54 protein-coding genes (1 of these 54 running past the window's edge) are annotated in these 57,671 nt (G+C 36.5%); 21 read left to right on the top strand and 33 right to left on the bottom strand.

Features of this window, described 5'->3' with window-relative positions; all coding sequences use genetic code 11:
* The 4 genes in view from ACN5J7_RS06515 to ACN5J7_RS06500 are tightly spaced (at most 27 nt apart) and all read left to right on the top strand, a layout consistent with a single transcriptional unit that may run on beyond the window.
* Positions 1-869: the 3' portion of an ABC transporter permease gene (locus tag ACN5J7_RS06515; RefSeq protein ID WP_418603275.1), read on the top strand. 439 nt of this gene lie to the left of the window's left edge; 869 of the gene's 1,308 nt are visible here — the last part of the coding sequence; the start codon falls outside the window, past its left edge; it ends in the stop codon at positions 867-869.
* Positions 870-1,799: a mechanosensitive ion channel family protein gene (locus ACN5J7_RS06510; RefSeq protein ID WP_418603274.1), complete on the top strand. Its 930-nt coding sequence runs from the start codon at positions 870-872 to the stop codon at positions 1,797-1,799.
* Positions 1,800-1,826: 27 nt separating this feature from the next.
* A complete protein-coding gene (locus tag ACN5J7_RS06505) occupies positions 1,827-2,711 on the top strand; it encodes a DUF6268 family outer membrane beta-barrel protein (protein WP_418603273.1) in 885 nt (294 codons plus the stop codon).
* A gap of 2 nt (positions 2,712-2,713) precedes the next feature.
* On the top strand, positions 2,714-3,877 hold the full coding sequence (locus ACN5J7_RS06500; RefSeq protein ID WP_418603272.1) for a sigma-54-dependent transcriptional regulator: 1,164 nt from the start codon (positions 2,714-2,716) through the stop codon (positions 3,875-3,877).
* 60 nt (positions 3,878-3,937) lie between these two features.
* On the opposite strand, the gene ACN5J7_RS06495 is transcribed toward ACN5J7_RS06500, so the two are convergent.
* Positions 3,938-4,687, bottom strand: coding sequence for a hypothetical protein (locus ACN5J7_RS06495; RefSeq protein WP_418603271.1), 750 nt, complete (start codon positions 4,685-4,687; stop codon positions 3,938-3,940).
* Between the two features lie 75 nt (positions 4,688-4,762).
* Positions 4,763-5,275: a flavodoxin family protein gene (locus ACN5J7_RS06490; RefSeq protein WP_418603270.1), complete on the bottom strand. Its 513-nt coding sequence runs from the start codon at positions 5,273-5,275 to the stop codon at positions 4,763-4,765.
* Positions 5,276-5,412: 137 nt separating this feature from the next.
* Here ACN5J7_RS06490 and ACN5J7_RS06485 point away from each other — a divergent pair, with 137 nt between their 5' ends.
* The 4 genes from ACN5J7_RS06485 (at position 5,413) to ACN5J7_RS06470 (ending at position 8,912) form a co-directional block, all read left to right on the top strand.
* Positions 5,413-6,291: a PPK2 family polyphosphate kinase gene (locus tag ACN5J7_RS06485; RefSeq protein WP_418603269.1), complete on the top strand. Its 879-nt coding sequence runs from the start codon at positions 5,413-5,415 to the stop codon at positions 6,289-6,291.
* A gap of 307 nt (positions 6,292-6,598) precedes the next feature.
* On the top strand, positions 6,599-8,017 hold the full coding sequence (locus ACN5J7_RS06480) for a M20/M25/M40 family metallo-hydrolase (protein ID WP_418603268.1): 1,419 nt from the start codon (positions 6,599-6,601) through the stop codon (positions 8,015-8,017).
* A 15-nt stretch (positions 8,018-8,032) separates the two neighbouring features.
* Complete coding sequence (locus ACN5J7_RS06475; RefSeq protein ID WP_311940470.1) at positions 8,033-8,356, top strand: hypothetical protein; 324 nt, start codon at positions 8,033-8,035, stop codon at positions 8,354-8,356.
* Position 8,357: 1 nt separating this feature from the next.
* Positions 8,358-8,912, top strand: coding sequence for a hypothetical protein (locus tag ACN5J7_RS06470; protein WP_418603267.1), 555 nt, complete (start codon positions 8,358-8,360; stop codon positions 8,910-8,912).
* Between the two features lie 12 nt (positions 8,913-8,924).
* Here ACN5J7_RS06470 and ACN5J7_RS06465 read toward each other — a convergent pair whose 3' ends face one another.
* A complete protein-coding gene (locus ACN5J7_RS06465; RefSeq protein WP_418603266.1) occupies positions 8,925-9,908 on the bottom strand; it encodes a hypothetical protein in 984 nt (327 codons plus the stop codon).
* Between the two features lie 2 nt (positions 9,909-9,910).
* Positions 9,911-11,314: a vWA domain-containing protein gene (locus ACN5J7_RS06460; RefSeq protein WP_418603265.1), complete on the bottom strand. Its 1,404-nt coding sequence runs from the start codon at positions 11,312-11,314 to the stop codon at positions 9,911-9,913.
* A gap of 162 nt (positions 11,315-11,476) precedes the next feature.
* Between ACN5J7_RS06460 and ACN5J7_RS06455 the strand changes: the two genes are divergently transcribed.
* Complete coding sequence (locus ACN5J7_RS06455; RefSeq protein WP_418603264.1) at positions 11,477-13,984, top strand: M14 family metallopeptidase; 2,508 nt, start codon at positions 11,477-11,479, stop codon at positions 13,982-13,984.
* Here ACN5J7_RS06455 and ACN5J7_RS06450 read toward each other — a convergent pair.
* Genes ACN5J7_RS06450 through ACN5J7_RS06440 form a run of 3 tightly spaced genes read right to left on the bottom strand, consistent with a single transcriptional unit; the run spans position 13,979 to position 16,254 of the window.
* Positions 13,979-14,962 (bottom strand): lysophospholipid acyltransferase family protein, encoded by a 984-nt coding sequence (locus tag ACN5J7_RS06450; protein WP_418603263.1) that lies wholly within the window; start codon positions 14,960-14,962, stop codon positions 13,979-13,981. The genes ACN5J7_RS06455 and ACN5J7_RS06450 overlap by 6 nt on opposite strands.
* A gap of 44 nt (positions 14,963-15,006) precedes the next feature.
* Positions 15,007-15,915: a bile acid:sodium symporter family protein gene (locus tag ACN5J7_RS06445; RefSeq protein WP_418603262.1), complete on the bottom strand. Its 909-nt coding sequence runs from the start codon at positions 15,913-15,915 to the stop codon at positions 15,007-15,009.
* A gap of 3 nt (positions 15,916-15,918) precedes the next feature.
* Positions 15,919-16,254, bottom strand: coding sequence for a tRNA-binding protein (locus tag ACN5J7_RS06440; RefSeq protein ID WP_311940482.1), 336 nt, complete (start codon positions 16,252-16,254; stop codon positions 15,919-15,921).
* Positions 16,255-16,403: 149 nt separating this feature from the next.
* Here ACN5J7_RS06440 and ACN5J7_RS06435 point away from each other — a divergent pair, with 149 nt between their 5' ends.
* On the top strand, positions 16,404-16,967 hold the full coding sequence (locus tag ACN5J7_RS06435) for a thioredoxin family protein (protein ID WP_311940484.1): 564 nt from the start codon (positions 16,404-16,406) through the stop codon (positions 16,965-16,967).
* A 178-nt stretch (positions 16,968-17,145) separates the two neighbouring features.
* Here the strand turns inward: ACN5J7_RS06435 and ACN5J7_RS06430 are convergent, their stop codons facing one another.
* The 6 genes from ACN5J7_RS06430 to ACN5J7_RS06405 all read right to left on the bottom strand — a co-directional run bounded on the left by ACN5J7_RS06430 (position 17,146) and on the right by ACN5J7_RS06405 (position 23,233).
* Positions 17,146-17,874, bottom strand: a complete 729-nt coding sequence (locus tag ACN5J7_RS06430; protein ID WP_418603261.1) for a head GIN domain-containing protein — start codon at positions 17,872-17,874, stop codon at positions 17,146-17,148.
* 25 nt (positions 17,875-17,899) lie between these two features.
* Positions 17,900-18,988, bottom strand: coding sequence for a hypothetical protein (locus ACN5J7_RS06425; RefSeq protein ID WP_418603260.1), 1,089 nt, complete (start codon positions 18,986-18,988; stop codon positions 17,900-17,902).
* The gene (locus tag ACN5J7_RS06420; RefSeq protein ID WP_418603259.1) at positions 18,966-19,532 is read right to left on the bottom strand and encodes a hypothetical protein; all 567 of its coding nucleotides are present in this window, start codon (positions 19,530-19,532) and stop codon (positions 18,966-18,968) included. The genes ACN5J7_RS06425 and ACN5J7_RS06420 overlap by 23 nt, the downstream gene beginning before the upstream one ends.
* Before the next feature lie 11 nt (positions 19,533-19,543).
* Positions 19,544-20,107: an RNA polymerase sigma factor gene (locus ACN5J7_RS06415; protein WP_311940491.1), complete on the bottom strand. Its 564-nt coding sequence runs from the start codon at positions 20,105-20,107 to the stop codon at positions 19,544-19,546.
* A 122-nt stretch (positions 20,108-20,229) separates the two neighbouring features.
* Positions 20,230-20,601: a hypothetical protein gene (locus tag ACN5J7_RS06410; protein WP_311940493.1), complete on the bottom strand. Its 372-nt coding sequence runs from the start codon at positions 20,599-20,601 to the stop codon at positions 20,230-20,232.
* 82 nt (positions 20,602-20,683) lie between these two features.
* On the bottom strand, positions 20,684-23,233 hold the full coding sequence (locus ACN5J7_RS06405) for an ATP-dependent Clp protease ATP-binding subunit (protein ID WP_311940495.1): 2,550 nt from the start codon (positions 23,231-23,233) through the stop codon (positions 20,684-20,686).
* Positions 23,234-23,483: 250 nt separating this feature from the next.
* Here ACN5J7_RS06405 and gyrA point away from each other — a divergent pair, with 250 nt between their 5' ends.
* Together gyrA and ACN5J7_RS06395 are read left to right on the top strand one after the other, a co-directional pair.
* Positions 23,484-26,048 carry a DNA gyrase subunit A gene (gene gyrA, locus ACN5J7_RS06400; protein ID WP_311940498.1) on the top strand — a complete coding sequence of 855 codons (2,565 nt, stop codon included), beginning with the start codon at positions 23,484-23,486 and terminating at the stop codon, positions 26,046-26,048.
* Between the two features lie 18 nt (positions 26,049-26,066).
* Positions 26,067-27,317, top strand: a complete 1,251-nt coding sequence (locus tag ACN5J7_RS06395; RefSeq protein WP_418603258.1) for a tetratricopeptide repeat protein — start codon at positions 26,067-26,069, stop codon at positions 27,315-27,317.
* Between the two features lie 131 nt (positions 27,318-27,448).
* Here the strand turns inward: ACN5J7_RS06395 and ACN5J7_RS06390 are convergent, their stop codons facing one another.
* The 8 genes from ACN5J7_RS06390 to ACN5J7_RS06355 all read right to left on the bottom strand — a co-directional run bounded on the left by ACN5J7_RS06390 (position 27,449) and on the right by ACN5J7_RS06355 (position 34,352).
* Entirely contained in the window at positions 27,449-28,168 is a 720-nt protein-coding gene (locus ACN5J7_RS06390) for a YebC/PmpR family DNA-binding transcriptional regulator (RefSeq protein ID WP_311940502.1), read from the bottom strand.
* A gap of 148 nt (positions 28,169-28,316) precedes the next feature.
* Entirely contained in the window at positions 28,317-28,610 is a 294-nt protein-coding gene (locus tag ACN5J7_RS06385) for a 4a-hydroxytetrahydrobiopterin dehydratase (RefSeq protein ID WP_311940505.1), read from the bottom strand.
* Positions 28,611-28,665: 55 nt separating this feature from the next.
* On the bottom strand, positions 28,666-29,496 hold the full coding sequence (locus ACN5J7_RS06380; protein WP_418603257.1) for a sugar nucleotide-binding protein: 831 nt from the start codon (positions 29,494-29,496) through the stop codon (positions 28,666-28,668).
* 26 nt (positions 29,497-29,522) lie between these two features.
* Complete coding sequence (locus tag ACN5J7_RS06375) at positions 29,523-30,437, bottom strand: glutaminase (protein ID WP_418603256.1); 915 nt, start codon at positions 30,435-30,437, stop codon at positions 29,523-29,525.
* A gap of 3 nt (positions 30,438-30,440) precedes the next feature.
* Positions 30,441-31,520 carry a glycine cleavage system aminomethyltransferase GcvT gene (gcvT, locus tag ACN5J7_RS06370; RefSeq protein WP_311940512.1) on the bottom strand — a complete coding sequence of 360 codons (1,080 nt, stop codon included), beginning with the start codon at positions 31,518-31,520 and terminating at the stop codon, positions 30,441-30,443.
* Between the two features lie 245 nt (positions 31,521-31,765).
* Positions 31,766-32,362: an outer membrane beta-barrel protein gene (locus ACN5J7_RS06365; RefSeq protein WP_418603255.1), complete on the bottom strand. Its 597-nt coding sequence runs from the start codon at positions 32,360-32,362 to the stop codon at positions 31,766-31,768.
* A 141-nt stretch (positions 32,363-32,503) separates the two neighbouring features.
* On the bottom strand, positions 32,504-33,457 hold the full coding sequence (locus ACN5J7_RS06360) for a transketolase family protein (RefSeq protein WP_418603254.1): 954 nt from the start codon (positions 33,455-33,457) through the stop codon (positions 32,504-32,506).
* A 19-nt stretch (positions 33,458-33,476) separates the two neighbouring features.
* On the bottom strand, positions 33,477-34,352 hold the full coding sequence (locus tag ACN5J7_RS06355) for a transketolase (RefSeq protein ID WP_418603253.1): 876 nt from the start codon (positions 34,350-34,352) through the stop codon (positions 33,477-33,479).
* Between the two features lie 217 nt (positions 34,353-34,569).
* Between ACN5J7_RS06355 and tgt the strand changes: the two genes are divergently transcribed.
* From tgt to ACN5J7_RS06325, 6 genes are all read left to right on the top strand, one after another.
* A complete protein-coding gene (gene tgt, locus ACN5J7_RS06350) occupies positions 34,570-35,700 on the top strand; it encodes a tRNA guanosine(34) transglycosylase Tgt (RefSeq protein ID WP_418603252.1) in 1,131 nt (376 codons plus the stop codon).
* A gap of 117 nt (positions 35,701-35,817) precedes the next feature.
* A complete protein-coding gene (locus ACN5J7_RS06345; RefSeq protein ID WP_418603251.1) occupies positions 35,818-36,894 on the top strand; it encodes an LptF/LptG family permease in 1,077 nt (358 codons plus the stop codon).
* A complete protein-coding gene (locus tag ACN5J7_RS06340; protein ID WP_418603250.1) occupies positions 36,881-37,777 on the top strand; it encodes a DMT family transporter in 897 nt (298 codons plus the stop codon). The genes ACN5J7_RS06345 and ACN5J7_RS06340 overlap by 14 nt, the downstream gene beginning before the upstream one ends.
* A 167-nt stretch (positions 37,778-37,944) precedes the next feature.
* Entirely contained in the window at positions 37,945-38,898 is a 954-nt protein-coding gene (locus ACN5J7_RS06335; protein WP_418603249.1) for an acetyl-CoA carboxylase carboxyltransferase subunit alpha, read from the top strand.
* Between the two features lie 168 nt (positions 38,899-39,066).
* Positions 39,067-40,608 carry a replicative DNA helicase gene (gene dnaB / locus ACN5J7_RS06330; protein ID WP_311940531.1) on the top strand — a complete coding sequence of 514 codons (1,542 nt, stop codon included), beginning with the start codon at positions 39,067-39,069 and terminating at the stop codon, positions 40,606-40,608.
* A gap of 280 nt (positions 40,609-40,888) precedes the next feature.
* Entirely contained in the window at positions 40,889-42,073 is a 1,185-nt protein-coding gene (locus tag ACN5J7_RS06325) for an asparagine synthetase B (RefSeq protein WP_418603509.1), read from the top strand.
* A gap of 229 nt (positions 42,074-42,302) precedes the next feature.
* Here ACN5J7_RS06325 and ACN5J7_RS06320 read toward each other — a convergent pair whose 3' ends face one another.
* From ACN5J7_RS06320 to ACN5J7_RS06300, 5 genes are all read right to left on the bottom strand, one after another.
* Positions 42,303-43,007 carry a hypothetical protein gene (locus ACN5J7_RS06320; RefSeq protein WP_418603248.1) on the bottom strand — a complete coding sequence of 235 codons (705 nt, stop codon included), beginning with the start codon at positions 43,005-43,007 and terminating at the stop codon, positions 42,303-42,305.
* Between the two features lie 11 nt (positions 43,008-43,018).
* Positions 43,019-43,882, bottom strand: coding sequence for a toll/interleukin-1 receptor domain-containing protein (locus tag ACN5J7_RS06315; protein ID WP_418603247.1), 864 nt, complete (start codon positions 43,880-43,882; stop codon positions 43,019-43,021).
* Positions 43,883-44,046: 164 nt separating this feature from the next.
* Positions 44,047-46,281, bottom strand: a complete 2,235-nt coding sequence (locus tag ACN5J7_RS06310; RefSeq protein WP_418603246.1) for a caspase family protein — start codon at positions 46,279-46,281, stop codon at positions 44,047-44,049.
* Positions 46,282-46,288: 7 nt separating this feature from the next.
* A complete protein-coding gene (locus ACN5J7_RS06305) occupies positions 46,289-46,849 on the bottom strand; it encodes a hypothetical protein (RefSeq protein ID WP_418603245.1) in 561 nt (186 codons plus the stop codon).
* Positions 46,850-46,869: 20 nt separating this feature from the next.
* On the bottom strand, positions 46,870-48,888 hold the full coding sequence (locus ACN5J7_RS06300; protein WP_418603244.1) for a tetratricopeptide repeat protein: 2,019 nt from the start codon (positions 48,886-48,888) through the stop codon (positions 46,870-46,872).
* Positions 48,889-48,995: 107 nt separating this feature from the next.
* Here ACN5J7_RS06300 and ACN5J7_RS06295 point away from each other — a divergent pair, with 107 nt between their 5' ends.
* On the top strand, positions 48,996-49,193 hold the full coding sequence (locus ACN5J7_RS06295; RefSeq protein ID WP_311940543.1) for a hypothetical protein: 198 nt from the start codon (positions 48,996-48,998) through the stop codon (positions 49,191-49,193).
* 260 nt (positions 49,194-49,453) lie between these two features.
* On the opposite strand, the gene ACN5J7_RS06290 is transcribed toward ACN5J7_RS06295, so the two are convergent.
* Complete coding sequence (locus tag ACN5J7_RS06290) at positions 49,454-49,891, bottom strand: hypothetical protein (protein WP_418603243.1); 438 nt, start codon at positions 49,889-49,891, stop codon at positions 49,454-49,456.
* A 168-nt stretch (positions 49,892-50,059) separates the two neighbouring features.
* Here ACN5J7_RS06290 and ACN5J7_RS06285 point away from each other — a divergent pair, with 168 nt between their 5' ends.
* Together ACN5J7_RS06285 and ACN5J7_RS06280 are read left to right on the top strand one after the other, a co-directional pair.
* Positions 50,060-52,345, top strand: a complete 2,286-nt coding sequence (locus tag ACN5J7_RS06285) for a beta-N-acetylhexosaminidase (protein WP_418603242.1) — start codon at positions 50,060-50,062, stop codon at positions 52,343-52,345.
* Between the two features lie 14 nt (positions 52,346-52,359).
* Positions 52,360-52,782: a secondary thiamine-phosphate synthase enzyme YjbQ gene (locus tag ACN5J7_RS06280; protein WP_418603241.1), complete on the top strand. Its 423-nt coding sequence runs from the start codon at positions 52,360-52,362 to the stop codon at positions 52,780-52,782.
* A gap of 5 nt (positions 52,783-52,787) precedes the next feature.
* Here the strand turns inward: ACN5J7_RS06280 and ACN5J7_RS06275 are convergent, their stop codons facing one another.
* The 6 genes from ACN5J7_RS06275 to ACN5J7_RS06250 all read right to left on the bottom strand — a co-directional run.
* The gene (locus ACN5J7_RS06275; protein ID WP_418603240.1) at positions 52,788-53,609 is read right to left on the bottom strand and encodes an HAD family hydrolase; all 822 of its coding nucleotides are present in this window, start codon (positions 53,607-53,609) and stop codon (positions 52,788-52,790) included.
* 156 nt (positions 53,610-53,765) lie between these two features.
* On the bottom strand, positions 53,766-54,110 hold the full coding sequence (gene rplT / locus ACN5J7_RS06270) for a 50S ribosomal protein L20 (RefSeq protein WP_311940554.1): 345 nt from the start codon (positions 54,108-54,110) through the stop codon (positions 53,766-53,768).
* Positions 54,111-54,232: 122 nt separating this feature from the next.
* Positions 54,233-54,430, bottom strand: a complete 198-nt coding sequence (rpmI, locus tag ACN5J7_RS06265) for a 50S ribosomal protein L35 (RefSeq protein WP_139698285.1) — start codon at positions 54,428-54,430, stop codon at positions 54,233-54,235.
* 131 nt (positions 54,431-54,561) lie between these two features.
* Positions 54,562-55,107, bottom strand: coding sequence for a translation initiation factor IF-3 (gene infC / locus ACN5J7_RS06260; protein ID WP_311940587.1), 546 nt, complete (start codon positions 55,105-55,107; stop codon positions 54,562-54,564).
* A gap of 33 nt (positions 55,108-55,140) precedes the next feature.
* On the bottom strand, positions 55,141-57,075 hold the full coding sequence (gene thrS, locus ACN5J7_RS06255; RefSeq protein WP_418603239.1) for a threonine--tRNA ligase: 1,935 nt from the start codon (positions 57,073-57,075) through the stop codon (positions 55,141-55,143).
* Between the two features lie 352 nt (positions 57,076-57,427).
* Positions 57,428-57,671: hypothetical protein (locus tag ACN5J7_RS06250; RefSeq protein ID WP_418603238.1), on the bottom strand; the 244-nt coding region annotated here is incomplete at its 5' end.

Raw genomic sequence — 57,671 nt, 5'->3', positions numbered from 1 at the left:
TAGATATTGAAATGATTAAGGACTCAAAAATAAACGTGAATTTGGCGCAAGAAAGTTTTGAAGGCGAAAAAACATCTAAAATAGACAGTGTAGTTAAACTCATTTTTGGTGGGCTTGCGGGCTACTTATTATTCATGTTTATCATCATTTATGGCAATATGATTATGCGTAGCGTTATTGAAGAGAAAACCAGCCGAATTATTGAGGTTATCATTTCATCTGTAAAACCAGTGCAACTCATGCTTGGTAAAATTATTGGCACATCGTTGGCAGGTATCACGCAGTTTGTAATTTGGTTGATTTTGGGCGGTGTTTTAATGGCTATCGTATCTGCTATTTTTGGAATAGATATGGTACAATCGCCACAACAAGACATGATGCAGCAAGCCATGGAAAACCCGGAAGTAAATATGAAAGTTCAAGATGTTTTAACGGCATTTTATAATTTGCCAATTATAAATTTAATTGTGGCGTTCATCTTGTTTTTTATTAGCGGCTATTTATTGTACAGTTCGCTATACGCCGCTATTGGAGCTGCCGTAGATAACGAAACCGATACCCAACAGTTTATGTTGCCTATTTTAATGCCATTAATATTGGCGGTTTATATTGGTGTTTTTACGGTTATTGAAGACCCTCACGGAACGGTTTCAACGGTGTTTTCGTTTATACCATTTACCTCCCCCGTGGTTATGTTAATGCGTATTCCTTTTGGCGTGCCTTTATGGCAGCAGTTGGTATCTTTATTGCTGTTAATTGCTACCTTTATGTTTACCGTTTGGTTTGCGGCAAAAATTTATAGGGTTGGGATTTTAATGTATGGCAAAAAACCAAGTTATAAAGAATTAATAAAATGGATTAGGTATTAAATGCAAGATAACGTAAAAGATAAAATAGAAGACGAGGTAGAATCGTTAGGTGATGCCATTACCGAAAGCACGGTGTGGGAGAAATTCGTAGAGTTTCTTGAATTTAGAATTATAAATTTCACGTATGGCACCGGGGAAAATGCATACGATGTGGTACTGAGAGTGAAGTATATTTTGCTCGTAATTATAGTGATTGTGGCAACCACGTATATATTACGATGGATAAAAAACTTGGTTACCAAAAACATGCCCAAGGAAGATAAAGCAAAATTTACCACTGTTTTTTCTTTTGCAAGATGGGTAATTTATCTTATAGTAGTTTTAATAATTTTCGACTCAATAGGTATTAAGGTTACGGCAATTTTTGCGGCTTCTGCGGCATTGTTAATAGGTGTTGGTTTAGCATTACAAACCTTATTTCAAGATATTATTTCGGGCATTTTCATACTCGTAGACCAGTCCGTTCACGTTGGAGATATCATAGAACTTGAAGGGAAGGTTGGGCGCGTTGAGGAAATTAAACTACGTACAACACGTGCTGTAACCATTGATAATAAAGTGCTTATTATTCCAAACCACCTTTACTTGACAAACAGTCTTTATAATTGGACACAAAATGATATATCAACCAGAGAATCGGTTAGTATTGGTGTGGCCTACGGTAGCGATGTACAGCTGGTAAAAAAATTATTGATTCAAGCCGCCAGTACACATCCAGATGTAATAAGCGAACCAGAACCAACCGTTTTGTTCACTGATTTTGGAGATAGCTCATTAAATTTCAAGCTAGTTTTTACTATTAACGATAGCTTTAAGGCACAGTATCCTAAAAGTGATATTCGATTTGAAATAGACAGATTATTCAGGGAAAACAATATCAGCATTCCTTTTCCGCAGCGCGATATACATATTATTCAAAAGAAAGAATAGACTAATTTAAAAACACAAATATTAAACATGATTAAGCAAAAATTGAGAAATGTATATGTGTTGTTTCTAATTTTTGCATGTCCATTTTTAAATGCCCAACTCACAGATTTGGCACGATTGGAATACTCTTTTATTCCCAAAAACAAATCAGAGGACCAGTACACCAGATTACGGGTACTTGTGAATTATCCCATTGAAACCAAAAACAAATCCTATTTAATATTGGGCGCAGAGTATAATCGCGTTATTCTAAATCTTGAAGATAATTACCCTTTTGATACCGCGGGTTTAAATGTGATTCATATTATAGATTTGAATATTGGCTATACTTTTAAATGGAACGAATCATGGCGTGTTGGGGCAAAATTTAACCCCAGAATAGCTTCAACCTTAACCAAAAGTCTGGTATCCGATGACTATTTTATGAATGGTGGGCTATATTTTATAAATGATAGAACAAAGGACGAAAGTTTAAAACGCCCATATCGATTAATTTTAGGACTAACCTATAACGCCACAACCGGGATACCGTTCCCTTTACCTTTTGTAAGCTATTACAGGGAAATTAGCGAAAAATGGAGTTTTAATGCTGGCGTGCCCAAATCCAATTTAAAATATACCTTTAACGAAAAAAATAATTTACAGGCCTTTGTAGGTTTGGACGGATATATGGCCCATTTGCAGGAGCCATCTATTGTAAACGGTAAAAATGTAGATCATATTTCACTATCTGTCGCAATTGGCGGATTTGGGTACGAATATTGCTTTACTAAACATTTTGTCGCTTATGTGTACACCGGCTATACATTCAGATTAAATAATGTATTACGAAATGAAAATAGAAAAGAAGTTTATAAATTGAGCGACGTAAACACGTTTTATTTAAGAACAGGATTAAAATTTAAAATATAATTATGTCTAAAATATTAATAATAGAAGACGAAGCAGCCATCAGAAGGGTTTTGGTTAAAATTCTTTCCGAAGAAAGCGATACCTATCAAGTTGAAGAGGCTGAGGACGGATTAAGTGGCATTGAAAAAATAAAAAACGACGATTTCGACTTGGTGTTATGCGATATAAAAATGCCAAAAATGGATGGTGTTGAAGTATTGGAAGCCGTTAAAAAAATAAAACCGGAAACCCCAATGGTTATGATTTCTGGCCACGGCGATTTAGATACCGCAGTAAACACGATGCGTTTAGGAGCTTTCGATTACATATCGAAACCACCGGATTTAAACCGATTGTTAAATACAGTTAGAAATGCATTGGACAGAAAAGAGCTTGTGGTTGAAAACAAACTGCTTAAAAAGAAAGTGGGCAAGAATTTCCAAATGATAGGCGAGAGCAAACCCATTTCCAACATAAAAGCTATTATTGAAAAAGTAGCCCCAACCGATGCCCGTGTGCTTATTACAGGACCAAACGGAACCGGAAAAGAGCTCGTTGCACATTGGTTGCATCAAAAAAGTGAGCGCTCAAAAGGCCCCATGATTGAGGTAAATTGTGCAGCCATACCAAGCGAACTTATTGAAAGCGAATTGTTTGGTCACGTAAAAGGCGCCTTTACCAGTGCCAATAAAGACCGCGCTGGAAAATTTGAAGCGGCCAATGGTGGTACTATTTTTTTAGATGAAATAGGGGATATGAGTTTGTCGGCGCAAGCAAAAGTATTGCGAGCCTTGCAAGAAAGCCGCATCCAACGAGTTGGTAGCGATAAAGACATAAAAGTGAATGTGCGCGTAGTAGCGGCAACCAATAAAGATTTAAAAAAGGAAATTGAAGAAGGTAAATTCCGTGAAGATTTGTACCACCGATTGGCGGTTATTTTAATACAAGTCCCAGCCTTAAATGATAGGCGCGACGATATTCCTTTGCTTATCGATTATTTTTCTGATAAGATTGCCGGCGAACAAGGCACCGTTAAAAAAGCGTTTTCAGATAAAGCCGTTAGGTTGTTACAAGATTACGACTGGACTGGTAATATTCGAGAACTTCGTAACGTAGTTGAACGCTTAATTATTTTAGGCGGAACTGAAGTTAGTGAAAGTGATGTAAAGATGTTTGCGAGCAAATAGAACAATTTATAAATAAAACCTGTCAAGTATTTTTAAACCTGACAGGTTTATTAAATCGATCTATTTTTCGCATAAATTAAGCTGCGATAAATAATTTGAAGCCAAAGTTTTAAGATTGTTTATATAATGGCTTTTTATGGCTTCAATATTTTTTGTAGATATATCAATTGGTGCATCAACTTCTTTTAATGCAACATGATTGCAATCGCAAACCGCTAAAGCTTCGTTATAAGATTTAATGTTTGATGCTATAGCTGTTTTATAAGATACAATTAATTGCTCTTTTTCAAGCAGTAACGCTTTTTCTTCTTGCTGCGCTAATTTGTTTTTTATTTCGGCTGCTTTAAGTTTTAAAGCTTCCTGTTGCTTTTTTAATGCCAATTGCTCATTTTGTAAATCGGAAAGCTCCGAGCTTTCATCCGCTTCAACAACAGTTGGAGTATTGGAATAGGCGCATTTATCAATTTCAATAACACTTTCTTTACTTAAATCCCTGGCGCGTTTTACAAAAAAACGACCATCTTCATACGTTTCGGAATTCTCGACTTTAGCTAATAAATCTATGCTTTTGTTGCTTAGTTTTAATGCGGTTTCGCAACCGCAATCTTTTAAGGTCTTTTTTGATAGCTTAAAAGCTTCCAACGAACGGTTCGCGTAATATTTTAAATGGCTTATATTGTTTGATTCGTAAGCGTCTTTTACGTGCGAATAGGCATTTACAAGATAGGAGTTCGCCTCGTCGCAGTCAGTGGTTTGTGCGTTAAGGTTTAAAGTCGTTACCAAAACTAAAAGGAAGTAAAAGTATTTCATAAATTTGGGGTTAATATTAAGTAGGTGCGACGAATATATTAAAAACAAAGCGGTTTGCCGTGTAGTTCGTCGAAATTATACCGCTAACTTATTTTCAACAAAGCCATTTATATTGCTTTTTACTTCATTTGGAATGTTGCCATCTTCAACCCAAGTGTGTAAATCGCCTAAATAATTCATGCCTAAATAATTGGCTGATGCCACGAAAGGGCCATTAAAACCTTCAATTAAATCGTTGCTGTTGCTGGTACTTATCATGGCCATGTTTTTGCCTCGCAACTGTCTGCCAAGGGGTTTGTGTATGCGTATTAAATCGGAAATCCTATCGAAAAACACTTTCATATGCCCGCTCATCGTGTACCAATAAACGGGTGTTGCAAAAATTATGGTGTCGTAATTCGCTATAATATTTGTAATTAAAGCGATAAAATCATCATCTGCATTTTTATAGTCATAATCATAATGCCCTATGTTTTTAGCGTGCAAATCAATAACATCAAAATGGTATTTTAAAGCTAAATAATTTACAATGCGTTCAGTATCGCCCTTTGGTCTTGCGCTTCCTTGTATAATTACGGTTTTATTCATTTTTTAATTTCAGTAAAACGAAGTAACGCAATTCTTAAGATTTAAAAACGAATTCGTTATAGAAACAAATAATGTCAATAGAGATAAAATTGATATCATTTTTATATATTTAAAAACCATAACAAATACGATACATTTTGAAAAAAATTGATACCAACGATTTTAAAATCACCTCTAAAATTAAATTAAGCGAACAACCTTCCAGTTATGCTTTAAACGCTTCAAAAGACGAGATAAAAGATGCCTTGCAATTTGTAAGTAAAAAACTCGGGAAGCTGCAAAACACCATGTACGCCCACGATAAGTATGCGGTTTTGGTGTGTATACAAGGCATGGATACTTCAGGGAAAGACAGTTTAATTCGCGAGGTTTTTAAAAATTTCAATGCACGGGGTGTCGTGTCGCATAGTTTTAAAGTACCCACCGACTTAGAGTTGGGGCACGACTATTTATGGCGCCATTACATCGCATTGCCAGAGCGTGGAAAATTTGCTATTTTTAACCGAACACATTACGAAAACGTGCTGGTAACACGCGTGCACCCCAATTATATATTAAATGAAAGGATTCCTTCGGTAAATTCTGTTGATGATATTGATGAGGCTTTTTGGGACAAACGGTTCGAGCAAATCAATAATTTTGAAAAGCATATTGCCGAAAATGGCACCATTATATTTAAGTTTTATTTAAACCTTTCAAAAGACGAACAAAAAAACAGGTTGCTTCGCCGTTTGAATAAAAAGGAAAAACATTGGAAATTTTCACCAGACGATTTAAAGGAGCGTGCCCTTTGGGACAAATACCAAAACTGTTACGAAGATGCCATTAACCGCACCTCAAAACCACATGCGCCTTGGTACAATATTCCTGCAAACGACAAGCCCACAGCCCGCTACATTGTCGCCAAAATCATGTACGACACCCTGAGCCAATACACCGATATTAAAGAGCCAGAGCTAGATGATAAGGTAAAATCAAACCTAGCGGAATACATAAATTTACTAAACAACGAGTAGTTTTTTTGGCGTTTTAACACGCTTTCCGCTATATCTTTTTAAAACGTCATTGCGAAGGTGGAACAAATGGTGCAATCTGTCTAATTTTAGTTTTAAGCTGTTTTAGTGCTATTAATTTTTAAAAAGGATGCCGCATCAATCGTTAACGCACTTGCCGCAGGTAATTAACACAAATTTATGTTTCGAGTTAACACTCAACTTTCAATAAATAGTATATTTAAACTTTAAAATAATTTAAGTTTGTCATTTCTGCGACTTGTGCTGTACTTGTTTCAATAAAGCAGGAATCCACTTAATAGCAATTCATATGAAACGAATCTTTTTATTAATAACATTATCAAGTTCCATAATTAGTTTTTCTCAAACCGACGAACAGGTTATAAGAGAAATTTATACCCAATCCCTAACAAACGGTAAAAGTTACGATTGGTTAAATCATTTGTCAAACCAAATAGGAGGGCGGTTGTCAGGTTCTTTAAATGCCGAAAAAGCGGTGGCGTACACCAAGGCAGAACTTGAAAAATTAGGATTGGATAAAGTGTGGTTGCAACCCGTTATGGTTCCAAAATGGGTGCGTGGCGCCAAAGAATTTGCCTATATCGAAACGGCTCCCAGTGGTTTTGGCACCAAAAAAACCACGAACGTAAACATTTGTGCATTGGGCGGCTCCATAGCAACTCCAGCAATGGGGCTTAAAGCAAATATTGTTGAAGTTAAAAACTTTGATGAGCTAGAGGTTCTGGGAAAAGAACATATTGAAGGTAAAATCGTGTTTTACAATCGGCCGATGCAACCCGATGTCATTAGTACTTTCGAGGCCTACGGAGGTTGCGTAAACCAACGCTATATGGGTGCCGTTGAAGCTGCCAAATACGGTGCTGTGGGTGTTATTGTGCGCTCCATGAATTTACGATTGGACGATTTACCACATACGGGCAGCATGACTTATGGCAACCTGCCTGTTAATAAACGCATTCCGTCTGCGGCTATAAGTACTAATGATGCCGAATTGTTGAGCTCGATGTTAAAGCTGGACAAATCGCTAAAGTTCTATTTTAAGCAAAATTGCAAACAGTTGGACGATGTGTTGTCGCATAACGTGATTGGCGAAATTACCGGAAGCGAATTCCCTAATGAATACATTATAGTTGGCGGCCATTTAGATTCATGGGATTTAGGTGATGGCTCGCACGACGATGGTGCCGGAGTGGTACAGTCTATGGACGTTTTAAGGCTATTAATGGAGTCTGGAATTAAGCCAAAACGCAGTATTAGAGTCGTATTGTTTATGAATGAGGAAAACGGATTGCGGGGCGGCAATAAATACACCGAGGTTGCCAAACAGAAAGGTGAAAACCACATATTTGCATTGGAAAGTGATGCGGGCGGATTTACACCGAGAGGTTTTAGTTTCGATTGTAACGATGCCAGTTTCAATCAAATATTAAGTTGGAAGCCTTTATTTAAACCGTATTTTATCCATTATTTTGAAAGGGGCGGAAGCGGTGCCGATGTTGGCCCGTTAAAAAGCAACACCAATGTATTGGCAGGTTTACGTCCGGATTCCCAACGGTATTTCGATCACCATCATGCCGCCAACGATACCTTCGAACACGTAAATAAAAGAGAACTGGAATTGGGTGCGGCAACCATGACCGCATTGGTGTATTTGTATGATAAATATGGGGTGAATCCTATTTCGAATGACGATCAAATAAAGGATTGATTTAAACTTTTTTATATGTGGGAAGAAAAACTGAAAATTTACGACGAACTCGTTAATAAATGCCCGAGATTTGAGCGAAAAGGAAAATCGATGATTTATACTTCGGCAAATGGGTATATGTTTTCATTGCTGAATAAGGCCGGTGAAATAGGCATTCGATTTTCAAAAGAGGTACAAGAAGAATACATAAAAGCATTCAGTTCCTCAACATATAAATCTTACGGTGCGGTCATGAAAGGTTATGTGTTAATTCCAGACCACATGCTTGAAGATTTAGACAACGTCGCAAATTATTTAAACGAAAGTTACGATTATGTCATGACTTTAAATCCTAAATAAAATGAAGAAATTCACCCTAATACTAGCCTTAGTATTAACAACAGTTGTTATGGCACAATCTGAAGAAAAATTACCGTACTACGAAATTCCGGAATATCCGGAAACCTATACCGCAGGAACCGTAGCCGCTAGAATGGTTGATGGTTTGGGCTTTAGATATTATTGGGCAACCGAAGGCTTACGACAAGAAGACCTGAATTATAAACCCAGTGAAAGCGGACGAACGAGTGCAGAAACCATCGACCATTTATGGGGATTAACTAATTTTATACTGAATGCTTTATCCGAAGAAAAAAGAGGTGAAAACCAAAAGGAATTTACCTTTGAACAAAAACGAAAACAAACCCTGTTAAACATTAAAGAGGCTTCGGAAATTTTAAAAGCAACCGAAGATATTTCTAAATTTGATAACGAAAGATTTCCGTTTTGGAATCTTATTAACGGGCCTATCGCGGATGCGCTTTGGCATTGCGGACAAGTGGTGATGCTTCGGCGTGCCTCGGGAAATCCGTTCAATTCAAAAGTGAGTGTTTTCAGTGGGAAGCTAAGAGAGTAATTACAGTGTTTTTCAACTTAGCAATGAATAAATAATCAGCATTTTGCCATCTTTTTTCCATCGAATCCAACCATGGCCTTTCATATTAAAATTGTAATCCAGCAACGCCACGTACATCCATTCGTCCTTAATTTTTAGTGGCCGCATAAAACTGTACGGCGTGTTTATGGTGCCCGCTTCCTCAAAGGGTCTTGTAAAAATATTATGAATTTCGGGATTGGGAAACTCCACGCTATTAACGCCCAAAAGAAACTCGGGCCAATACATTAATTTCCCAGCATAGCGGTCAACAAAACCGGTTTTGTTGTTAGTGGTGTTAACGGTGACTTCAGTAAAATCATGGGATATGGATTGTACCTTAAAATACAGCATATCGTAATCTAATTTTAAATGATCGGGCACTAACCAAGGCGGTGCGGTAGCAATATCAAAACCACCGTATTCCAATTGTTTAAAGGTGATACTGTCTATTGGCGTATGCTCTTGAACCGATTTTCCTTGGGTTAAATTACCGTAAAAATAGAGGGTTTTGTTCTCGTGGAAATTTGGGGTAAACATGCCCAAACCCATATGGCTTTTGGGTTTAATAGCTGAATTGTTTTTAGCAACCATCGCTATGGTTTTTGCTTTTTTATTTTCAACCGGAGCGGTCGGTCTTTTTGTTTTTTTCTGCTCCATTTTTTGTTGTTCTTTTTCTTTTTGGCGTTTTTGATATTTAATAGTAAAATATGCAAACGAAGCGGCAATAATTAAAGCCAACAAAACATTGATTTTTATAATAAAATGCCTTTTTAAATTATAGGCTAAAACAAGTGCTAAACACAAGCCAATAAAAGCGCCAATAACACCGTAGCCAAAAACAATAGCGCCGCCTGCTAACATTTGCCCTTTTCCGGCTTCGGTGATTCCTGCGTAAATCAGCCCTAAAAAGAAAAAGGCAATAAGTGCTAAAAAATACATTAAAAAACTAAAGGGTTTAAACAGTTGATGTGCCATAATTAAAAATGAATTATTTTGGTAGCGGTTTCTCCTTGTTTAACTTCAATGGTAAAGGTTTCTTTTTTGCCAGCGTATTCTTTTTTTACAGCACTAACTTTTACTTCGTAAATTCCAGGGTTTAATATAAATTCTCTGGGGTTGCTGCTATTTGATGTGTAGGTTCTACTGCCTGCTACATTTTTACCAGATATTTTTTCCTTAATGCTTACCACGGCATCTACTAGTGTTTCTCCACTTTTTACACCAATCATAGCAATGCCTGTTTTAAAATTATGCGAAACTTCAATGGTTTTACCAGCTTCAACTATAACATCTTCAATTGTGTATTTGGTTTCTAAACCTTTCATACGTAAACCCATAACTTCAATATCGTAAGTACCAGGGTTTACTTCAATGGTTTGCGTTCTTCCATAAGTTCTACTGCCACCAACAACTTCTCCATCTTGAGTTTTTACTTTACTTGTGGCATCCCAACCTTCATTATTATTAAGTGTTAAAAGATTGATTTTTCCGCCATCAAAACTTACCGTTTTATGTCCGATTTTGTCTTTAATACTTTCAATATTTATAGTAGTTCCTTTAATTTTGGTGTTTTCTAAAGGGTTGACAATCATTTTATATTTTCCAGGAGGCAGATACACCCAACCCGTATCGCGATAGGTTCGTGTGCCATCAACTTCTTTATTTGTACCCGCTTTTACTATTTTAACCCAAGCATCAACAGGTTCGCCGTTTTTTGTGGCAAAAATGGAAAAATTGCCTTTCGGATCATCAATGGTTTGCGATGTGGCTTCGGTAAGCCCTTCACTTAAACCACTGGCGTTTGAAGCATCGTAATACGTTCCACCACCAGCATCGGTAGCACACCTCAATTGTTCGGTTTCACTTTCTTTAAGTCCGAAGCCTACAATATGAAGTTTAAAGTCGATACCTTCGGTTTTTGCCTTTGAAACCACATCGCAAATATCACCATCGCAAGATTCAATGCCATCGGTAATTAAAATAATGGTCGCTTTGGTGTTACTGTTTTTTAATGAATTTATGGCCACTGCAGCCGAACGTGCCAAAGGCGTTTTTCCTAAAGCGTTCATACCGCTTACCGCATTTGTAATTTGACTTTTGGATGCGTTTTTTAAATCGACCAAAAACTCAATGTCGCTGCAATCGCCTTTTTTGCGATGTCCGTAAGCCATTAACCCAATATTTTGGTTATCCGGTAGATTGTTTACGGCTGTTGCCAATACCTCCGAAGCAATTTCCTTTTTTGTTTTGCCATCAAGTTGACCCCACATGGAGCCACTGGCATCGTAGATAAATAAGATTGGAGATGGTGCTTTTTGTTCTTGTGCCGAAGTTTGAAAGATTAAACCTAAAGCACAAAAGAGAGGGATTAATAGCTTCATAATTAATGATTTTATTAAAAATAATAAAAATTTAAGTAAGTTTGGGCTATATGCTTAAAAAACAGGTGGTTAATGGTGTGTCTTGTCGTCCTAAAATTTACCAAAATCGTTATCGTTATTTGTAGTGGTTTTTTTTATATTTATAAACTAACCTAACCGACAATGAATAAACTTATTATAATTTGTTTTTTTACATCTTTTATTGCGATATCGCAAAACCAGACGGACTTATCGTATTATCTATCACAAGACATAAGTTATAACAAAAATATCCCAACGCCAGAAAGCATTATTGGACATCAAGTTGGCGAATGGCACGTAACACACGACAAACTCGTGCAATATATGTACGCCCTTGCTGAGGCATCGGATAGAATTACTTTAGAAGATAGAGGCAAAACCTTTGAAAACCGGTCGCTTTTATTGCTAACAATCACTTCGCCTAAAAACCATCAAAATATCGATGCTATTCGTAAAAAGCATATCGATGCAACCAATAATGACGGCGTAAATACAGCCGATATGCCCATTGTGGTTTATCAAGGGTTTTCCATTCATGGAAATGAACCCAGTGGTTCCAATTCGAGTTTGCTGCTAGCATATCATTTAGCTGCTGCAGAAGATGATTACATAAACGAATTGTTGGATAATACGGTTGTTTTGTTAGACCCATGTTTAAATCCTGATGGTTTACAGCGTTTTGCCTATTGGGCAAATACCAATAAAAACATCAATTTAAACCCAGATCCAAACGATAGGGAATATAGTGAGGTTTGGCCCGGTGGAAGGACGAATCATTATTGGTTTGATATGAACCGCGATTGGTTGCCCGTGCAATTGCCGGAATCTCGTGCAAGAATAGAATCTTTTCATAAATGGTTGCCAAATATTCTAACCGATCACCATGAAATGGGAACCAACACCACGTTTTTCTTTCAACCAGGTATTCCTTCAAGAACACATCCTTTAACACCTAAATTGAATCAGGAACTGACAAAAAAAGTCGGGAATTTCCATGCGGAAGCATTAAACAAAATAGGCTCTTTATACTATTCGGAAGAAAGCTATGATGATTTTTATTACGGCAAAGGCTCTACATTTCCGGATATAAACGGCGGTATTGGAATTTTATTCGAGCAAGCCAGCTCTAGAGGGCATATGCAGGAAAGCGAAAACGGTGTTTTAACTTTTCCGTTTACCATCAGGAATCAGCTCACCACCGCGTTATCCACATTGAAAGCCGCAACAAATATGCGCGAAGCTATTTTAAGCTACCAACACGATTTTTATAAAAATGCCAGACAAGAAGCCTCAAAACAGTCAACCAAGGCGATTGTTTTTGGTGATGAAAAAGATGCTGCAAAAACCTATCATTTGGCAGAAATATTAAATCGGCATAACATTAAATTCCACGATATAAAACAAGATTTTACCGCAAACGGAAAACGTTTTAAAAAAGGATATAGTTACATCATTCCTAAAAACCAGAAAAACACTCGATTAATCAATGCCATGTTTGAAAAACGCACCACGTTTCAAGATAGTTTGTTTTACGATATTTCTGCATGGACCTTGCCTTTGGCATTTAATTTGGACTATGCCGAAAATGTTTCAACAAATAATTTGGGTGAGCGAATAATCGATTTTCAGCCCAAAGACGGTAAGGTTTCAAAGCGAAGTAATTACGCTTATTTGTTGGAATGGCACGAATATTATGCGCCAAAACTGTTGAATCAGCTTCTAAAAAAGGGTGTTCGTACCAAAGTGGCCTTGAAGCCTTTTAGCATGAATAATAAGGATTATGACTATGGAACGCTTTTAATTCCTGTTCAAAATCAAAAATTAAATGGCGAAGATTTGTACGCGCTTTTAAACAAATTAGCCAAAGAGAACCATGTGCAAATTGATGGGGTACATACAGGGTTAACAGATGGGATAGATTTAGGAAGCCGGAAATTTAAAACTTTGGAAAAACCAAAAATCGCTTTGTTGGTTGGCGATGGCATAACCTCTTACGACGCTGGCGAAATTTGGCATTTATTTGATACGCGTTTTAATATTACGGCAACAAAACTAGACACCAAAACCATTAACCGTGCAGATTTAAATCTCTACAACACTATCGTTGTCCCAAATATGAGGTCTTTAAATGTATCGAACACCAAAAAACTTAAGGCTTGGGTAGAAAACGGAGGCACCCTTATTGGTTTTAGAAATACCGTAAAATGGCTTAAAGAAAAAGAATTTATTAAGTTGGAATTTAAGAAAACCAATGTGCTGGCCAAAAACATAAGCTTTGACGAAAAAAGCGATTTTAATGGCGCACAGGTTATTGGCGGTGCTATTTTTGAAGCAAAACAAGACCGGTCGCATCCTATAAATTTTGGATATAAAAATGATAAAATAGCGTTGTTTAGAAACACCACCGTTTTTATAAAAGCAGATTCTTTAAGCTATAACAACCCTATACAGTACACAAAAAATCCGCTTTTAAGCGGTTACATTTCCAAACCTAATTTAGATGTTTTGGCAGAAACCGTTCCTGTTCAAATTAAAAAATTAGGCAAAGGTAAAGTGGTGGCCTTTACGGATAACACTAATTTTAGAGCGTTTTGGTATGGCACAAACAAACTGTTTTTAAATGCTATTTTCTTTAGAAAGGAATTATAATTTTACAGCTAAAAGTGAAATTATCAAAACTGAAATCACATAGATTAACGCGATTTTAATACCGAATAAAAAAGTTAAAAACAACCACACAATTAAAAGATAAAAAGGCACTAAAGTGATGGCGATGGCAAATCTAAAAGTAGATACAAATTCTACCTCGTCTATTTTAGGTTGTACCACGAACTTCCATATTAAATAGGGTATAAGGAGGTTTAAAATCAGTAATGCTTTAAAAAACAATCGGATTCCTTTTATTTTTGGTTTCCGATTCGTTTCACAGTTTTCAAAATGATTTGCAATGCAGGAATTTACTGCTTTCGGGTTTAAATAATCAACTTGCAAACGGTTTAATGTCGCTGCAGTTTCATCATAATTATCCGATGGTATGTGCGTGGTTAACTGTGCTATTTCAGATTGGATTCTGGCCTTTAATTTCAGCACATCCTCGTTTCTGTTTTCTGAAATAAAATCTTTGGCGGATAATGGTTTTCCAAAATATATGGATGTGCTATCCGGGAATTTTTCAGCATTTTCAAAATTTAAACCCACGGGAATTAATTGTAAATCCGTATCAGGATATTTTTCTAAAGTATCAAAAACAATTCTTGTAAAACCTTTACTTAAAGGCCTTACAGCGCGTTTTAAATTATGGCTACCTTCAGGAAAAATAACAATAGCTTCATTTTTGTTTAGCAGTTCGGTGCAGGTTTCAAAAATGGCATTATTATTCGTTATGTTGCTCCAGCCATCGCGAACTCTATAAACGGGAAGCATTTGTAAACTCATCAAAAGCTTGCTTACCAACGTTTTTTTAAAAACTGCGGCCCGTGTTAGAAAATACGAAAACCTACCACTTTTTGTTGCAATTAATAAGGCATCCAACAGGGCGTTTTGATGATTGCTCAACAATAAAATGGGTTTGTTTTTTGATATGTTTTCAACATGGTAAATTTTTATTCTTCTGAAATAAAAAAACATGCCAATACTTAAATATAATCGAACGCTATATAACCAGATAAATTTCAATATGCTAAACTTCTTTTTTTATGAGACCAAAACCAAGCCAATAACAAGCCGGAAACAATATGCCAAATGCCCCAAAAGGCTGCCAAAATAGCCATACCGCCAATACCGTCAAAAAATGTGAAAATGAGCAATAACCCTAAACCTGAATTTTGGATTCCTGTTTCTATCGCTAGTGTTTTTTGATTTTTAAATGACAATTTAAATAGGCGAGCCACTATAAACCCAACCATAATGGCCAATATATTATGACTGATTCCTATGAATAAAACATGGTGGATGTAGTTGTTAAAAACTTCTAGATTTTTTGAGAATGCCAAAATTACTATGGCTATAAATATAACAATGGATAAAGGCTTTAAGATTTTGGAAAGTTTATCGGCTAACAATTCATTTTTATATCTTAACAACATCCCTAAAATTAATGGCATACCGAGAATAAGAACAACAAGTTTTACCAACTCAAAAGGTTCTAATTGTACGGTTTTTAAAATTTCCGCTGTGGGTTGGTATAAATTTCCGTAAAGTTGAAAATTAAAAGGCGTCATAACCATGGCCAAAAACGTAGCAAATGCCGTTAAACTAACTGATAGCGCAGTGTTTCCTTTAGCCAAACTCGTCATGAAATTAGAAACGTTTCCGCCGGGGCACGCTGCTACCATCATCATTCCCAAGGCAATACTTGGTTGGGGTTTTATAAGCAGTATAAACAAAAAAGTTACAAAAGGCAGCAAGACAAATTGCGATACAATGCCCAACAAAACCAGCTTGGGTTGTTTGATTAAATTCTTGAAATCGCTTAGCGAAATCCCCAATGCAACCCCGAACATAACCAATGCGAGCGCAACATTTAAAACCCAAAGGGCGTTGGTGTCAAAATTTATCTGAACGTTGTCTAATTGCTGCATACACTAAGAAACGGGCGTTCCGTTTTTTACCCTGTTTTCTGGGTTTAAAAGAATAACATCTTCACCATTTACAGCACCTAAAACCAAACATTCGCTCATAAATTTGGCAATCTGTTTTTTAGGAAAATTTACAATAGCTACAATTTGCTTATTTAACAAGGCGTCATTGGTATACAAGGTGGTTATTTGTGCAGAAGATTTTTTAATGCCTAAATCCCCAAAATCGATAGTGAGCTGGTAAGCGGGTTGTCGCGCTTCGGGAAAATCGTTTACCTCTATAATGGTGCCCACTCGCAAATCTACTTTCGTAAAATCTTCAAAAGTTATCGTGTTATTCATTTTTTAAAAATACAATTTACCAAATGAATTTTAAAATGGTTCCTGGAAATTTTAAATTATATTTTATTTAAATGAACTAGAAACAAATTTCACACGCTCTTTTAAAGTTTTTTAGTAGAAAATGACGAACTTTGAATAAACTGAAAATTATGGCACGTACACCTTCAAATATGGTTCCTTTGGGAACACAGGCTCCAGATTTCAACTTGTTCGACACGGTTTCCGGAAAAAAATTAACGCTTCAAAATTTAAAGGGAAACAAGGCAACGGTGATTATGTTTATTTGCAACCACTGTCCGTTTGTCATTCATGTAAACGCAGAACTGGTTGCTATAGCAAACGCTTACGCTGAAAAAGGTGTGTCTTTTATTGGCATTTCCAGTAACGATGTGGTAAATTATCCGCAAGATTCTCCAGAAAAAATGACCGTTCAAGCTAAAAAAGAAGGGTATCCATTTCCTTATTTATATGATGAAACCCAAGATATCGCTAAAGCTTACGATGCGGCTTGCACACCAGATATTTATGTTTTTAACGCCGATTTAAAACTGGATTATAGGGGACAAATAGACGATTCGCGCCCTGCCAACGGATTGCCAGTTACCGGAAAAGATTTGCGGCATGCCTTAGATTGTCTATTGGCAAACAAAGAAAACACCCAATTGCAAAAGCCAAGTATTGGGTGTAATATTAAATGGAAAACATCAGATTAAAGCGACTTTACAAAAGGTGAGGCTGTCTGAAAAATCTAATTCTATTTCAGGTTAAGCTTGTCGAATAATTTTAGCTTATTAGATAATCAATTTCGCTTTCGATAAGCTCAACCTGACAACTTAAATTCAAAAAACTCTTTAGACCGTTACTTCGTTCTTTGGAAACATAGAATAAAGGTTAATTGGTAATACTGCCAGAACCGGAAACCTTGGTGTCTTTTTTAGGGTTTCCTTTGTAAACAATGTCGCCAGAACCTGCTACTCTTGCTTTTAAATTGTCATTGCTTACCACTTCGGCATCACCTGAACCTGCTACAGAAACCTCGGTATTGTTGGCTTGTAAATCGAATCCGTGAAAATCGCCAGAGCCGGCAACTTTGGCTTTTAAATTATTAGTGCTGCCTTTTAATGTGAGATCGCCCGAACCTGCTATGGAGCCTTCAACAGATGTGGTTTTAACATCTAAAACTATATCGCCCGAACCTGCTAAAGCAACAACTAAATTGGTTGCGTTTATCACGTCTTTATTCCATAAATCGCCGGAACCCGCAAGCGCTACTTTGTTGATGTCCTTAAACGGAATCGTGATTTTTATGGTTTTGTTTTTACTTGATTTAAGGTTTTTACCTTTTTTTACCTTTACTTTTAAAACATTGTCTTTTACTTCGGTAACAATGTACTCAAGCAAATTGTCCTCGCCTTCAATGGTAATGTTTCCTTCGTTTCCGCTTACTAATATAAAATCCATGGGGCCGGCACATTTAATGGCGTCGTAGCTATCTGTAGTTCTGGTAACCGTGGTCATGTTGCCATTGCCTTCAATGGATTTCGATTGAGCGTAAGATGTTGTAGCAAGAAGCAAGCTTGCAAAAACCAATAAAGTTTGTTTTTTGATTAATGTTTTCATCTGTTCGTTTTTTGATTAATGATTGTTAGTTTTTTGATAATGATACACTGCCGTAATCGGATTCTATTTTAATGGTATTGCCTGAATTGGCATTTCCGTAGTGTCCGCTATAATATTTCCCTGTTCCGTTTTCTTTTTTTGTTGAAAATTGCAAACCATCGCTACTTTTAAGAGATGCGTAATCTAAATCAATTTCAAATTTGAAATGGTAGTTGGGTGCAAAGCCTATTTTAATGCCCGTGTACTCCGAGTCAATGCTTATGTTTCCAGCATTTTGTGTCATGTTGCCTATTTTTATAGCTCCGTAATCAGCCTTAAGCGAAACATTTTTATAAACATCGCCAATTATGGTGGTTAAATAGTCGCCGTTTCCTGTTATGTTATTCGCTTTTTCAATTTTCATGCTGCCGTAATCACAATTATATGTGACATCTTCGGCGGTTTCAATTTTTGAATTTGTATAGTCGGCGTTTATGTCTATACTATTGGTTTTCGAGACTGTAAACTCACTGTAATCCGCATTGATTTTTCCGCTTTTTATGTATTCAAAATAGCAGCCTTTACTGTAATCAAAGTTTATAGAATTATTATCGGCAAGCAATTCCTTGGTGGTTATTTTTCCGTAATCGCAGTTTAGTTTGGCATGACCTTCAAGTTTATCAACATTTATATTTCCGTAGTCATTATTTAAGGCCACGCTATTGGTAATAGGAATTTTAACAATGTAGTTTATTTTCATGCTTACTTTGTTTTTGCCATTCCAATTCCACCACGATTTTGATTTGCTTTTATTGAATTTTGTTTTTGCCGACACACTTTTAGATGATGCTTCGAAATCTACAGTAATATCATTGAGTTTTTCTTGAACCTTTTCTTCGTCGTTTCCAGTAGTGGTAATGGTAATTTCGAAAACGATTCTGTTATCGTTCCAAGTTACGACATCAATGTTTCCATAGCTGTTATCAACGCTTAACAAGGCATTTGATGCGACTGAATACTCTTTATTAATGGTTTTTTTCTTGGTGTATTTCCCCCCTTTATCTGTTGCTGCAGTAACAAAAAACGGCAACATAAATAACATTATTAGTGTTTTAAATGGTAATGTTAGTTTCATGGCTTAAGTTTTTAAATTGTTTGATTGTATTGATTTGTTGTAATGTGTTTTGTAATAAATCTATCCTATTCTGAAAATTTGAAATCATGGCATATATAACCCGGTTATCGTCGCCACTTTCAGCTAAATCGTCTTTTAACGATTCGTATTCAGTCTCTAAAGCTTCCATTCTTCGCATGGTATCTTCAATTAAAATTTTGGTTTCTGGCGAAGATTCATTTTCAATTTTACTTAATTCCTCGGCAATGGTTGAGGCAAAAAAGTTCTGGGTTTCGGCCATTTTAGGCGATACGCTTGCCAAATCGTTAGCCACTTCATTTGTATTCAACCCTACAAAAAACGTAATCAATAAAGCTAAAGAGGCGGCTACACCAATTAACGGTTTTAATAAACGACGCCTTTGTTTATCAGCTTTAACCAGTGGTAGCGCGCCATTTTTATTCAATTTATCTAAAAACCGTTGCTCGTGATCTGCTGAAGGTGCTTCAACATCAAAATCGTTTTCCAGTCTTTTAAATAGTTTATCTAAAGTATCGTTACTCATCTTTTTTTATTTTAATTGTGTATTACCACTTGTAATTTTTGCCTTAAACTTGCTTTGGCCCGCGATATGGTTGTTCGGCAGTTGGCGTTTGAGATATTCATAATCTCGCTTATTTCCTCGTAATCGTAACCTTCAATCAGGTTTAAGGTTAAAGCAATTCTATATGTATCCTTTAAGGTTTTCATGGTGCTTAAAACATGTTGCGCTTTAAGGTTTGTAAACTCATAATGGCTATCGATACCCGCGTTGTTGTCTTCTACCTTATACAGAACATCATCTAAAGGAACCTCGTTGTTTTTACAGTTTTTTTTATAGTGATAAATACTGTTGTTTATTACAATTCGTTTTAACCATGCGCCAAATATTTTTACGTCTTTTAGACTCTCTAGTTTTGTAAACGCCAACAAAAAAGAGTCTTGCATAACATCTTCCGCCTCAAAATTGTTTTTTACAATTCGGAGGGCTGTGTTGTACATGGCCTTGTAATAGCGGTTGTAAATTTCCAATTGCGCAGATTGGTTTTTGGCTATACATAGCTTTACAAGTTGTTCAGTATTTAAATTAGTTGGCGTCAAAAAAAAAACAAATTGTTATAGTATAGATTAAGAAGGTTTTGGTTTGTTACAGTTTGAGGAAAAAAAAATTAAATCGTAACATAAGGTAGGATTTAATTTTGCGAGTGGAATGTGAAAAAAGCTTATTCGGATGTAACAATAGATTCCGCCCAAGCTATAGCGTCATCTAAATTGCTAAATACAGCGAAAGGTTTTTTTAAGAAAGTTTTTTCAATTTCAGCATTGCTCAATGCAACGTTGTTTTTTGAAACAACTGCAAATCCTGCTAGGTTTTCTATTTTAGAAGTACGGGTGTAATTAACAGGATCCACCGAGTACGAATTTACACGATGCGTTATGTACACAAATTTTTTATTTGGAAAATAAGTTTCGGCGATATCTTCCAAAATTTTATTGGATTCCATGGTTACGGTAACCCCCTCATTAATTACAGAAACAACATAATTATCATAGACATCTATGGTCGCAATTGAAAAGGTTAATGTTGTTTTCATAAATCTAATATAGACAATTTTCACAAAAAAAAAGCTCAAAAGATTAATTTTGAGCTTTTTTAATAAGTTGAAAAATGAAGCACTACGACTCTGTCGGTTTTTCTGATTTTTCAATAGTGATTTTAAGTTCTTGCGATTTTTTATCCAAATCGATTTTAATCTTATCGCCTTCTTGAACGTGCGAAGTAATGATTTCTTCGGCCAACGCATCTTCAATGTATTTTTGAATAGCTCGTTTAAGTGGCCTTGCGCCATATTGCTTATCGAAACCTTTGTCTGCTATATAATCCTTGGCGCTTTTGGTAAGCTTTAAAACATACCCTAAATCTTCAATTCGTAATAACAGTTTGTCCAATTCGATATCAATAATTTTGTTGATATCTTCTTTTTCCAAAGGATTGAAAACAACAACGTCATCAATTCTATTTAAAAACTCCGGTGCGAACGATTTTTTTAGTGCATTCTCAATAATCTTGACTGCATTGGCATCTTCCTGCGCTTTTTGCGACGCGGTTCCAAAACCAATACCTGTTCCGAAATCCTTAAGTTTTCGGGCACCAATATTAGAAGTCATGATAATTATGGTGTTTCTAAAATCAATTTTTCGGCCTAAACTATCGGTTAAATAACCATCGTCAAGTACTTGCAATAGCATGTTAAACACATCTGGATGTGCTTTTTCAATTTCATCTAAAAGAATAACGGCATACGGCTTGCGTCTTACTTTCTCGGTTAATTGTCCGCCTTCTTCATAACCTACGTATCCTGGAGGCGCACCAATTAATCTTGAAATGGCAAATTTTTCCATGTATTCGCTCATATCTATTCTTACCAAAGAGTCTTCGCTATCAAATAATTCGCGCGATAGCACTTTGGCCAACTGCGTTTTACCAACACCGGTTTGCCCTAAAAATATAAATGAACCAATTGGTTTGTTTGGGTCTTTAAGCCCCGCACGATTACGCTGTATAGCTTTAACCACCTTGGCAACCGCTTCGTCTTGTCCAATAACTTTTCCTTTAATAAGGTTTGGCAATTCGGCAAGTTTATTGATTTCGGTTTGTGCAATCCTGTTTACGGGAATGCCCGTCATCATCGATACCACATCGGCTACATTGTCCTCGGTAACAATTTCGCGGTGTTGTTTGGTTTCTTCTTCCCATTTTTCTTGAGCTGTAGCCAATTCTTTTTCAATGCGTTTTTCATCATCTCGAAGTTTGGCGGCTTCCTCATATTTTTGCTTTTTAACAACCGAATTCTTGGTTTCCTTAACCGTTTCAAGCTGTTTTTCCAGTTCAAGAATTTGCTTCGGAACATCAATATTTGTAATGTGAACACGCGACCCAGCTTCGTCTAAAGCGTCAATGGCTTTGTCTGGTAAAAAGCGTTCGGTCATATACCTATTGGTTAATTTCACACAAGCTTCAATAGCCTCTTGTGTATAATCTACGTTATGATGCTCTTCGTATTTGCCCTTAATGTTATTGAGGATTTCAATGGTTTCCGCAACCGTAGTGGGTTCTACTATAACTTTTTGGAAACGACGCTCTAAAGCACCATCTTTTTCAATGTACTGTCTGTATTCATCAAGTGTTGTGGCGCCAATACATTGTATTTCTCCGCGTGCCAACGCCGGTTTAAACATGTTTGAAGCATCTAAACTTCCTGTGGCGCCACCGGCACCAACAATGGTGTGGATTTCGTCAATAAACAAAATCACATCGTCGTTTTTTTCAAGCTCGTTCATTACTGCTTTCATGCGTTCTTCAAACTGTCCGCGGTATTTAGTACCGGCAACCAAACTTGCCAAATCCAAGGTTACCACGCGTTTGTTAAACAAAATACGCGACACTTTTCGTTTTACAATGCGCAGCGCCAAACCTTCGGCAATGGCAGATTTACCAACTCCGGGTTCGCCAATTAAAAGCGGATTGTTTTTCTTTCGTCTACTTAAAACCTGCGACACGCGCTGGATTTCTTTTTCGCGGCCAACAACCGGGTCTAATTTTCCTTCATCGGCCATAGCGGTTAAATCGCGCCCAAAATTATCTAAAACAGGGGTTTTGGATTTTTTGTTTGCCTTACCCGATGGCGCATTAAATATATTGTCCTTTGCGGCATCGCCTTGCGCGCCGGTATCGTCATCTTGAAAAGATTCAGATTTTGGCTCTATATAATCGTTATCGTTCGTAATCATAAGTTTAAATTGTTCTTTTACATTGTCGTAATCGACTTTCAGCTTATTTAAAAGCTTGGTAGTGGGGTCGTTCTCATTTCTTAAAATACATAAAAGTAAATGAGCGGTATTTATTGACGTACTTTGAAATAATTTAGCCTCTAAAAATGTTGTTTTTAAAGCTCGTTCTGCTTGCCTTGTAAGGTGTAGGTTCTTTTTTTGGTTTGAAGCTACAGTTATATTGGGGTTTGCAGGACTTAAAATTTCTACTTTTCGCCTTAAGTGATTCAAATCAATTTCTAAGGCATTTAAAATGTTGATGGCTTTACCGTCGCCATCGCGCAATAGCCCAAGCATTAAGTGTTCGGTGCCAATAAAATCGTGCCCCAATCTTAGCGCTTCTTCTTTGCTAAATGCAATTACATCTTTTACTCTTGGTGAAAAATTATCATCCATAACTTGTTCCTTTCTGCATTAAAAATAATAATAATAGTTTATTAAAGGCAAAAACTGTTCCTTAAATTGCTAATTGACGAAAAAATCTTTATAAAATCAAAATTTTTACCCGCATACTTATTAACTAAAAAAGGATGTGAAATTGTTAATAAAAAACATGAAAAAATATGATTGAAAGTCTTACTATGACTAATGAAAGTTATATATTAGCATGTTTTGAAAAATTCATAAAAACTTAATTAAAATATTTATGGAAGAAGGAGAAAAATTGATCCCTATTAATATTGAAGATGAGATGAAATCGGCTTACATTGATTATTCAATGTCGGTCATTGTGTCACGTGCCTTACCCGATGTAAGAGATGGCTTAAAGCCAGTACACAGACGTGTGCTTTACGGGATGCACGAATTAGGTGTTAGGGCAAACTCAGCACATAAAAAATCTGCAAGAATTGTAGGGGAGGTTTTAGGTAAGTATCACCCGCACGGAGATACTTCGGTTTACGACGCTATGGTGCGTATGGCGCAAGAATGGAGTTTGCGCTATATGTTGGTTGATGGCCAAGGAAACTTTGGCTCTATTGACGGCGATAGTCCTGCAGCAATGCGTTATACCGAAGCGCGTATGCGTAAAATATCTGAGGATATGCTGGCGGATATTGACAAGGAAACCGTAGATCATAAATTAAATTTTGATGATACGCTGCAAGAGCCAACCGTTTTGCCAACCCGTATTCCTGGGCTTTTGGTAAATGGCGCTTCGGGTATTGCCGTGGGTATGGCAACCAATATGCCACCGCACAATTTAACCGAAGTGGTAAACGGAACCATTGCATATATTGAAAATAACGATATTGAAATTGACGAACTTATACAGCACATTAAAGCACCCGATTTTCCAACAGGTGGAACCATTTATGGCTACGATGGCGTAAAGGAAGCATTTCACACCGGTCGCGGACGTATTGTTATGCGTGCCAAAGCCAATATTGAAGAGGTAAACGGGCGCGAATGTATTGTCGTGGAAGAGATTCCGTATCAGGTGAATAAAGCAGACATGATTAAAAAAACTGCAGACTTGGTAAACGATAAAAAAATGGATGGTATTGCAACCATTCGCGATGAATCCGATAGAAACGGTATGCGCATCGTTTACGTTTTAAAGCGTGATGCCATTCCAAATATCGTTCTAAATAAATTATTCAAATACACCGCATTACAATCATCTTTTAGTGTTAATAATATTGCGCTGGTAAATGGACGTCCGCAATTATTGAATTTAAAAGAGCTCATTCATTATTTTGTTGAGCACAGACACGAGGTTGTGGTGCGCCGTACAACTTACGAGTTGCGCAAAGCGGAAGAACGCGCCCATATTTTAGAAGGATTGATTATAGCTTCGGATAATATTGACGAGGTTATTAAAATTATAAGAGCATCATCAAATGCCGATGAAGCCCGCGAGAAATTAATCGAACGTTTTAAACTTTCAGAAATTCAAGCGAAAGCCATTGTCGAAATGCGTTTGCGTCAGCTTACAGGTTTAGAGCAGGACAAACTGCGTTCGGAGTACGATGATTTAATGCTTACCATTGAAGACTTAAAAGATATTCTTGATAAAAAAGAACGTCGCATGGACATCATTAAAAGCGAATTGGAAGTTGTAAGGGATAAATATGGTGATGAGCGTCGTTCAACTATTGAATATGCAGGTGGCGATTTAAGTATCGAAGATATGATTCCGGATGAAAAAGTGGTCATCACAATTTCGCATGCCGGTTATATCAAGCGTACCTCATTAACCGAATACAAAACACAAAATAGAGGTGGCGTTGGTCAAAAGGCATCAACAACACGTAACGAAGATTTCTTAGAGCATTTATTTGTGGGTACCAACCATCAATATATGCTGTTCTTCACCCAAAAAGGAAAGTGTTTCTGGATGCGCGTTTACGAGATTCCAGAAGGCAGTAAAACCTCAAAAGGTCGAGCTATTCAAAATCTTATAAATATTGAGCAAGACGATAAAGTAATGGCTTTCATTTGTACTCAAGATTTAAAGGATGAAGCGTATATAAACAGCCATTATGTCATTATGGCAACTAAAAAAGGTCAAGTTAAAAAGACCTCTTTAGAGCAATATTCGCGTCCGCGTACCAACGGAATCAATGCGATAACCATTAAAGAAGATGATGTATTATTAGAAGCGAAGCTAACTACTGGCGAAAGCCAAGTAATGCTAGCCTTAAAATCTGGTAAGGCCATCCGTTTTGAAGAAGCCAAAACCAGACCAATGGGTCGTGGTGCCTCTGGTGTTCGCGGTATTCGTTTGCAAGACGAAAAAACCGATGAGGTTGTTGGAATGATTGCGGTTGATGATATGGAGAGTGATATCCTTGTCGTTTCAGAAAATGGTTATGGAAAACGCTCAAGTTTAGAGGACTACAGAATTACCAATAGAGGCGGAAAAGGTGTAAAAACTATTTCTATTACAGAAAAAACAGGTAACTTAGTGTCGATTAAGAACGTAACCGATGACGATGATTTAATGATTATCAACAAATCGGGAATTGCTATTCGAATGGCCGTTCAAGATTTAAGGGTTATGGGAAGAGCCACCCAAGGGGTTAAATTAATTAACCTAAAAGGAAACGACTCTATTGCGGCTGTTGCCAAAGTAATGCATGATGAAGATGAGGTTGAATTAGATGAAAATGGTAATACGATAAATCCAGAAACCATTGAAAATACTGATGCTTCAGAAGATGGCACAACTCTTGATAATAATAACAACGAAAACAAAAATGACAATTAACTAAATATTATTAATAAAATGAAAAAACAATTAATTATAGCTTTAGCCATCTCAATAAGTGCATTTTCATTTGCACAAAAAAAAGAATTGAGATCTGCAGAAAAAGCTATTAAAGGAAACAATTTTGCAGAAGCAAAAGCAGCACTTAATCAAGCTGAGGCTTTAATGACTTCTATGGACGACAAAAACAAAGCCAAATATTATTACTTGTTAGGGCAAGCGCTTTACGCAAATGGGGCAGGCTCAAGTCAAGATATTGATAAGGCTTTAGAGAGCTTAGAAAATGTTAATGGCGCTTATGGTGCTGAGGTGACTGCGTTAAAGCAAACCATGACTAACGACATTTTAACAAAAGGAAATCAAGCCTACGAAGACAAAGATTTTTCAACTGCTTCAAAACACTTTGAGCATGCTTACCAAACGTCTACAAAAGATACTTTATTTCTTTATTACGCTGCCGCTACCGCGGTAAATGTTCAAGAGTATGACAGAGCATTAAGACTCTACGAAGAGCTTAAGGAACTAGGTTATACTGGTATACAAAAAGAGTATTATGCTACTAACATTGAAACTGGTGAAGAAGAAGTTTTAGATGAAGGTACGCGAGATTTATATGTAAAAGCTAAAAGCCATATTAAACCAGGTGAGCGATTAACGGAATCTAAAAAAGCCGAAATCGTTAAAAATGTAGCTCTTATTTACGTAAGCCAAGGCAATAACGAAAAGGCATTAGAGGCTATGAAAGATGCTAGGGCAGAAAGTCCGGACGATATTAACTTGTTGCTTTCTGAAGCCAACGTGCATTTTAAAATGGGTAACAAGGAAGAGTTTAAAAAGCTATTGGAAATAGCAACTCAAAAAGACCCTGAAAATGCCGAGTTGCAATATAACTTGGGTGTAATTGCCGCAGAATCTGAAGATACTGAAGGTGCAAAAAAATATTACGATAAGGCTATCGAATTGGACCCTAACTATATAAATGCCTATATAAACATGGCGGCCTTAATATTAAATGGAGAGCAAGCTATTATTGAAGAAATGAACGGTTTGGGAACTTCTAAAAAAGATGATTTACGCTATGACGAGTTAAGAGAAGAGCGTCAAAATATTTACAAAAGCGCCATACCTTATTTAGATAAAGCCATAGCTATTGATTCAAAAAACATAAATGCTGCTAAAACATTAATGAATATTTACAGTGTTATTGGCGAAACAGCTAAATATAAAGCAATGAAAGAAAGAGTAGAAGCTATTGAAGCTGGAAACTAATTTTTGATTGTATTTTAAAATTGTGCTTTAAAAAGCCATAAATAAAAAACTGCCCCCGAAATTTAAAACTTTCGGGGGCAGTTTTTTTATGCGCTAATTTGGTTGGGAAATTAATAGAACGCTAAAGTTGTTTATTCGGTGGTTTCTTCCATGGTGTGGTAAACGTTTTGCACATCATCATCTTCTTCAAGTTTTTCCAATAGCTTTTCAACATCTTCAGCTTGTTCTGTTGTTAATTGCTTTGTAACCTGCGGAATGCGTTCAAATCCCGAAGATAATATTTCAATGTCACGGTTTTCCAATTCGGCCTGAATGGCTCCAAAACTTTCAAAAGGCGCGTAAATTAAAATGCCATCGTCATCGGCAAATACTTCCTCGGCACCAAAATCAATAAACTCCAATTCTATTTCCTCTGGGTCTAAACCTTCGGCATTAATTCTAAAATTACAAGTGTGGTCGAACATAAAAACCACCGATCCCGACGTGCCTAAACTACCTTCACATTTATTAAAATAACTGCGAACGTTGGCTACGGTACGTGTGTTGTTATCGGTTGCCGTTTCCACTAAAACGGCAATACCGTGTGGTGCGTAGCCTTCAAAAATCACTTCTTTATAGTCGCCTTGGTTTTTATCGCTGGCACGTTTTATAGCGCGCTCAATGTTATCTTTAGGCATGTTTACGGCCTTCGCATTTTGTATAACAGCACGCAAACGCGAATTGCTATCTGGGTCTGGACCACCTTCTTTAACCGCCATTACAATATCTTTACCAATGCGTGTAAAGGCTTTGCTCATAGCAGACCAACGCTTCATTTTCCTTGCTTTTCTAAACTCGAAAGCTCTTCCCATAATATGTTGAGTTGTTTGTTGTTAATTTGTTAAATTAAATTAAAACGTAAAAATAAAAAAAGTAAGCAGAATTGAAAGTTTCTAATATTGTTAAAAGTTTTTGTGACCATTTACAAATACTGAAAACTACCGCTGCCCACTGAATACGCTATTCGTCGTCCGGCTCTACAATGTGCTCTATGGCTTTTGCCAATTTAAAATCTTTATTGGTTACCCCATTGGCATCGTGCGTTGATAATGAAATGGTAAGCACATTGTACACGTTGCTCCAATTTGGGTGGTGGTTTAAGGCTTCACATTCAAAAGCAATTCTACTCATGGCGCTAAAGCAATCTTTAAAATTTTCGAATTCAAATTCGGCGTGAATCGCATCATCATAATACTCCCAATCTGGTAAATGCAATAATTTTTTTTCTATGTCGTCTTTTGATAATTTACTCATAATTTATGTTTTAAATTTATAGTTACACTGCTCTTATTTCAAGCATTAAGATCCATTAAATTTTTAATTCCGTTAATATATCTTGACTTAATAACTGCAGGTTTATTGGTAGTAGATTATATTTTGGCAATACTGCTAAATACCTGTCGTCGTTAGTCGTGTAAACCTGTTTAAATAAGGCTTTAGGGTTGCCCAATGATTTAATTATTTCCTTAATAAAATCGTCGTGGTGCACCAAATCGGTACTTCCTAAATGGAAGATACCAGATTTATTTCTGTTGATTATATAATGTGTTTGTTGTGTTACTTTAGTGTCGGTTGTTACATTCATAATTAAATTTGGAAATACCTCGATAGCCGTTTTGTTTTTTATATGCTGAAGTATTTCCAACACACGGGGCGACTGATTTCCAAAAACCATAGGCAAGCGTAAAATGGCGACTTGTTTTTTAGGTAATCGCAATAACATGTTTTCAATTTTTATTTTAAAATGCCCATAAATACTATTACTGTATGTTTTATCGGTTTCGTAGCTTGGATACTTGCTGTAGGCGTCAAAAACATTTGCAGACGATAGAAATATTAGTTTTATCTTATTTAGAAACACATATTCTGCAAGATGTTGATGCACTAAAACTTGCTTTGAAAAATCGCCACGAAGCGCCGAAATAATTATAGTTGGCTTTACAATATCCAGAATTTCGTAAACATCATCTTCTTCAATATTATACTGAAAAAAGTGATGGTTTTTTTCCAGGGTTTTGTTTGTTATGTTATACGTGCCAAAAGTTCTAAAATAGGAGCAGAGCTCCTTGTAAATGGCGCCGCCTAAAAATCCGCTTGCTCCTAAAATTAAAATAATATGCTTGTTTTCTTGCCTTTTCATAATTCAACCACAACATAGAAGCTATTCTAAAAAATGGATAGTTTGGTTTTTGTAGTAAATTTTGCCAAAGCCAACATACCTAATTTTGAATTTCCTTTTTTATTAAGTCCAGGCGACCACGTTGAAATTACAAATTTATCTGGAAGTAATGCAACAATGCCACCACCAACACCACTTTTTCCTGGAAGCCCAACTTCAAAGGCAAATTCTCCTGCTTCATCATAAAAACCACATGTTAGCATTAAGGCATTTACACGTTTTACTTGTCCGTCTGTAATGTGTAATTTATCTTGTAAACACCTGCCATTATTTGCAAACAAATAAAAGACATTTGATAGTTGACTACACGACATTTCTATAGAACATTGGTGAAAGTAGAAATCTAAAACTTCATCAACTGGGTTTTGTAAATTTTTAAAAGATTTTAAAAGATTAGCTGCCGCATAATTTTTAAAACCAGTTAGTTTTTCTGAAAGTGCCACATCTTTATTAAAGCAAATTGTATTATCACCTGTAAGATCTCTTAAATAGCTTAAGAAATCTTCTTTTGGGTTTTTTAAGTTTGAAACCAAAATATCAGCAATTACAATAGCTCCAGAATTTATTAATGGGTTTCTAGGAATTCCATTTTCAATTTCTAATAATGCCAATTGATTAAATTTATGTCCAGATGGCTCTACGTCAATACGTTCCCAAATAGCTTCGCCAATAAGTTCCATTGCTTTAGATAAAGCTAGAACTTTAGATATACTTTGTATTGAAAAACGCTTTTTATAATCACCAATGCCATAACTTTTCCCATCAGAAGTTCTTAAATGAATACCAAAATTATTTTTGTCAATATGTTCTAATTCAGGAATATATGAAGCCACTATGCCTTTATCAGAAGCATTAATAGCATCTTGATAAATACTTTCTAAAATGACTTGAAAATCTGGCATAAATTATTTATAAAACGGCAATTTTATAACCGTTGCAGGAATTGCATTTTTACGTATTTGGATGTTTATTTTACTGTCTACCGCGGCAAAAACATTTGGCACATAGCCTAAGCCAATTCCAATACCTAAACTGGGGCTCATTGTACCCGAGGTAACGGTGCCTATTTTTTGTCCGTTGCCATCAACAATATCGTAACCTTGGCGCGGAATGCCACGATCATCCAATTTAAAAGCTACTAATTTGCGTTCTGTTCCACGTTCTTTTTCAGCTTTAAGTGCTTCGGAATTTGTAAAATCCTTTGTGAATTTTAATATCCATCCTAAACCTGCTTCAAGCGGCGAGGTAGTATCGTCAATATCATTTCCGTAAAGGCAATAACCCATTTCTAAACGCAAAGTATCGCGTGCCGCTAAACCAATAGGTTTGATGCCGTAATCTGCACCGGCTTCGAAAACCTTGTCCCAAATTTGTTTTACCTCGGCATTTTTGCAATAAATTTCAAAACCACCGCTGCCCGTATAACCGGTTGCCGAAATAATAACATGCTCGATACCGGCAAAATCACCTACTACAAAATTGTAGAATTTTATAGCGGATAAGTCATGGCTTGTTAAAGCTTGCATCGCTTCAATGGCTTTTGGGCCTTGAATGGCGAGTAATGCGTAGTCTTCGCTTAAATTGCGCATGGTGGCACCAACATCGTTTTTAGACTGAATCCAGTTCCAATCTTTTTCAATATTACTGGCATTAACAACCAATAAATAGGATTGTTCTTTAAGTTTATAAATAATTAAATCGTCAATAATACCACCGTCATCATTTGGTAAACAACTGTATTGGGCTTTTCCAATAGTTAATTTACTGGCATCGTTACTGCTTACTTTTTGGATTAAATCCAGCGCGTGTTCGCCTTCAATTAAAAACTCGCCCATGTGCGATACATCAAACACGCCAACAGATTTTCTAACGGTTTCGTGTTCTGCATTTACACCTTCGTACTGCACGGGCATATTGTAACCGGCAAAAGGTACCATTTTTGCTCCGAGAGCAATGTGTGTTTGATTTAAAGCTGTGTTTTTCATTGAGAATAATTATTTTATCATTCCCTCGAAGGAGGGAATCTCATTAATTTGTATCTAAAACAAATGTATTGAATTTTTATAGATTTCGCTTTCGCGGAAAGGAAAATATTGCGCGAAAACCCATTGAATTTAATAAAGTTTTAAAAGAAGTTTAATCCGTTATATCCTAAAGGAAAAAGAATAAAAAGAACCTGAACAAGAATTTTGTTGTTCAGGTTTTAAATTTAATATAAAATGGATGTGTTTTAAAGCACAAGCGATAAACCTAAAATAAGTTGATCGGGGCGCGTGTCTAACCTATTATCCACATTAATGCCGTTGTTGTCTAAAAAAGTAGCTTCGTTGTTGCTCAAACCTCTTTCGTATCGCACATCTATACCAAGTTTGTTAAAATTAAGTCCGATACCAAAATTAAGTCCAACCGAAAAATCATTTTCTATTTTGTCAATGGACAGGTTGGATGCTTTAAAATCGGTATCTAAAATGTATTGAAACGAGGGGCCACCAAAAACACTAATGGGACCTAGTACTTTTAAACCGACAAGCATGGGCGCATCAATTTTTTGCATGTTAAAGCTATTGTTGTTGTAATCGCTTTTTGTGCTTGTGTAAACCAACTCGGGTTTAAAAAAAACTTGCTTACCAATTTTACCGAACACGCCAAAGTGATACCCTATATTTCTATCGGGATGTTCGGCATTGCTGCTTATTGATTCAAAATAATTGCCATTGGCATTGTAGTTTAAACCAGCTTTAAAACCAAAGCCAGTATCGGTTTGTGCGTAAGTGGCCGTTGATATCGATACTAAAAATAATAAGGTAATAAAAAAAGAATTCTTCATAATTGTTCGTTTTTTGTGATTTTGAGGTATAGTATCAAAAACGTTGCCAAACGAAAATTATTTCTTTAGTACGGACTTATTTAAAAATAAAAAAGGTCCTTTTAAATGAATAAAAGAACCTTTTTTTATAAAATTTATCTGTTATTTTCTACCGATAACAGTCTGTACTTTTTCAATAATTGATGCACTATTTAAACCGTATTTTTCCATGAGTTGGGCTGGTGTTCCAGATTCTCCAAAGGTATCGTTGGTTGCCACAAATTCTTGCGGCGTAGGGTTGTGTAAAGCTAATGTTCTGGCAACACTTTCGCCTAAACCACCTAAAAAGTTATGCTCTTCGGCCGTAACAACACATCTGGTTTTTGCAACCGATTCCAAAATTGCCTTTTCATCCAAGGGCTTAATGGTGTGGATGTTTATCACTTCAGCAGAAATTCCTTTTTCGTGCAACACTTTTGAGGCTTCCAAAGCTTCCCAAACCAAATGGCCTGTAGCTACAATGGTAACATCGGTGCCTTCGGTAAGCTTTATGGCTTTACCGATTTCGAATTTTTGATTTTCCGGCGTAAACACAGGGACTGCAGGTCTTCCAAAACGTAAATAAACAGGACCTTCGTGGTCTGCAATAGCAATGGTGGCTGCTTTGGTTTGGTTGTAATCGCAGGTATTGATTACCGTCATGCCCGGAAGCATTTTCATCAATCCAATATCTTCAAGAATTTGGTGTGTGGCACCATCTTCACCTAAAGTCAAGCCCGCATGCGAAGCACATATTTTCACATTTTTACCCGAATAGGCGATAGATTGACGAATTTGATCGTAAACCCTTCCCGTTGAAAAATTGGCAAAAGTACCCGTAAACGGAATTTTTCCGCCAATGGTTAAACCAGCGGCAATGCCCATCATGTTGGCTTCGGCAATACCCACTTGGAAGAAACGCTCAGGGTTTTCTTTAATAAATTGATCCATTTTTAACGACCCAATTAAATCGGCACAAAGTGCTACAACATTGGGGTTGGTTCTACCTAATTCGGTTAGTCCCGCTCCAAAACCGCTTCGTGTATCTTTTTTTTCTGTGTATGTGTATGTTTTCATTTTTCTTTTTAATTGGGAATTAATAATCGCCTAAAGTTTCTGCATTTTGAGCTAAAGCACTTTCCAATTGCTCGTCGTTTGGTGCTTTTCCGTGCCACGCGTGTGTGTGCATCATAAAATCAACACCGTTACCCATCATGGTTTTTAACAAAACACAAACCGGTTTTCCTTTTCCTGTTTCCGCCTTTGCTTCTGCCATACCTTTTAAAATGGCTTCAATATTGTTGCCTTCTTCAATGTCTATAACCGTCCAGCCAAAAGCTTCAAATTTAGCTTTAATGCTTCCCATGGGCAAAACATCGTCTGTAGCACCATCAATTTGCTTTCCGTTTAAATCTATGGTAGAAATTAAGTTGTCTACTTTTTTAGCCGAAGCGTACATAATGGCTTCCCAATTTTGACCTTCCTGCAACTCGCCATCGCCGTGTAAGGAGTACACCAAATGCTTGTCGCCATTCAGTTTTTTAGCTTGAGCAGCACCTAAAGCAACACTCATGCCTTGACCTAAGGAACCAGAAGCGATTCTTATTCCCGGTAAGCCTTCGTGTGTTGTTGGATGCCCTTGTAAACGCGAATTAATCAATCTGAAGGTATTTAATTCATCTACCGAAAAATAACCGGTTCTCGCCAACACACTGTAATAAACCGGGGAGATGTGCCCATTTGATAAAAAGAAAAGGTCTTCACCAATACCATCCATATCAAAATGGTCTTTTCTATCCATAATTTCACTATAAAGTGCTACAAAAAATTCAGCGCATCCTAATGAACCTCCGGGGTGACCAGAATTTACTTTATGCACCATTCGTAAAATATCCCTACGAACCTGCGTTGTTAAATCTTCTAATTGTTGTGTGTTTGGCATGTTTAAATTATTAGTTTTTTTGCGCGACAAAAATAATCTTTTAAATACCCTTAACAAAATAGATATGATGCATTTATTAACTAATTATGAAGATTTGCTAACAATTGAAAATTTTATTTTGAAATTCGTTGTAAATTATGTTTTTTCCACTTGGTTAAATGGGTATTCACATCTATAAATTTTATTAAATGTTTAAGAGCAAAAGCCATTTTGTTAATTATCTTTGCCAGCGACAGATTTTAAATTTATGACATTCGAATTAAAAGCGAAAGACACCCAGAGTAAAGCCCGAGCAGGAAAAATAACCACAGATCACGGGGTTATAGAAACCCCAATTTTTATGCCCGTTGGAACGGTTGCCACCGTAAAAGGCGTGCATCAACGTGAATTAAAAGACGACATAAACCCGGATATTATTTTGGGGAATACCTATCATTTATATTTACGTCCGCAAACCCATATTTTAGAAAAAGCTGGCGGATTGCACAAGTTTATGAATTGGGACAGGAATATTTTAACCGATTCCGGTGGTTATCAAGTGTATTCGCTTTCAGCAAATAGAAAAATAAAGGAGGAGGGTGTTAAGTTTAAATCCCATATCGATGGGAGTTACCATACGTTTACACCAGAAAACGTGATGGAAATACAACGTACCATTGGCGCCGATATTATTATGGCTTTTGATGAGTGCACACCATATCCGTGCGATTACAATTATGCCAAACGTTCGATGCACATGACGCATCGTTGGTTAGACCGTTGCATCAACCATTTAGAAAAAACACCTTTAAAATACGGTTATAATCAAGCTTTTTTTCCAATAGTTCAAGGTAGTACCTATAAAGATTTACGTAAGCAATCGGCGGAATATATCGCCAATGCAGGTGCGGTAGGTAATGCCATTGGCGGACTGTCAGTTGGAGAACCTGCCGAAGAAATGTATGCCATGACCGAGGTTGTGACCAACATTCTTCCCGAAGATAAACTACGTTATTTAATGGGTGTTGGGACACCAATCAATATTTTAGAAAATATTGCGTTAGGTGTAGATATGTTTGATTGCGTTATGCCAACGCGTAATGCCAGAAATGGTATGCTGTTTACGGCACATGGTTCAATCAATATTAAAAATTTAAAATGGGCCGATGATTTTTCGCCAGTTGACGAGATGGGCATCACTTTTGTAGATACCGAATACAGTAAAGCTTATTTAAGACATTTATTCACGGTTAACGAGCTGTTGGGTAAACAAATTGCAACCATTCACAACTTAGGTTTTTATATGTGGTTGGTTCGCGAAGCGAGAAAACATATATTAGCGGGAGATTTTAGAGTTTGGAAAGACAAAATGGTAAAACAAATGGATAACCGCCTTTAAAAAATAGGAAAAGAAAAATGGAATAGAGATAAAAGAATAGAGATAAAAAATACTTTTGGATACGTCTTTTCTCTAGCATCTTTTTTCTTACCTCTAAAAAATAAATATGAAATTGAATTGAAAATATTAGACTGGTACATATTAAAACGCTATTTGTTTACATTTTTTATGATGCTGCTGTTGTTTATTCCTATTGGGATAACCGTACATCTTGCAGAAAAAATTGGTAAAATTCTTGAAAACGAAGTGCCTTTTGATGCCGTTATGCTGTATCTGCTTGATTTCACCATCTATTTTGCCCATTTATTATTTCCGTTGTTTTTATTCCTATCGGTTATTTGGTTTACTTCGAAACTGGCCAACAATACCGAAATTATTGCTTTTTTAAGTTCCGGGGTATCGTTCTCAAGATTTTTAAAACCGTATTTAATCGGCGCCTTTTTTGTCGCTATTTTAGCACTTATATTGGGTTTGTATTTGGCACCAAAAGCAAGTCAGGGGTTTAACGATTTTAGCTATAAATATTTTAAAAAAGGTAGAAAAGTTGCCGAAAACCAGAATGTTTTTAGGCAAATTAACGACAATGATTTTATTTACGTGAGCAGTTTCGATCTTAAAAACAAACAAGGCAGTAACTTTACTTTAGAGCATATAAAGGACAATAAGCTCGTTTACAAAATAAAAGCGAGCACCATAAAATTTATTGATAAAGACAGCACGTATCAACTGCGGAATTACACTAAACGCACCGTTGGTGAATTTGATGATATTCTTGAAAGCGCAACAAAGAAAGACACCGTTTTTAGTTTTGATATTGAAGATTTAACACCGGTTATTTATATTGCCGAAACGCTTTCTTATGGCGATTTAACCGATTTTATTGCCAAAGAAGAAAAACGTGGGTCTTCCAATATTGGGCGCTATAAATTGGTGCTTTACAGAAAATGGAGTTTACCGGTTTCGGTATTCATATTAACCATTATTGCGGTAGCCGTATCGTCCATAAAAAGACGCGGAGGCATGGGTGTTAATTTAGCTGTGGGTATTTGTATTGCCATGGTTTTTGTGTTTTTCGATAAAATATTTGGTGTTATGGCAGAACAGTCAAATTTCCCGCCGGTTATTGCGGTATGGTTTCCTAATGTCATTTTTGGTATTTTAGCCATATATCTTTTACGTAATGCCAAACGCTAAACTCAAAAACTACTTACATCTTCATTTTCTAGTTTTTATTGCAGGCTTTACTGCTATTTTAGGCGAGTTAATTACAATTAGTGCGGTTTCTTTGGTTTGGTTTAGAATGGTTATGGCTTCCGTTTTAATGTTTGCTTATATTAAAATAGCCAAAGTAAAATTAAAAGTGTCACCCAAAGCCATTATTAAGTTTTCGCTGGCAGGCGTCATTATCGCCTTGCATTGGATTACCTTTTTCGGCGCTATTGATGCATCCAATATTTCAATCACATTGGCTATGTTTTCAACGGGTGCTTTTTTCGCATCTTTTATAGAGCCGGTTATTTACAAACGTGCCATAATTTGGTATGAAATTATTTTCGGAATCGTCGTAATTATCGGTGTTTTTGTCATAACCCAAAGCGAATTCAAATATATTAATGGGATTATTTTGGGCATTTCATCGGCTTTCTTTTCGTCGTTATTCGCCGTGCTAAACGGTAGTTTTTTAAAACAACATACCGCCACCGTTATTTCATTTTATGAGTTTTTAAGTGGTGTATTGTTTATATCGATTTATATATTCTTTTTTGGAGGTGGATTTTCTGCGGAATTTTTCAATTTAAGCACTTCAGATTTCGGCTATCTTTTTATTTTGGCTTCCATTTGTACGGCTTATGCCTTTATTGCCTCGGTGTACGTTATGAAACTTATCAGCCCCTATACCGTTGTGTTAACCTATAATTTAGAACCTATTTACGGTATTTTATTGGCCATTGTACTTTTCCCTGAAAAGGAAAAAATGACTCTGGAATTTTATTATGGCGCTATTGTAATTATTGCAACGGTTATGCTAAATGGCGTTATAAAAAACATAAGGACGTTAAAAAGAAACCCTTCTTAACAGAATAACAAAATTAAAGTTTTTATATTTACTCAAATCATACCAATTTGATAATTAAGGTTTCGTGTTATTAAAATTTTATTTCGTTTCGTTTGTAATTTTAAAACAAAATAAAATATGTAATTTTGTACCCTAACCAAGATTAATAGTCCAAACAAAAAATTCTTATGGAATATTTAGAATTTGAATTACCAATTAAAGACCTAGAAGACCAATTGCTAAAATGCAAGGTAATTGGAGAAGAAAGTGAAGTTGATGTTACCGAAACTTGCTCGCAAATTGAAAAGAAACTAAAAGCGACCCAAAAAGATATTTATAAAAACCTAACGCCATGGCAGCGTGTGCAATTATCACGTCACCCTAACAGACCATATACTATGGACTATATAAAGGCCATTTGCGGGAATTCGTTTTTAGAACTCCATGGCGATAGAAGCTTTAAGGATGATAAAGCCATGATTGGTGGCTTGGGAAAAATTGGCGACCAAAGTTTTATGTTTATTGGTCAGCAAAAAGGCTACAATACTAAAACGCGCCAATACCGTAATTTTGGTATGGCCAACCCTGAAGGATACCGTAAAGCCTTGCGTTTAATGAAATCTGCCGAAAAATTCGGAATTCCAGTGGTTACCCTTTTAGATACGCCTGGAGCTTACCCTGGTTTAGAAGCTGAAGAACGCGGACAAGGAGAAGCCATTGCTAGAAATATTTTAGAAATGACACGTTTAAAAGTACCTATTATCACCATAGTTGTAGGCGAAGGAGCCTCTGGTGGTGCTTTGGGCATTGGCGTAGGCGATAGGGTGCTTATGTTGGAAAACACATGGTATTCGGTAATCTCGCCAGAATCCTGTTCTTCTATACTTTGGCGCAGTTGGGAGCATAAGGAAGAAGCGGCAAAAGCTTTAAAACTGACTGCTACCGATATGAAAAAACTAAAGTTGGTAGACGAAATTATAAAAGAACCACTTGGTGGTGCACATCGAGATAGGGATAAAACATTTACTTCTGTTAGCAACACAATTTTGAAAACTTTTGACGCGCTTAAAAACTTATCACCAAAAGATTTGGTGTCTCAGCGTATGGATAAATATATGCAAATGGGAGTTTTTAAGGGGTAAGCCTTTTAAAATAGCAACAATGCAAAATCTGAAGTTAACAACTTCAGATTTTTTTATGGTTATTGACAATATTTATAAGTTATTAACAGTTAAATTGTTAACTAAAGGTTAACAATCAAGATTCACTTTTCATACTAAAACACATACAAATTAATTACTTTCGTAGTTATGAAACAACCTAACCAAATCCAAGGATATAAAGTAGATAAAAGCACTATCATTAGTCTTGAAAAAGGAAAGATTCCACCACAAGCTATTGATTTAGAGGAAGTTGTGTTAGGTGCAATGATGATTGATAAAAAGGGGGTTGACGAGGTTATCGATATTTTAAGTCCAGAAGCATTTTACAAAGAAGCGCATCAGCATATTTTTGAAGCTATTTTTCATTTGTTCGAAAACAGCGAACCTGTTGACTTATTAACCGTTTCTACGCAGTTAAAGAAGAATTCTAAGCTGGAATTGTCGGGTGGCGATTTTTATTTGATTTCACTTACACAAAAAGTGTCATCTTCGGCGCATATCGAGTTTCATGCACGTATCATATTACAGAAATTCATCCAACGCAGTTTAATAAAAATTTCAAGTGAAATCATTGAAGATTCTTATGATGAAACCAAAGACGTTTTCGATTTATTGGATAAAGCCGAGGCTAAACTTTACGAAGTTACCCAAGGAAACATAAAAAAATCGAGTGAAACCGCACAGGATTTAGTTATTCAAGCTAAAAAGAAAATTGAGGAAATTTCAAATAAAGAAGGCTTAAGTGGTATTCCAACAGGATTTAACAAACTCGATAAATTAACATCGGGTTGGCAGCCTTCCGATTTAATTATTGTGGCGGCACGTCCGGGCATGGGTAAAACGGCCTTAACCTTGTCTATGGCTCGAAATATTGCCGTTGATCAAAATATACCCGTTGCTTTCTTCTCTTTGGAAATGGCATCGGTACAACTGATTACGCGTTTAATTTCTAGTGAAACGGGATTGTCGTCCGAAAAATTACGAACCGGAAAACTGGAAAAACACGAGTGGGAACAGCTTAACGTAAAAGTAAAAGGCTTGGAAAAAGCACCGCTCTTTATTGATGATACACCGTCGTTATCCATTTTCGATTTACGTGCCAAAGCACGCCGATTATCATCGCAACACGGTATAAAATTGATTATGATTGATTACTTGCAATTAATGACCGGTGGCAGTAGCCATGGCGGAAATCGTGAGCAAGAAATCTCGATGATTTCAAGAAACCTGAAAGCTTTGGCAAAAGAGTTGAACGTGCCCGTAATAGCCTTATCGCAGTTATCGCGAGCTGTGGAAACTCGTGGCGGCAGCAAGCGTCCCTTATTATCGGATTTACGTGAATCGGGTGCGATTGAGCAAGATGCCGATATTGTATCGTTTATTTACAGACCCGAATATTATAAAATTGACGAATGGGACGATGATGAGCGTTCGCCAACCGAAGGTCAAGCAGAATTTATTGTGGCAAAACACCGTAATGGTGGTTTGGAAAACATACGTTTAAAGTTTATCGGACATTTAGGTAAGTTCGATAATTTAGATGATTTTGATTCGCCTTTCGAGTTTCATTCTAAAATGAATGCCGCCGCCAATGATGACACGTTTAAAACGGATAATTTTAAAGCAAGTCCGGACCAAGCCTTTGGCAGCTCGTTTAATGAGGATGATGAAAGTGATGTGCCGTTTTAAAGCTACTTTGTCATTCCTGCGGAGGCAGGAATCCACTTTTATTAAAGCTTTTAAAAACAAAATGCAGTTAACTTTTAGTTTCTGATGTTATTAGAACAAAACGTTAAATCATTTTTAAAGGCATATTTTTTAAGTATCTTTCGGTATAAATAATTAATTGTAATTTCGAGCGCAGCGAGAAATCCCATTAAAGTTATCCCCAATTTTGAAAAAGATATTTTTCACATTATTATTGATTGTTTTAGGGTTTAAATCCTATGCGTCCTACATCCTTATTCCTATGGATGCAGAGAGTCAAAAAAATCATTTGAAGGCTTACGGTATAACCTATTGGACGCTAAATAAACAGCTAAAAATAAAATGGCTACTAAATTATCGTGGCGGTTCGTTTTTATTGCCCGATACCGAAGAAATTCAACGAGAATGCCAAATACGTGGAGTTTCGTTTGAAGTGATTTCCAATTCAAAAGCAGAAACTATTTTAGAAGATATTAGCAGTCCGAGTAAAAACATGGAAGCCGTAGTTTTAGAAAAAGCGCCTAAAATTGCCGTTTACACGCCTTATGGCAAACAACCTTGGGACGATGCCGTAACCATGGTGTTGCAATACGCTGAAATTCCTTATGAAACCGTTTACGACGAAGAGGTTTTAAACGACGGTTTGTTGCTGTTTGATTGGCTGCATTTGCACCACGAAGATTTTACGGGACAGTTTGGTAAATTTTACGGAGCTTACAGGTCTGCAAATTGGTATATTCAAGAAAAAAAGGATGCCGAAGCATTGGCTGCAAAATTAGGTTACAGTAAGGTTTCTGATGCGAAACTTGATGTGGCCTTAAAAATCAGGGACTATGTTATTGGTGGTGGTTTTATGTTTGCCATGTGTAGCGCGACCGATAGTTTTGATATCGCATTATCGGCCGAAGACATCGATATTTGCGAACCCATGTTTGATGGTGATGGCAGCACTCCCGGATATCAAAATAAAATAGATTACAACAAAACCTTTGCTTTTACAGATTTTACTTTAGAAACAAATCCGAGTATTTATGAGTTTTCGTCAATAGATATGACCAGAAAGCGCATGATTCGTAAAACGGTGGACTATTTTTCCTTAATGGAATTTTCGGCTAAATGGGATCCCATTCCAACCATGCTATGCCAAAACCACACCGCTTTGGTAAAAGGATTTATGGGACAAACCACGGCCTTTACGAGAGATGAAATAAAATCGAATGTATTGGTAATGGGCGAAAACAAATCTAATGGAGAAGCCAAATATATTCATGGCATAAAAGGAAAAGGGTTTTTTACGTTTTATGGCGGGCACGACCCCGAAGATTATCAGCATAGGGTAGGCGATGCCAAAACCGAATTGGATTTACACCCAACCTCTCCGGGGTATCGATTGATTTTAAACAATGTATTGTTTCCGGCGGCAAGAAAGAAAAAGCAGAAAACTTAATTTAATCTTGCCCCGATTTTATTAATGTAAAAGCATTATTAGCAATAACCCTTTGTGCATTTTGGAAAAATTCTGTCAATTCGAGTGAATTTTACGATTGAAATGAGTAAAATTTGTATAGAGAATAAGGGTTTTTGAACCATAAATGAGTTCTCGATACAATTTTTCGTTCCTCAAAATCACTCGAACTGACATATTGAAATTATTTTCATTCAAAATGAACAACGGCTTAGTAATACCTTATTTTCACCCAAACTTCGGCATCATTTTTTTTGACTTCGGAAACAAAGGCTTTTGAACTTGGTCGCCAACCTTCTTTGTTTTTTGTGGAATTGAAATTAGCCCTTCTGTACGTAATTCTGTTAGTAGACTTTACCATCTTGATGATATCGTTTTCTTTTGGTTTTGTATCCTCTATTGATGCTATTTGACCCACTTTTTCCAATCCGCGTCGCCAAATAATTTTCGCTATTTGACCTTTGGTTGGTTGTACATAAGGACCGTTTTCGGTTTCGTTGCCAACATACAACCATCCGGATTCGCCAATCGAACTGGAGTTTTTAATATTAGATATGGCAGAATTCATATCGAGCGAGTCGCGTTTTATGCCCCAAATATTTGTCAGGTATTCTATATAGTCTTCAACTGAATTTGCCTTTTCAATATGATTCCAATATTGTTCTGGCTGTAAACTGTTTTTTAAATCATCATAAAGCTTCTTATTTATTGAATCTGATTTTTTAAGGTCTTTATAAGTTTCAGTCGCTTTTATTGTTAAAACATCAATTTGATCTGCTTGTAAATCCATTTGCTTTCTGGTAGTGCTAACATAATACAGAAACCCTACGAGCATGGCAACTATTATATAATAAGCCCATTGATAACGCTTGTCCTTTTTTTCAATTTCCTTAATTTTATCATCGATACGTTTCATTCTTTTCTAATTTAAATTTTTATATAATTATAAAACTCGGTGTTAAATTTTTCAATTTCAGTATCCGATAATTTATTCATAACACGTGTTAAGCGCTCGCGTTTTAGTTTTAAGAGCTCCATTAAATCTATATTTCGTTCTCTTTTTTTAATGGCTCCAAAAGGATTAATGGATAATAAATTCAAAGCCAAACTTCCTGTTGCGGCAATCCAAAAAGGTACTGTAATAAAATCTGTAAAGCCTAAAAATGCAAATGTAATAAGGCTTAAAACGCCAACAATTATAATCATCTTCCAGCTTTTTTTAATGCCTTTTTCGTGCATTTTAGAGGCGCGATTTATTTCATCTTCTGAAACTAATAAATCTTCAAGATCAACCTCCGTTTGAATGGCTTTTCCTGTAGATTCTTCTGTTGTATTCGCAATAATTTTCGCTGGAGCTTCAGACACACCAATAAGTTTGAGTACTTTTTTAAGATTTGCCGAGGCTTTTTCTTTTAATCCGAGAAAAGACAAAATATCATGTATCGCTTTATCAGGGTTATTGGTTAAATCTGCATATTGCCTACGTTGCCAACGCATAGGTAATTTACATTCTTCAATAAGGATAGGGACCATTTTCTTTTTGGTGTTAATGGCAATGGAAACCTCGTCCTGAACATTGGGCGACTCGACGGAAGTTGGTGATAAAATAAGCATTAAAGTTCCTGATTTTTCCAAGGCTTCCTCGATGGCATCGTCCCAGTTTTCACCGAGACCGATACCTAGTTGGTCTATCCAAACGTTTACGCCCAAGCTTTGCAATTCTTTAACAAGTCCGATAGCGAAGGGTCTATCTTTACTTGAGTAGCTTACAAAAATAGTTTCTGCACTCATGTTATTCGTTTTTAGTTGGTTAGGATTAATTAAGGAGATGTTAATATAGTCATTTTTTGATTAGATTATTAGTTTTTTTTTTATAAGGATTCATTTTATTACGATGGTAACCAGTTGTTTATACTGCTAATTGATTCTGAAAGTTATTTTATAAAAAGTTGAGATTAACTTAATAATTGCGCTTTTAAAAATTGTGTAAATTCATCATCATCTTTATTTGTTAAGGCAACATATCCGGCGTATGCATTGGTATGCATAGACACTTTTTCCCTAATGGGTATATTTGTTGACGCTTTTATGTAAAACTCTTTGGCGCGTTCCAAATTACCTAAATACATGTTTGCTTCGGCAACGGTGGCATATTTCCAAAGATTATCATCGCAATGCTCCGTAGCTTCCAATGCTTGATTTGCATATTTTTTCATTTCAGATTTTCCCGTTTCCGGATCGGTTACAATACTTAAAAAAGCTAAATTGATGGCGTGATAATATATTTGGGAATAGGCTTCGTTTTCAACCGAAATTTCTAAGGCTTTACTATAATAATCACGGGATAGCTGACTGGATTTATACGAATAGGTTTTTAAATAGTCGCGTTTATGCCTCCCAGCGATGATTCCCATTAAATCCGTATTGTTTTTTGCCATGGGGTGATGGTTTAGTATCTCATAAACTTCGTCTTTACGTTCAAGCCCTTCCAATGCAAAAATGAGTTGGGTTAAGCCTCTTTTATCGAGATCGTCTTTTATGGGAAGCAGCTTTTTAACTACGGCATCATACTTGCCCAAGGTTAAATTTATTTCTTCTTTATTGGTATATTGATTAAAGAATTTACTTCCTGTTAAGCTGTTTAAAATTAAAGTGTAGGCATCGTCTTTTTCGTTGTCCGGTTTTACTATTTGTAAATGTTTGCCATCCACAATTTCGCAATATTCTTGACTAAAGGGTTTGTGGCAAGAATCGATTGAAACATATTCATCTTCTGATGAAGCCGCTACCTTTAGTTTAAAAGGATACGCATTGTTGAAGGTGTCTTTCCATTGGTTGCGAAGCGATGTTATGTAATCACCTTCACTACTCAGTTCGCTATATTTTTTGTTCCATTGTTTGGCAAGCACTTCTGGAGCAATGCCGTTACTGGGCGTGCCGAACATAATGAGATGCGAAATTCTATTTCTATGGTCTTCGTCCAGTCCTAAAATGGCTTTTTGCGCAACTAATCCGCCCAAACTGTGCGCAACGATTGCTATGCGATTGTAATCTTTGAATTTATATTTTATGGATGTTTTTAAGAAACCGGCGATTTTATCTACGTCAAGAATAGCACCCCAAATATCTTTTCCCAATTTTGGCTGTACAACAGGCGAATACCCCAGGGGTTTCATGGCCCAACCATCAAAATTGGAATCGGCCTGCAACATTTTCGGGATATTGCCAAAGGTATCTTTTGATTCTCCCGAGAAACCATGAACAAAAAGCAATAAGTTGTTTCCTTCCGATCGTTCCCAAGATTCTAAATCACTACTTTTTGAAGCTACGGATTCAACTTGTTGCGCTTGAACCTTAAATTTATTGGTAACGATTTTCTCTTTAAAACTTTTGGGAATATAACTAATAACAAAGTCGCTATTCATTTGAAGGTTGGCGTAAGGCGTTTGGTCCTTAACAATGTCGCTGCGTTCCTTAAGTGTTTTAATCAACTCAGGAATTCGGGTGAACACATAATTAACGGTTTCCACCATTCTAATGTATTCATCGGCAAAAAAGTGTTTATGCTTAGCGTTTAGTGCCTCAATAAAGGACGTTGTAAGCACGCTGTAATCATCGTTATTATCGCCCCACGATAACTCTTCGGCTTGAGACGAGGCTATAATTACCATGCCTTGTTCGTCATCGATTTCCTGGGCGATGCCTTCTAAGTCTTCAGATTTATGAAGCGTATTTTGGGCTGTGTTTTTTGAAATGGTTTGCGAAATAATATCGTCTTTTCCATCAAAAAAACCTCCAGAATGGCAACAGTCAAACATGATAATCATTCTTTTTGATTTCATTTGACTGAGTTTCTCCCTTAATTTCTCTCCCAATATTAAGCTTTCGCTGGTAGCTCCATAGGGCAATAAGTATGAGCGCCCTTCGTGATAGCCACCATGCCCGGAATAAAATAAAAGGAAAGATGAGTTCTCATCAATTTTGGTTATGTAATTATCAATGGCCGTATTAATGCTTTCGGTTGTGGCTTCTTTATCGAGTAAGAGCGTGATGTTTTCTTCTTTGTAGCCACACAATTCTTGATTGGTTAACACATCAAAAATAACTTGAGCGTCCCTAAGCACTTGGGTGGTTTTTTGTTCATTGTCCACACCAATAATCAAAGCGTATGCGTTATCTAGTTTTTTCATATTGAATTTACAATGATATTTTGTTGAATAATGTTTTCATTTGAATAACTTGATTAGAAGTAATCTTTGGAGAATTTAAGCCAATATTGTTCAGCTCTATAAGGGTTTTTAACTGACGCGCTTTTTGATTGTTGATGATGTCGTGATCGGCTAAAGTGGTTGTTAATGCAAAATTCGAGGCACCATTGGTAGCGATTCCTTTTGTAGCTGCCATGTTTTTTAGGGTTTGGTTAATAGCATCCTGTAATTCCAGCAACTCTTGATATGGGGTTTCGGCATGACTTTTTTTAGGAACTATTTTTGAATCTTTGGGAATAATGCTGCTTCCATCTTTTGGGATGATGCTGGAGCCATCTTTTGCGGTTATTTCCGAAGACCCCAATCCAATTAATTTTGAGGCTTCTTGCAGTTTGTCGTCAATAAAGTTCATTTCAAAACCTTGCGCACCGGCTTTAATTGAACCTAAGCTACCAATAACTTTTCCTATATGTTCTCTAAAAAAAAGTAATCCCGCCAATACGGTTAATGGCCAGATAATAACGTCTAGTAAATTTATTAATTCTTGCATGGCTTTTTTTTTGGTTAGTATTATATGGTTTTGTTTTTCCAAAAATTCATTATTTGATTAATGAATTCTGGCGTGTTTTTAATGGTTTTAAAATGATAATCGTGTTGAAACGTGGTTGGTGTGTAATTAAACCCTTGGGCCACAGATTTTTTTAGAAATTCTATGGCTTTGTCTTTTTCGCCCATTGATGCATGGTACTGCGCCCAACCGTAATCGATAGCTCCAAACTGATAATCGGTTCTTAAACCGTTTAGTTTTTCAATTTGAGTTTTGGCAGCTTCAGAGTGGCCGTTTTTAAAATAACTTATGGCTAACAATACCAAATATTCAATATTATGGGGTTCAGCTTCGTGTAGCGATTTATATAAATCTTCAGCATTTGTATAATCACCTTTATAATAATAGGCCGTGGCGAGATTGGGTTTAGCGTTAGTTGCGTTGCTGTTCGAAATAACTTTATTAAAATAGGTATCTGCTTCAGCTTTTTTATTGGCATTTAAAAACTGCATTCCGGTAAATACATTTAAATAATCCATATCTTCATTTGACGCGGTTAAAGCATAGTGCGACAGGTATTTTTCCAGCTCTATAATTTTACCGGATTTCACATAGGCACTTAATAACGGACGCTTTAAATAATTGGCCTCAATAATGTTTGTAACGGGCGCTAATATTTTTATAACGTTGTTGTACTTACCAAGTTCAACGTCGGCAAGTCCTTTAACATAATATCTAAAGCCGCAGCGTGTACAATTGTCTAAAACCATGTCTTCCATAGGGATTTCATTGTATATGGCGTCAATGTCTTCAGGCCTATTAACATATTGCAGGGCAATGGTCATGGTGGTTTGATTGGTGTTCATATCCAAAGAAGCCACATCGTATTCTTTTTTAATAGCGCGATAGGTTTTATCGTTTTTTCCGCTAATAATGGATTCGTAGAAAAGCATCCAGTTTTTTTGTCTTGCGTTTAATGTTGAATTTGTTGCAACGGTTTTTATTAGTGAATCTGTAATTGAAAATAAACCTTTGTTGTAATAGTAAGCCATAAGATGGGCTTTTGGTTCGAAAAAATCCAAATCGTTTTTAATGGCTTTGTTTAAGTATTCCAAGTGGATTTTGTCATTTTCAATATTATCCAACGCATTTATTAAATACTGATAGGCTTCATAATTAGGAGGTGTTTCTTCGTAATATGAAGCTACTTGATTATTGTTTTTCTTTATATAACCAGACTCATCTTGTCGGTCTTCAGTCGATAAATACCCAAGAACATCTTGTTTTAATTTTTCCGCACAATCCAGCGGTGCATTGGGGTCGCACTTAATGGTTTCAAAAGAGATTAAAGTTTTGTCAACCAAACCATCTTTTATGGAGCCCTGCAAAAACAACGTATCTTTTTCCATGTAAAAAGTGCCTTCAATGACCTTACCTGGTTTTAGGTAGTTTTTTAGAAGATTGTTTAAATCTATTGATTTTCCGGCTTGAGATTTTATAACACTGGTATAATCGCTAACAATTTTAGATGAAATCACTTGGCCAACTTCATTTTCGGTAATGCCGTGGCTAATATACCTAGCCGCTATTCTGCCCACATTGTCTAAATCTGTATTGCCCGTTGTGTTTTCAAAATCCAAAACAGCAATTTTATCGTTTCCCTTTAATGCCTTTAATGAAATCTTTTCCCCAAAATTATTTTTAAAAATGAGGGTAATGGCAATACCAGAAAGCAAACCAATAACAAATAAAGACGAAAAGTACATTTTTTGAAATGCACTTTTGTTATACGGTGTTGTTGGGTCTTGGGTTTGTTGTATTTCGTGTTTAAGAAGCCTAAACTTCCATACATAGTAAATATAAATGGGGAACCCAAACAACAGAATAACGATGAGATAGGTAACACTTTTTTCAGGAAGTCCGAGGGGCGAAGTTATAAGCGCTAACACTTGCAATACTACCCAGCTCGATACTATATAAATAGAAAGCATTTTAAAAACTCCCTTTTTATGGCACTCTTTAACGAAACCTTTTAGGTTCATTTTTCAGTTGATTAATTGAAGTGGTTAAGAGTAAATGGGATTAATAGCTTGCTAAAGTTACATTTTTTCACTAATATAGAGCATAATTAACTTTAAAAATATATATCATGGCAAGTAACAAAAACTCTGATACTATTCATCCGAAGGACGGAAGTAGTATCATCCCAAAAGATGGAAGCAGTATTAAACCAAAAGACGGCTCTAGTATCATTCCAAAAGATGGAAGCAGTATTAAACCAAAAGATGGCTCTAGCATCATTCCAAAAGACGGTAGCAGTATTAAACCAAAAGATAAAAGACATTAAACCTGACTGTTATTTGAAATAGATACTATTCAATGATTAAATCTTGCCCTATATTTTAAGCAATTGAAAACATAAAAAAACCGAGACAGAAATGACTCGGTTTTTTTATTGGACCCAAATAGCAAATCATTCCTCAACAAAAAACTGCTTTTTTAAACTTAAGTGTATTTGTTGCAAATGAAAGCTGATGGTAGTTAAATTCGCAGCGTGTTTAAAAACTACTATTTGCGATATAAAAATGAAGTAAATTTTTAAATTGATTAATCAACCAGCTCAATGGTTCTTTTGAAAGTGTAGATAAACCCATCAGCACCGGTACCAGTTGTTGTTATGTTTTGGTCAATTGTTAACGTGTTTTGAGAAATCTCAAAATTACCAAACTCGGAGGTATTAATGGTCAAAAAGGTTTTGCCGCTAGGACCTTGAATAACATCAAATTCATAAGTTCCGGAATCCAGCGCATCCTCAATCGTGTCGTCATCATTATTATTTTCAACAACAAGCGTTTTGGTTGCATCGTTAAAAGCCCATACAATGGTATCAAGGCTAAATGTTTCATTTACGCCGGCAACACCACCAGTTACGTTAACCAAGTGCCATAAATATTTTACTTTTTGAGGGTCTATGGGGTCTTCACTGGTTGAACAGCTTGAAAAAATAAACAAACAACTTAAAACGATTAGAATAGACTTCTTCATTATTTAAAATTTTAAAGATTTAGGATTTTATATATAGATGATAAAAAAACCAAAAGGTTGCGTTGAAATAATTTTAAATAGTGATTTATGGTTCGAAAAAGAGCGTTTTTTTCTATTTCTTATACTTAACTTTGTTAAAATAACCATGTTAATTCGAATTCTGATTCTATGAAATTTTTCAAGCTGCTCATATTTTTCCTCTTTTTGGTAACGGTTTCCTGTAAAAATAAAGTGCCGGTAAAAACAGGCGTTATTCCACAACCCAACCTAATCGAGTATCAACAAGGCACATTTACGGTTACTGATAATACGGTAATTGTTTCTGAAAATTCTGAAGAAGGAAAACGCATCGCAGCTGAATTGGTTTCTTTTTTTGATAAAAACTTCAATATAAAACTAAATACCTCGACCAAAATTCAGGACAATGCCATTCAATTAATAATATCTGAAGATGGTGATAATAAGGAAGCGTATCAACTTAACGTGACTAAAAAAGGTGTTTCGATAACAGGGAAAACCTACCATGGCGTGTTTTATGGGGTACAAACCTTAAAGCAGTTGCTAACGCCTAAAGCTTTGATTAATGCACCGATACTTCATTTTGTTCATATTAAAGATGCACCCGAATTTGGTTGGCGTGGTATGATGTTGGACGTGTCGCGGCATTTTTTCCCTAAAGATTCCGTTAAAAAAGTAATCGACATTTTAGCCATGCACAAAATGAATAAATTCCATTGGCATTTGGTTGATGGCATTGGTTGGAGGATTCAAATTGATAAGTATCCGGAATTAATCGAAAAAGGGGCTTGGAGAAAAGTAAAAGAAAACAAAAAACCGTGGGAAGGTTTTGAGGCAACTTATAAGGATACCGAAGGTGAGGTTTACGGCGGATTTTATACCAAAGCTGATATTAAAGAGGTTGTGGCATATGCTGCCGAACGGTATATTGATGTGATTCCTGAAATTGAAATGCCCGGGCATTCTGAAGCGGCACTGCAATGTTATCCGGAATTTACTTGTGATGGCGAAGGTACATCCGGGGTGTATTGCGCCGGTAACGATGGATCTTTTGAGTTTTTACAGAATATAATTAGCGAGGTTGTGCCACTGTTTCCGTACAAATATTTACATATTGGTGGCGATGAGGTTGGTAAATCGGCTTGGTTAAATTGTAAAAAATGCCAAAAAAGAATGCAGGATGAAAATCTTGAAAATGCCGAAGAATTGCAAAGCTATTTTGTAAAACGTATGGAAAAATTCATCCATTCGAAAAATAAAAAATTAATTGGATGGGACGAAATACTGGAAGGTGGTTTGCCGGAGCGAGCCACTGTTATGTCGTGGCGCGGATTTGAGGGTGGTATAGAAGCCGCCAATGCAGGGCACGATGTGGTAATGTCGCCCGGGTCTCCTTTGTATTTTGATCACAATCAAGGCAAAAGCGAGTTCGAGCCACCATCTTGGGGCGGCTACAACAACTTGCTCAAGGTTTACGATTTTAATCCCGTTCCCGATGCTATTGCAGCAGATAAAAGGCATCATATTCTTGGTGGGCAAGCCAATCTTTGGACCGAACAAATCAAAACCTTAAGTCATGCACAATATATGATGTTGCCCAGGTTGAGTGCGTTGTCTGAAGCACTTTGGACAAACCCTAACCAAAAAAACAAGAATGAATTCATAAAAAGAATAGATGTTCATTTTGATAGATTTAAGGAACTAAACTACCATTTCGCGGGGAGTTCACTGGCACCAGATTATAACGTAACTTATAATAAAGCTGATAAAACCTTTGTGCTTGAATTGAAAAACGAATTGGGTATAAATGAGATTAGATATACTTTAGACGGTACGGCACCAACAGTAAACTCGGAATTATATACGGCGCCAATACGCTACACCAAGCCCATTAATGTACACGCACAAGCCTTTAGAAACGGGGAGCCTATTGGTTTTCCTTTAAAGAAAATGTTTTCCACCGGTTTTGGCGATAAATGCAAGGTTACATATACCCATCCTTATAACGAAAGTTACAGCGGCGGAGGCGAACAGGCTTTGTTTAATAATAAGTTTGCAAATCCAAGAGGCGACGACCCCAATTGGCAAGGGTTTCCTAAAAAGGACTTTGAAGTAATTCTCGACTTGGGAGAACCCAATGCATTATCTTATGTTGGTTTAAACTTTTTTCAGCACATTGGGGCTACTTCCGTTATGTTGCCAACTCAAGTGGTTATTGGTATTTCGGAAGATGGTAAAGCCTTTAAAACAATTTTGGATAAAACTTTAGAAACCGTAAAAGACAGAGATCCTATTATAAAAAGAATAGAAACGGAATTTGAAAAGCAAGACGTTTCCTTTATTAAAATTTCAGCAAAAAACAGAGGTCAATTACCAGAATGGCATATTCGAAACGGTTTTGCTTGGGTATTTGTTGATGAGGTTACGGTAAAATAAAACATCAAATTTCTATGAATTTTTTTCAAAAAGAAATACGGTTAAAAGCACAATCAAGAGGGTTTCATTTGATTACGGACGCTATTTTAGAGGCGATTCCAGAAATTAGAACCATTAAAATAGGGCAGATGCAGGTGTTTATAAAGCATACATCGGCGAGTTTAACCATAAATGAAAATGCTGACTACACGGTAAGAACCGATTTTGAAAGTCATTTCAATAAAATGATTCCTGAAAACGCACCGTATTACGAGCATACTTACGAAGGGCCTGATGATATGCCCGCACATATTAAAGCATCGGTTTTAGGCGCTTCAGTACTCATACCAATACGCAACGGAAAACTAAATTTAGGGATTTGGCAAGGGGTTTATTTGTGTGAACACAGAAACTCTGGTGGTTCAAGAAAACTTGTAATTACCGCCTACGGGATTTGAGTTCTTTAAGGAATCTTTATTTTTTCCTCCTTGTCAATAATTAATTTTTGTAAAATGTGTTCAACCCCAAACTCATCATTGGTTTTGGTTTCAAAACGCGCTGTTTGCTTTACCACCTCATGGGCGTTTTTCATGGCATAGCTAAAATAGCCCTGTTTTAGCATTTCTATATCATTATGGTAATCGCCAAAAACCATCGTTTCTTCAGCTGAAATTTGATACGAATCTTGCAGCAATTTAATGGCATGACCTTTATTGGCCAAATTATCGGAAATATCCACCCAATGTCTCGCCGAGGTTTTTACTTTAAAATGAGCTTCCAAATGCTTTACATGCGGATAGATATGTTTTTCTGAATTTTCTTCGTGATAAAGAGAAACCTTGTAAATATCTTCATTAATCTCGTCGATGTTTTCAATAATTTGAAAACTCGGATAATACTCAGTTAAAACATCCGATAGAGCTGTCGAGTTCTTTGTTATAAAGGCTTTGGTTTTTCCACAGAAAACGGGGTGTGCATTTTCTAATGAATCAATCAGAGCTGTAATTTCTGAAAGCTTATCTGTTTTTATGGGCGTAGATAGCAGGGTTTCGTCTCTCTTAGATACAAGTCCGCCATTTTCCGAAACTATAATGATATCGTTTTTTATACCGTTTAATTTTTTGGTAATGCTATAGTGGGGCCTGCCACTGGCGGCTACAAACAACACGCCGTGGTCTGTCATTTTATTGAATAATTTAAAAAACTCGGGACTCACTTGGTGCTTCGAGTTTAGGAGCGTACCGTCCATATCGGTAACCACTAATTTTACTTTTGATAGATTCATGCCAGGGTTGTTTTAATAATTTGCAAAAGTAACACTCCTTTGATAGAGAATTGTTTTTTAAAAGTTAATTTTAGTTAAACAAAAAAAATCCGATTCAATTAAGAACCGGATTTTTATATTAAGCGAATAATATGATTTTACAATAGGCGAAACGCCTTATTTAATTTTCTCTACTACAGCTTTAAAAGCCTCTGGGTTATTCATGGCTAAATCCGCTAAAACCTTACGGTTTAATTCAATGTCATTAGCTCTTAATTTCCCCATAAATTGAGAATAAGATAAACCATGTTCTCTGGCTCCAGCGTTAATACGCGTAATCCATAAAGCACGGAATGTTCTTTTTTTGTTTCTACGGTCTCTGTACGAATATTGCATCGCTTTGTCAACCGCATTTTTTGCTACTGTCCAAACGTTTTTACGACGTCCGAAATAGCCTTTTGCTTGTTTAATTACCTTTTTTCTTCTGGCTCTTTTGGCTACAGAATTTACTGATCTTGGCATAATTTTAATTGTTTTTTGTAGTAGGCGACCGATAATCGGTACTTTTAACTTCGTATTTCTATCTTCGTACTTGGTTGCCTAACTCCAGGGTTTATAAATTGTTTTAACCGGTTAAAACGGTATTACTTTAAACGTAACATGGTTTTAACATTATCTTCGTCAGCCTTATGTACTAAAGTATCATGGGTTAACGCTAGCTTACGCTTTTTAGATTTCTTTGTTAAGATGTGACTCTTAAAAGCGTGCTTCCTTTTAATTTTACCAGTACCCGTAAGCTTAAAACGCTTTTTGGCACTAGATTTTGTTTTCATTTTAGGCATTTTTTCTCCTAGTTTTTTAATTATTTCGCTTAATTGCTTTTGTGCCGAACCTTTTTCGGCGTCGTATTGTTTTACTAAAATTTCTACCTTGGTATAAGCCGTAGGGTCAAATCTAGTATTTTAACTATTCATTACTTTTTGGGAGCAATAAACATCGTCATCCGTTTACCTTCTAAACGAGGCATTTGCTCAACTTTCCCAAATTCTTCAAGGTCTTGGGCTAATCGTAATAACAAAATCTGGCCTTGCTCCTTAAATATGATTGAACGTCCTTTAAAGAATACAAAAGCTTTTAATTTTGCACCTTCTTTTAAGAACTTCTCAGCATGTTTCTTTTTAAATTCGTAATCGTGGTCATCAGTTTGAGGACCAAAACGAATTTCTTTAATCGTTACTTTGGTGGCTTTAGATTTTAAAGCTTTGTCCCGTTTCTTTTGTTCATAAAGAAACTTCTTATAATCCATAACCTTACATACCGGAGGATCAGCATTTGGTGAAATCTCTACAAGATCTAATTCCTGCTCGTTTGCTATTCTCATAGCATCACCTTTGGTATAAATACCAATTTCGACGTTGTCTCCAACAAGGCGTACTTTTTGCGCTGTAATCTTAGAGTTAATCTTATGTTTATCCTCTTGTGAAACCCTTCTGGGTTGATGTCTTCTTCTAATTGCTATGGCGTTATGGTTTTAAATTAAACTTATTGTTTTTTAAAATGATTTTAATGTTTTTTTAATATCTTCTTTTATTATTTCAGTGAAAGCCTCTAAGGTAATCATTCCTAAATCTGCACCACCGTGTTGTCTAACCGTAATTTTGCCTTCTTGCTCTTCTTGCTCACCAATAATAATCATATAAGGGTGTTTCTGGATCTCTGCTTCACGTATTTTTTTCCCTATAGTCTCATTTCTATGGTCAACGAGGGCGCGAATTTCGTTATTTTCTAGCAAATTTAAAACTTTTTCAGAGTATTTTTCATATTTCTCGCTAATTGATAATATAATTGTTTGAATTGGCATCAACCAAATAGGAAAATTTCCGCCTGTATGTTCAAGCAATAAAGCCACAAAACGCTCCATGCTACCAAAAGGTGCACGATGTATCATAATAGGTCTGTGTAGCTCATTGTCACTGCCTTTATAGGTTAAATCGAAACGTTCGGGCAGGGTGTAATCTACCTGAATAGTGCCCAATTGCCACTTTCTGCCTAAAGCATCTTTAACCATAAAGTCCAATTTTGGTCCATAAAAAGCAGCCTCGCCAGTTTCAATTACATAATCTAAGCCTTTTTCTTCGGCAGCATTAATAATGGCTTGCTCCGCTTTTTCCCAATTTTCAACAGTACCAATGTATTTGTCTGGATTTTCCGGATCCCTTACAGAAACCTGCGCCGTAAAGTTTTCAAATCCTAAGGAACCAAATACATAAAGTACCAAATCTATCACATCCTTAAATTCCTTATCCAATTGCTCTGGCGTACAAAACAGGTGGGCATCATCTTGAGTAAAACCGCGTACACGGGTTAAACCGTGCAGTTCGCCACTTTGTTCGTATCTGTAAACGGTGCCAAATTCAGCAAAACGTTTGGGTAAATCTTTATAGCTCCATGGACTGCTTTTGTAAATTTCACAGTGGTGCGGACAATTCATGGGCTTTAATAAAAACTCTTCATCTTCTTTTGGAGTCTTAATCGGCTGAAAACTATCTGCCCCATATTTTTCATAATGACCGGAGGTTACATATAATTCTTTTTGGCCAATATGTGGTGTTACTACCATTTCGTAACCCGCTTTCTTTTGTGCCGCTTTTAAAAAGTTCTCTAAACGCTCGCGTAAGGCAGCACCTTTTGGAAGCCAAAGCGGTAAACCCTGTCCCACTTTTTGCGAAAATGTAAAAAGCTCCAACTCTTTGCCAAGTTTCCTGTGGTCACGCTTTTTGGCCTCTTCAAGCAGCTCCAAATATTCGGTAAGCTCCTTTTGCTTTGGGAACGAAATACCATAAACACGGGTTAGTTGTGGTTTGTTTTCGTCACCTCGCCAATAAGCACCGGCAACACTCAATACCTTAACCGCTTTTATAATACTGGTATTGGGTATATGTCCTCCACGGCACAAATCGGTAAAAGTCGAGTGGTCGCAAAACGTAATCGTGCCATCTTCCAAGTTCTCTATCAGTTCCGTTTTAAACGGGTTGTCCTTATAAAGTTCCAGCGCATCGGCCTTACTTGCCGAACGCATTTTAAAATCGTGTTTGCCACGGGCAATCTCCAGCATTTTGTTTTCAATCGCTTTAAAATCCTTTTCCGAAACCACATGCTCACCAAAATCTACATCATAGTAAAACCCGTTTTCAATAGCAGGGCCAATGGTAAGTTTGGCATGAGGATACAATTCCTCAATAGCCTGTGCCAAAACGTGTGCCGAAGAATGCCAAAATGCCGTTTTACCTTCATCATCCCGCCATGTATATAAAACCAAAGCGCCATCGGTGGTTAACGGTGTAACGGTTTCTACGGTTGTACCATTAAAATTGGCCGAAATTACATTCCGCGCAAATCCTTCACTTATGCTTTTGGCAACATCCATTGGTGTAACGTTCTCTTCAAACGTTTTTACACTGCCATCAGGTAATGTTATATGTATCATTAAAAAAAATTAAATTCAGTGTGCAAAGATACTAGTATAAATAAATCCACACAATACATATATAATATATATAGGTATAATTTTTCAAGGGCGTTCCCCCGTTTGGTCGCTGAGGCTCCCGAAGCGGGGTCGGGCTTTCCAATACAATCTTTTTAAAAACGTCATTGCGAGGAGTTGGCGACGTGGCAATCTGCAAAAATTCAGTTCAAAGCCCAATACACCGCTTATTCTTTTTAAAAAGGCTTTCCACTGCTATCCCTAACGCAAGCGTGCCGGCAAATGGCGCCGCGCAAAAACCGGCGTCGGTGCCGTCCCCAAAAAAGAGGACCGATACCATAATATATGGCATACATTAAGTAACGGTTCTCGCAAATGCCCACGGCACAACCGCGCCGCCGCCGTGTTTTGCCAACGGCGCTCCCCGATTTCCAGTACGGCGGGATGCAGGACCATGGGTTTCAGGTTTTTTTTCCGGCCATAACCACCAGAGATTAAGCCCCTTAAAGCGCCCAAAAAAAAAGCCCAAAAAAAAGGCAAAAAAAGTTGTTGTTAAATGGAAAATGTGTCGTATGTTTGCAGCCGCTAAAACGGGCACG

It is taken from the genome of Hwangdonia sp. (assembly GCF_048381975.1).
Classification (GTDB): Bacteria; Bacteroidota; Bacteroidia; order Flavobacteriales; family Flavobacteriaceae; genus Hwangdonia; species Hwangdonia seohaensis.
This window is presented reverse-complemented; position numbering and strand designations above follow the sequence as displayed.

Bases quoted from the DNA above. Each gene is read 5' to 3' on its own strand.
- ACN5J7_RS06280 (WP_418603241.1), top strand. From the start codon at position 52,360: ATGAATTTTTTTCAAAAAGAAATACGGTTAAAAGCACAATCAAGAGGG.
- ACN5J7_RS06360 (WP_418603254.1), bottom strand. From the start codon at position 33,457: ATGAAAACATACACATACACAGAAAAAAAAGATACACGAAGCGGTTTT.
- ACN5J7_RS06405 (WP_311940495.1), bottom strand. From the start codon at position 23,233: ATGGATGATAATTTTTCACCAAGAGTAAAAGATGTAATTGCATTTAGC.
- ACN5J7_RS06465 (WP_418603266.1), bottom strand. From the start codon at position 9,908: ATGGCACATCAACTGTTTAAACCCTTTAGTTTTTTAATGTATTTTTTA.
- ACN5J7_RS06315 (WP_418603247.1), bottom strand. From the start codon at position 43,882: ATGAGTGCAGAAACTATTTTTGTAAGCTACTCAAGTAAAGATAGACCC.
- ACN5J7_RS06290 (WP_418603243.1), bottom strand. From the start codon at position 49,891: ATGAAGAAGTCTATTCTAATCGTTTTAAGTTGTTTGTTTATTTTTTCA.
- ACN5J7_RS06505 (WP_418603273.1), top strand. From the start codon at position 1,827: ATGATTAAGCAAAAATTGAGAAATGTATATGTGTTGTTTCTAATTTTT.
- tgt (WP_418603252.1), top strand. From the start codon at position 34,570: ATGACATTCGAATTAAAAGCGAAAGACACCCAGAGTAAAGCCCGAGCA.
- gcvT (WP_311940512.1), bottom strand. From the start codon at position 31,520: ATGAAAAACACAGCTTTAAATCAAACACACATTGCTCTCGGAGCAAAA.
- ACN5J7_RS06445 (WP_418603262.1), bottom strand. From the start codon at position 15,915: ATGCAGCAATTAGACAACGTTCAGATAAATTTTGACACCAACGCCCTT.
- ACN5J7_RS06385 (WP_311940505.1), bottom strand. From the start codon at position 28,610: ATGAGTAAATTATCAAAAGACGACATAGAAAAAAAATTATTGCATTTA.
- ACN5J7_RS06450 (WP_418603263.1), bottom strand. From the start codon at position 14,962: ATGTTTTTTTATTTCAGAAGAATAAAAATTTACCATGTTGAAAACATA.
- ACN5J7_RS06435 (WP_311940484.1), top strand. From the start codon at position 16,404: ATGGCACGTACACCTTCAAATATGGTTCCTTTGGGAACACAGGCTCCA.
- thrS (WP_418603239.1), bottom strand. From the start codon at position 57,075: ATGATACATATAACATTACCTGATGGCAGTGTAAAAACGTTTGAAGAG.
- ACN5J7_RS06395 (WP_418603258.1), top strand. From the start codon at position 26,067: ATGAAAAAACAATTAATTATAGCTTTAGCCATCTCAATAAGTGCATTT.
- ACN5J7_RS06470 (WP_418603267.1), top strand. From the start codon at position 8,358: ATGAAGAAATTCACCCTAATACTAGCCTTAGTATTAACAACAGTTGTT.
- ACN5J7_RS06320 (WP_418603248.1), bottom strand. From the start codon at position 43,007: ATGAAACGTATCGATGATAAAATTAAGGAAATTGAAAAAAAGGACAAG.
- gyrA (WP_311940498.1), top strand. From the start codon at position 23,484: ATGGAAGAAGGAGAAAAATTGATCCCTATTAATATTGAAGATGAGATG.
- ACN5J7_RS06295 (WP_311940543.1), top strand. From the start codon at position 48,996: ATGGCAAGTAACAAAAACTCTGATACTATTCATCCGAAGGACGGAAGT.
- ACN5J7_RS06430 (WP_418603261.1), bottom strand. From the start codon at position 17,874: ATGAAAACATTAATCAAAAAACAAACTTTATTGGTTTTTGCAAGCTTG.
- rplT (WP_311940554.1), bottom strand. From the start codon at position 54,110: ATGCCAAGATCAGTAAATTCTGTAGCCAAAAGAGCCAGAAGAAAAAAG.
- ACN5J7_RS06455 (WP_418603264.1), top strand. From the start codon at position 11,477: ATGAATAAACTTATTATAATTTGTTTTTTTACATCTTTTATTGCGATA.
- ACN5J7_RS06500 (WP_418603272.1), top strand. From the start codon at position 2,714: ATGTCTAAAATATTAATAATAGAAGACGAAGCAGCCATCAGAAGGGTT.
- ACN5J7_RS06310 (WP_418603246.1), bottom strand. From the start codon at position 46,281: ATGAAAAAACTAGATAACGCATACGCTTTGATTATTGGTGTGGACAAT.
- ACN5J7_RS06300 (WP_418603244.1), bottom strand. From the start codon at position 48,888: ATGAACCTAAAAGGTTTCGTTAAAGAGTGCCATAAAAAGGGAGTTTTT.
- ACN5J7_RS06410 (WP_311940493.1), bottom strand. From the start codon at position 20,601: ATGAAAACAACATTAACCTTTTCAATTGCGACCATAGATGTCTATGAT.
- ACN5J7_RS06305 (WP_418603245.1), bottom strand. From the start codon at position 46,849: ATGCAAGAATTAATAAATTTACTAGACGTTATTATCTGGCCATTAACC.
- ACN5J7_RS06490 (WP_418603270.1), bottom strand. From the start codon at position 5,275: ATGAATAAAACCGTAATTATACAAGGAAGCGCAAGACCAAAGGGCGAT.
- ACN5J7_RS06375 (WP_418603256.1), bottom strand. From the start codon at position 30,437: ATGCCAGATTTTCAAGTCATTTTAGAAAGTATTTATCAAGATGCTATT.
- ACN5J7_RS06390 (WP_311940502.1), bottom strand. From the start codon at position 28,168: ATGGGAAGAGCTTTCGAGTTTAGAAAAGCAAGGAAAATGAAGCGTTGG.
- ACN5J7_RS06510 (WP_418603274.1), top strand. From the start codon at position 870: ATGCAAGATAACGTAAAAGATAAAATAGAAGACGAGGTAGAATCGTTA.
- ACN5J7_RS06285 (WP_418603242.1), top strand. From the start codon at position 50,060: ATGAAATTTTTCAAGCTGCTCATATTTTTCCTCTTTTTGGTAACGGTT.
- ACN5J7_RS06420 (WP_418603259.1), bottom strand. From the start codon at position 19,532: ATGAGTAACGATACTTTAGATAAACTATTTAAAAGACTGGAAAACGAT.
- ACN5J7_RS06380 (WP_418603257.1), bottom strand. From the start codon at position 29,496: ATGAAAAGGCAAGAAAACAAGCATATTATTTTAATTTTAGGAGCAAGC.
- ACN5J7_RS06365 (WP_418603255.1), bottom strand. From the start codon at position 32,362: ATGAAGAATTCTTTTTTTATTACCTTATTATTTTTAGTATCGATATCA.
- rpmI (WP_139698285.1), bottom strand. From the start codon at position 54,430: ATGCCTAAAATGAAAACAAAATCTAGTGCCAAAAAGCGTTTTAAGCTT.
- dnaB (WP_311940531.1), top strand. From the start codon at position 39,067: ATGAAACAACCTAACCAAATCCAAGGATATAAAGTAGATAAAAGCACT.
- ACN5J7_RS06335 (WP_418603249.1), top strand. From the start codon at position 37,945: ATGGAATATTTAGAATTTGAATTACCAATTAAAGACCTAGAAGACCAA.
- ACN5J7_RS06440 (WP_311940482.1), bottom strand. From the start codon at position 16,254: ATGAATAACACGATAACTTTTGAAGATTTTACGAAAGTAGATTTGCGA.
- ACN5J7_RS06475 (WP_311940470.1), top strand. From the start codon at position 8,033: ATGTGGGAAGAAAAACTGAAAATTTACGACGAACTCGTTAATAAATGC.
- ACN5J7_RS06495 (WP_418603271.1), bottom strand. From the start codon at position 4,687: ATGAAATACTTTTACTTCCTTTTAGTTTTGGTAACGACTTTAAACCTT.
- ACN5J7_RS06275 (WP_418603240.1), bottom strand. From the start codon at position 53,609: ATGAATCTATCAAAAGTAAAATTAGTGGTTACCGATATGGACGGTACG.
- ACN5J7_RS06480 (WP_418603268.1), top strand. From the start codon at position 6,599: ATGAAACGAATCTTTTTATTAATAACATTATCAAGTTCCATAATTAGT.
- ACN5J7_RS06340 (WP_418603250.1), top strand. From the start codon at position 36,881: ATGCCAAACGCTAAACTCAAAAACTACTTACATCTTCATTTTCTAGTT.
- ACN5J7_RS06425 (WP_418603260.1), bottom strand. From the start codon at position 18,988: ATGAAACTAACATTACCATTTAAAACACTAATAATGTTATTTATGTTG.
- ACN5J7_RS06325 (WP_418603509.1), top strand. From the start codon at position 40,889: ATGGATGCAGAGAGTCAAAAAAATCATTTGAAGGCTTACGGTATAACC.
- ACN5J7_RS06460 (WP_418603265.1), bottom strand. From the start codon at position 11,314: ATGAAGCTATTAATCCCTCTCTTTTGTGCTTTAGGTTTAATCTTTCAA.